The sequence below is a fragment of the Luteibacter sp. PvP120 genome (assembly GCF_054055715.1).
This window is the reverse complement of record NZ_JBSRXP010000002.1, coordinates 226322-282590: the sequence shown is the minus strand read 5'-3', so window position 1 is coordinate 282590 and position 56269 is coordinate 226322. Positions and strand designations below refer to the sequence as shown.

General features: G+C 67.3%; 54 protein-coding genes and 1 pseudogene (2 of these 55 cut by a window edge). 34 read left to right on the top strand and 21 right to left on the bottom strand.

Annotated elements, in window-relative coordinates:
* The 16 genes and pseudogenes from ACVKN3_RS05220 to ACVKN3_RS05145 all read left to right on the top strand — a co-directional run.
* A pseudogene (locus ACVKN3_RS05220) lies at positions 1-297 on the top strand (YadA family autotransporter adhesin); its annotated part reaches 1005 nt to the left of the window's first position; the annotation flags it as partial.
* 6 nt (positions 298-303) lie between these two features.
* Positions 304-1734, top strand: coding sequence for a YadA-like family protein (locus ACVKN3_RS05215; RefSeq protein WP_456991467.1), 1431 nt, complete (start codon positions 304-306; stop codon positions 1732-1734).
* Positions 1735-1934: 200 nt separating this feature from the next.
* Entirely contained in the window at positions 1935-3659 is a 1725-nt protein-coding gene (gspE, locus tag ACVKN3_RS05210; RefSeq protein ID WP_285404138.1) for a type II secretion system ATPase GspE, read from the top strand.
* 10 nt (positions 3660-3669) lie between these two features.
* A complete protein-coding gene (gene gspF, locus ACVKN3_RS05205; protein WP_285404137.1) occupies positions 3670-4887 on the top strand; it encodes a type II secretion system inner membrane protein GspF in 1218 nt (405 codons plus the stop codon).
* Positions 4888-4914: 27 nt separating this feature from the next.
* Entirely contained in the window at positions 4915-5340 is a 426-nt protein-coding gene (gspG, locus tag ACVKN3_RS05200; RefSeq protein WP_081916322.1) for a type II secretion system major pseudopilin GspG, read from the top strand.
* Between the two features lie 24 nt (positions 5341-5364).
* Positions 5365-5805 (top strand): GspH/FimT family pseudopilin, encoded by a 441-nt coding sequence (locus ACVKN3_RS05195; protein WP_285404135.1) that lies wholly within the window; start codon positions 5365-5367, stop codon positions 5803-5805.
* Entirely contained in the window at positions 5802-6224 is a 423-nt protein-coding gene (locus tag ACVKN3_RS05190; protein ID WP_285404134.1) for a prepilin-type N-terminal cleavage/methylation domain-containing protein, read from the top strand. Before ACVKN3_RS05195 ends, ACVKN3_RS05190 begins: the two co-directional genes overlap by 4 nt.
* Positions 6221-6886 carry a prepilin-type N-terminal cleavage/methylation domain-containing protein gene (locus ACVKN3_RS05185; protein WP_036138108.1) on the top strand — a complete coding sequence of 222 codons (666 nt, stop codon included), beginning with the start codon at positions 6221-6223 and terminating at the stop codon, positions 6884-6886. The genes ACVKN3_RS05190 and ACVKN3_RS05185 overlap by 4 nt, the downstream gene beginning before the upstream one ends.
* Positions 6886-7737: a type II secretion system minor pseudopilin gene (locus ACVKN3_RS05180; protein WP_285404133.1), complete on the top strand. Its 852-nt coding sequence runs from the start codon at positions 6886-6888 to the stop codon at positions 7735-7737. Before ACVKN3_RS05185 ends, ACVKN3_RS05180 begins: the two co-directional genes overlap by 1 nt.
* On the top strand, positions 7734-8972 hold the full coding sequence (locus ACVKN3_RS05175) for a PilN domain-containing protein (RefSeq protein ID WP_354513733.1): 1239 nt from the start codon (positions 7734-7736) through the stop codon (positions 8970-8972). The genes ACVKN3_RS05180 and ACVKN3_RS05175 overlap by 4 nt, the downstream gene beginning before the upstream one ends.
* Complete coding sequence (gene gspM, locus ACVKN3_RS05170; RefSeq protein WP_036143564.1) at positions 8962-9564, top strand: type II secretion system protein GspM; 603 nt, start codon at positions 8962-8964, stop codon at positions 9562-9564. The genes ACVKN3_RS05175 and gspM overlap by 11 nt, the downstream gene beginning before the upstream one ends.
* Positions 9561-10340, top strand: a complete 780-nt coding sequence (locus ACVKN3_RS05165; RefSeq protein WP_051938488.1) for a hypothetical protein — start codon at positions 9561-9563, stop codon at positions 10338-10340. Before gspM ends, ACVKN3_RS05165 begins: the two co-directional genes overlap by 4 nt.
* 39 nt (positions 10341-10379) lie before the next feature.
* Positions 10380-12569: a type II secretion system secretin GspD gene (gspD, locus tag ACVKN3_RS05160; RefSeq protein WP_354513735.1), complete on the top strand. Its 2190-nt coding sequence runs from the start codon at positions 10380-10382 to the stop codon at positions 12567-12569.
* Positions 12570-12613: 44 nt separating this feature from the next.
* Complete coding sequence (gene hrpB, locus ACVKN3_RS05155) at positions 12614-15124, top strand: ATP-dependent helicase HrpB (protein ID WP_285404130.1); 2511 nt, start codon at positions 12614-12616, stop codon at positions 15122-15124.
* Between the two features lie 106 nt (positions 15125-15230).
* On the top strand, positions 15231-16430 hold the full coding sequence (locus ACVKN3_RS05150) for a hypothetical protein (RefSeq protein ID WP_354513737.1): 1200 nt from the start codon (positions 15231-15233) through the stop codon (positions 16428-16430).
* Positions 16427-17275, top strand: a complete 849-nt coding sequence (locus tag ACVKN3_RS05145) for a hypothetical protein (protein WP_354513739.1) — start codon at positions 16427-16429, stop codon at positions 17273-17275. Before ACVKN3_RS05150 ends, ACVKN3_RS05145 begins: the two co-directional genes overlap by 4 nt.
* Positions 17276-17291: 16 nt before the next feature.
* On the opposite strand, the gene dbpA is transcribed toward ACVKN3_RS05145, so the two are convergent.
* The 8 genes from dbpA to ACVKN3_RS05105 form a co-directional block, all read right to left on the bottom strand.
* Positions 17292-18668, bottom strand: a complete 1377-nt coding sequence (gene dbpA / locus ACVKN3_RS05140; RefSeq protein ID WP_285404126.1) for an ATP-dependent RNA helicase DbpA — start codon at positions 18666-18668, stop codon at positions 17292-17294.
* 55 nt (positions 18669-18723) lie between these two features.
* Positions 18724-19803 (bottom strand): hypothetical protein, encoded by a 1080-nt coding sequence (locus ACVKN3_RS05135; protein ID WP_354513741.1) that lies wholly within the window; start codon positions 19801-19803, stop codon positions 18724-18726.
* A gap of 11 nt (positions 19804-19814) precedes the next feature.
* A complete protein-coding gene (locus ACVKN3_RS05130) occupies positions 19815-20909 on the bottom strand; it encodes a hypothetical protein (RefSeq protein WP_354513743.1) in 1095 nt (364 codons plus the stop codon).
* Between the two features lie 11 nt (positions 20910-20920).
* On the bottom strand, positions 20921-21904 hold the full coding sequence (locus ACVKN3_RS05125) for a hypothetical protein (RefSeq protein ID WP_354513745.1): 984 nt from the start codon (positions 21902-21904) through the stop codon (positions 20921-20923).
* The gene (locus ACVKN3_RS05120) at positions 21901-23031 is read right to left on the bottom strand and encodes a hypothetical protein (RefSeq protein ID WP_285404122.1); all 1131 of its coding nucleotides are present in this window, start codon (positions 23029-23031) and stop codon (positions 21901-21903) included. The genes ACVKN3_RS05125 and ACVKN3_RS05120 overlap by 4 nt, the downstream gene beginning before the upstream one ends.
* A gap of 138 nt (positions 23032-23169) precedes the next feature.
* The gene (locus tag ACVKN3_RS05115; protein WP_354513747.1) at positions 23170-23889 is read right to left on the bottom strand and encodes a pseudouridine synthase; all 720 of its coding nucleotides are present in this window, start codon (positions 23887-23889) and stop codon (positions 23170-23172) included.
* A 3-nt stretch (positions 23890-23892) separates the two neighbouring features.
* Positions 23893-24666, bottom strand: a complete 774-nt coding sequence (locus ACVKN3_RS05110) for an ABC transporter permease (RefSeq protein ID WP_036138087.1) — start codon at positions 24664-24666, stop codon at positions 23893-23895.
* Positions 24663-25595, bottom strand: coding sequence for an ABC transporter ATP-binding protein (locus ACVKN3_RS05105; RefSeq protein ID WP_036138085.1), 933 nt, complete (start codon positions 25593-25595; stop codon positions 24663-24665). Before ACVKN3_RS05105 ends, ACVKN3_RS05110 begins: the two co-directional genes overlap by 4 nt.
* 82 nt (positions 25596-25677) lie before the next feature.
* Here ACVKN3_RS05105 and ACVKN3_RS05100 point away from each other — a divergent pair, with 82 nt between their 5' ends.
* The gene (locus tag ACVKN3_RS05100) at positions 25678-26424 is read left to right on the top strand and encodes an FAD-binding oxidoreductase (protein WP_036138082.1); all 747 of its coding nucleotides are present in this window, start codon (positions 25678-25680) and stop codon (positions 26422-26424) included.
* A gap of 11 nt (positions 26425-26435) precedes the next feature.
* Positions 26436-27716 carry a flavohemoglobin expression-modulating QEGLA motif protein gene (locus tag ACVKN3_RS05095; RefSeq protein ID WP_051938486.1) on the top strand — a complete coding sequence of 427 codons (1281 nt, stop codon included), beginning with the start codon at positions 26436-26438 and terminating at the stop codon, positions 27714-27716.
* Positions 27717-27760: 44 nt separating this feature from the next.
* On the opposite strand, the gene ACVKN3_RS05090 is transcribed toward ACVKN3_RS05095, so the two are convergent.
* Positions 27761-29638, bottom strand: coding sequence for a reprolysin-like metallopeptidase (locus ACVKN3_RS05090; RefSeq protein ID WP_354513749.1), 1878 nt, complete (start codon positions 29636-29638; stop codon positions 27761-27763).
* Between the two features lie 222 nt (positions 29639-29860).
* Between ACVKN3_RS05090 and ACVKN3_RS05085 the strand changes: the two genes are divergently transcribed.
* From ACVKN3_RS05085 to ACVKN3_RS05075, 3 genes are all read left to right on the top strand, one after another.
* The gene (locus ACVKN3_RS05085; protein WP_354513751.1) at positions 29861-32161 is read left to right on the top strand and encodes an NADP-dependent malic enzyme; all 2301 of its coding nucleotides are present in this window, start codon (positions 29861-29863) and stop codon (positions 32159-32161) included.
* A gap of 139 nt (positions 32162-32300) precedes the next feature.
* Complete coding sequence (gene aceE / locus ACVKN3_RS05080; RefSeq protein ID WP_285404117.1) at positions 32301-34994, top strand: pyruvate dehydrogenase (acetyl-transferring), homodimeric type; 2694 nt, start codon at positions 32301-32303, stop codon at positions 34992-34994.
* 155 nt (positions 34995-35149) lie between these two features.
* Entirely contained in the window at positions 35150-35485 is a 336-nt protein-coding gene (locus tag ACVKN3_RS05075) for a DUF4377 domain-containing protein (protein ID WP_285404116.1), read from the top strand.
* Between the two features lie 75 nt (positions 35486-35560).
* Here ACVKN3_RS05075 and ACVKN3_RS05070 read toward each other — a convergent pair whose 3' ends face one another.
* The gene (locus tag ACVKN3_RS05070; RefSeq protein ID WP_285404115.1) at positions 35561-35884 is read right to left on the bottom strand and encodes a hypothetical protein; all 324 of its coding nucleotides are present in this window, start codon (positions 35882-35884) and stop codon (positions 35561-35563) included.
* 95 nt (positions 35885-35979) lie between these two features.
* Positions 35980-36663 carry a glutathione S-transferase gene (locus tag ACVKN3_RS05065; protein WP_285404114.1) on the bottom strand — a complete coding sequence of 228 codons (684 nt, stop codon included), beginning with the start codon at positions 36661-36663 and terminating at the stop codon, positions 35980-35982.
* Between the two features lie 119 nt (positions 36664-36782).
* Between ACVKN3_RS05065 and ACVKN3_RS05060 the strand changes: the two genes are divergently transcribed.
* On the top strand, positions 36783-37091 hold the full coding sequence (locus ACVKN3_RS05060) for a DUF3247 family protein (RefSeq protein ID WP_285404113.1): 309 nt from the start codon (positions 36783-36785) through the stop codon (positions 37089-37091).
* Positions 37092-37115: 24 nt separating this feature from the next.
* On the opposite strand, the gene ACVKN3_RS05055 is transcribed toward ACVKN3_RS05060, so the two are convergent.
* Positions 37116-38420, bottom strand: coding sequence for a thioredoxin family protein (locus tag ACVKN3_RS05055; RefSeq protein WP_354513754.1), 1305 nt, complete (start codon positions 38418-38420; stop codon positions 37116-37118).
* Between the two features lie 59 nt (positions 38421-38479).
* Positions 38480-39739, bottom strand: coding sequence for an MFS transporter (locus tag ACVKN3_RS05050; RefSeq protein WP_354513756.1), 1260 nt, complete (start codon positions 39737-39739; stop codon positions 38480-38482).
* Positions 39740-39839: 100 nt separating this feature from the next.
* On the opposite strand from ACVKN3_RS05050, the gene ACVKN3_RS05045 reads away from it, so the two are divergent.
* The gene (locus tag ACVKN3_RS05045) at positions 39840-40544 is read left to right on the top strand and encodes a hypothetical protein (RefSeq protein ID WP_354513758.1); all 705 of its coding nucleotides are present in this window, start codon (positions 39840-39842) and stop codon (positions 40542-40544) included.
* On the opposite strand, the gene ACVKN3_RS05040 is transcribed toward ACVKN3_RS05045, so the two are convergent.
* Together ACVKN3_RS05040 and ACVKN3_RS05035 are read right to left on the bottom strand one after the other, a co-directional pair.
* The gene (locus ACVKN3_RS05040; RefSeq protein ID WP_285404107.1) at positions 40545-41366 is read right to left on the bottom strand and encodes a ferritin-like domain-containing protein; all 822 of its coding nucleotides are present in this window, start codon (positions 41364-41366) and stop codon (positions 40545-40547) included.
* 71 nt (positions 41367-41437) lie between these two features.
* Positions 41438-41851 (bottom strand): universal stress protein, encoded by a 414-nt coding sequence (locus ACVKN3_RS05035; RefSeq protein WP_285404105.1) that lies wholly within the window; start codon positions 41849-41851, stop codon positions 41438-41440.
* Positions 41852-42045: 194 nt separating this feature from the next.
* Here ACVKN3_RS05035 and ACVKN3_RS05030 point away from each other — a divergent pair, with 194 nt between their 5' ends.
* The 5 genes from ACVKN3_RS05030 to ACVKN3_RS05010 all read left to right on the top strand — a co-directional run bounded on the left by ACVKN3_RS05030 (position 42046) and on the right by ACVKN3_RS05010 (position 44996).
* Positions 42046-42504, top strand: coding sequence for a hypothetical protein (locus tag ACVKN3_RS05030; RefSeq protein WP_285404104.1), 459 nt, complete (start codon positions 42046-42048; stop codon positions 42502-42504).
* A 111-nt stretch (positions 42505-42615) separates the two neighbouring features.
* Entirely contained in the window at positions 42616-43140 is a 525-nt protein-coding gene (locus ACVKN3_RS05025) for a peroxiredoxin (RefSeq protein ID WP_036138060.1), read from the top strand.
* A gap of 2 nt (positions 43141-43142) precedes the next feature.
* The gene (locus ACVKN3_RS05020; protein WP_354513761.1) at positions 43143-43682 is read left to right on the top strand and encodes a hypothetical protein; all 540 of its coding nucleotides are present in this window, start codon (positions 43143-43145) and stop codon (positions 43680-43682) included.
* Positions 43683-43742: 60 nt separating this feature from the next.
* Complete coding sequence (locus ACVKN3_RS05015; protein ID WP_354513763.1) at positions 43743-44495, top strand: DUF2884 family protein; 753 nt, start codon at positions 43743-43745, stop codon at positions 44493-44495.
* A 66-nt stretch (positions 44496-44561) separates the two neighbouring features.
* Positions 44562-44996, top strand: a complete 435-nt coding sequence (locus ACVKN3_RS05010) for a PA2169 family four-helix-bundle protein (RefSeq protein ID WP_036138055.1) — start codon at positions 44562-44564, stop codon at positions 44994-44996.
* Between the two features lie 16 nt (positions 44997-45012).
* Here the strand turns inward: ACVKN3_RS05010 and ACVKN3_RS05005 are convergent, their stop codons facing one another.
* Together ACVKN3_RS05005 and ACVKN3_RS05000 are read right to left on the bottom strand one after the other, a co-directional pair.
* A complete protein-coding gene (locus ACVKN3_RS05005; RefSeq protein ID WP_285404097.1) occupies positions 45013-45252 on the bottom strand; it encodes a hypothetical protein in 240 nt (79 codons plus the stop codon).
* Positions 45253-45359: 107 nt separating this feature from the next.
* Positions 45360-48302: an ATP-binding protein gene (locus tag ACVKN3_RS05000; protein WP_354513765.1), complete on the bottom strand. Its 2943-nt coding sequence runs from the start codon at positions 48300-48302 to the stop codon at positions 45360-45362.
* Between the two features lie 107 nt (positions 48303-48409).
* Here ACVKN3_RS05000 and ACVKN3_RS04995 point away from each other — a divergent pair, with 107 nt between their 5' ends.
* Both ACVKN3_RS04995 and ACVKN3_RS04990 read left to right on the top strand, forming a co-directional pair.
* Positions 48410-49048 (top strand): response regulator, encoded by a 639-nt coding sequence (locus tag ACVKN3_RS04995; RefSeq protein ID WP_285404095.1) that lies wholly within the window; start codon positions 48410-48412, stop codon positions 49046-49048.
* A 115-nt stretch (positions 49049-49163) separates the two neighbouring features.
* The gene (locus tag ACVKN3_RS04990; RefSeq protein WP_354513767.1) at positions 49164-50009 is read left to right on the top strand and encodes a DUF2884 family protein; all 846 of its coding nucleotides are present in this window, start codon (positions 49164-49166) and stop codon (positions 50007-50009) included.
* Positions 50010-50059: 50 nt separating this feature from the next.
* Here the strand turns inward: ACVKN3_RS04990 and ACVKN3_RS04985 are convergent, their stop codons facing one another.
* On the bottom strand, positions 50060-51004 hold the full coding sequence (locus ACVKN3_RS04985) for a D-2-hydroxyacid dehydrogenase family protein (RefSeq protein WP_354513769.1): 945 nt from the start codon (positions 51002-51004) through the stop codon (positions 50060-50062).
* Between the two features lie 12 nt (positions 51005-51016).
* Complete coding sequence (locus ACVKN3_RS04980; protein ID WP_285404092.1) at positions 51017-51406, bottom strand: VOC family protein; 390 nt, start codon at positions 51404-51406, stop codon at positions 51017-51019.
* A 194-nt stretch (positions 51407-51600) separates the two neighbouring features.
* On the opposite strand from ACVKN3_RS04980, the gene ACVKN3_RS04975 reads away from it, so the two are divergent.
* A complete protein-coding gene (locus ACVKN3_RS04975; protein ID WP_354513771.1) occupies positions 51601-52170 on the top strand; it encodes an isochorismatase family protein in 570 nt (189 codons plus the stop codon).
* 60 nt (positions 52171-52230) lie between these two features.
* Here the strand turns inward: ACVKN3_RS04975 and ACVKN3_RS04970 are convergent, their stop codons facing one another.
* Both ACVKN3_RS04970 and ACVKN3_RS04965 read right to left on the bottom strand, forming a co-directional pair.
* Positions 52231-52743 (bottom strand): cupin, encoded by a 513-nt coding sequence (locus ACVKN3_RS04970; protein WP_354513773.1) that lies wholly within the window; start codon positions 52741-52743, stop codon positions 52231-52233.
* A 77-nt stretch (positions 52744-52820) separates the two neighbouring features.
* Positions 52821-53513, bottom strand: a complete 693-nt coding sequence (locus ACVKN3_RS04965) for a hypothetical protein (RefSeq protein ID WP_285404087.1) — start codon at positions 53511-53513, stop codon at positions 52821-52823.
* Between the two features lie 237 nt (positions 53514-53750).
* Here ACVKN3_RS04965 and ACVKN3_RS04960 point away from each other — a divergent pair, with 237 nt between their 5' ends.
* The 3 genes in view from ACVKN3_RS04960 to trpC are tightly spaced (at most 49 nt apart) and all read left to right on the top strand, a layout consistent with a single transcriptional unit that may run on beyond the window.
* Positions 53751-54347: an anthranilate synthase component II gene (locus ACVKN3_RS04960; RefSeq protein WP_354514014.1), complete on the top strand. Its 597-nt coding sequence runs from the start codon at positions 53751-53753 to the stop codon at positions 54345-54347.
* Positions 54348-54366: 19 nt separating this feature from the next.
* Positions 54367-55398: an anthranilate phosphoribosyltransferase gene (gene trpD, locus ACVKN3_RS04955; RefSeq protein ID WP_285404085.1), complete on the top strand. Its 1032-nt coding sequence runs from the start codon at positions 54367-54369 to the stop codon at positions 55396-55398.
* A gap of 49 nt (positions 55399-55447) precedes the next feature.
* On the top strand, positions 55448-56269 hold the 5' portion of the coding sequence (gene trpC / locus ACVKN3_RS04950; protein ID WP_354513775.1) for an indole-3-glycerol phosphate synthase TrpC. Its footprint extends 18 nt past the window's final position; only the first 822 of its 840 coding nucleotides appear in the window; it begins with the start codon at positions 55448-55450; the stop codon falls past the right edge of the window.

Sequence of the window (56269 nt, the reverse complement as noted above, 5' to 3'; positions counted from 1 at the left end):
GCGGCCGTGGGCGACTTCTCCACCGCACGCGGTGCCGCCAGCGTCGCGCTGGGCGCGAACAGCTTGGTCACGACGCCGGCCACCGGCGCGGTGGCGATCGGCAGCGGCGCGACGGCCACTGCGGCGAACAGCGTGGCGCTGGGCGCCGGCGCCAACGCCGATCGTGAGGGCACCGTATCGGTCGGTGCACGGGGCAGCGAACGTCAGGTGACCAACGTGGCGGCCGGTTCGCAGGGCACGGATGCCGCCAATGTCCAGCAGTTGACGGATCTGGCCGGTAGCGTCAGCTCGGCGGCCCACTATGTGTCCGCGACGGGCGCCGGTGACGGCAGCGACGACGCCAGCGCCACCGGCGCCTTCGCCACCGCCATCGGTGCGGGCAGCCGCGCCAGCGGTGACCTGTCGACGGCGCAGGGCGCGTTCGCGACAGCCAGCAGGACGTCGGCCACCGCGATCGGCGCCTCCGCCAACGCCGGCGCCACCAGCGCCACGGCGATCGGCGACAGCGCCCGCGCCCTCGGCGTGAATTCCGTGGCCCTGGGTGCCGGCTCGGTCGCCACGCGCGCCAACACGGTATCCGTCGGCGGCACGAGCGGGAACCGCCAGATCACCAACGTGGCCGCGGGCACGCAGACCACGGATGCGGTGAACCTGGGTCAGTTGAACACGGCGATGTCGGGGGCCTTTTCCGGCACGTCCAGCCTTGCCGGGAACACCATGGCCATGGCGCTCGGCGGCGGCGCCACGATGGGCGCCAACGGCTTCGTCGGCCCGGTATACAAGGTGCAGGGCGGCGCCTACAGCACCGTAGGCGACGCGGTGGGTGCCCTGGACGGCGCGCTGTCGTCGATCGGCACGCGGGTGAACAAGCTGGAGTCTGCCGCGGGTGGCAGCACGATCCCCGGCGCCACGCCGGTAAGGCGCAACGCCCTGGTCTCGACCAGCGTGGCCAGCACGACGCAGACCACGGCAGCCGACGAGACCGCTTCCGCGCCGGTAACGGCAGCCGCGGCGCCGGTGGTCGCGGCTGCGCCCGTGACCGCCGCCGCCGTGGCGGAAGGCACCGGCGGCGGCACGGCCATCGGCACCGGCAGCTTCGCCAAGGACCCGACCGACCTGGCCGTGGGCACCAACGCCACCGTCGGCGCCGACAACGGTACCGCGGTGGGCACGGGGGCGACGGTGACGGCGGCCGCCACCAACAGCGTCGCGCTGGGCGCCAACTCGGTGGCCGACCAGGCCGACACCGTGTCGGTCGGCAGTGCCACCGCGCAACGTCGCGTCACCAACGTCGCCGCCGGCACCGCCACCACCGATGCCGCCAATGTCGGCCAGGTGGACCAGGCAGTCGCTACCGCAAAGTCCTACGCCGACCAGGGAGATGCCACGACGCTTACCAGCGCCAAGGCCTATACCGATCAGAAGTTCGGGGATGTGGTCAGCGGCGGCGCGTTCGATGACTACAAGCGCCAGGTCGATCATCGCTTCAACAACCTCAACGACCGCCTCAACCGGGTGGGCGCCATGGGTGCGGCGATGTCGCAGATGGCGTTCAGTACGCAGGGGGTCAGCGGCGACAACCGGCTCGGCGTCGGCGTAGGCGGGTACAAGGGGCAGGGAGCCCTGTCGGTCGGCTACTCGCGTAGCCTCTCGCCGCGCGCCAGTCTGACCTTCGGTGCCGCCGTCAGCGGTGGTGAGTCCTCGGGTGGCGTGGGTGTGGGCGTTGGCTGGTAATTACTACCGGTAAGTGCCTACACGGCACGGCCAAGTCCTTGAAAGCCGGCGGCAACGCCGGCTTTCTCTTGTTGCGCCCTGTCGCGGATCGAACACGGCCGGGTCGCCGTTGACATGTGGTCTGTGCTACCAATAGCGGCCCGGGCGGTCAGGAACGACCGCGTGGCAAGACGTAAACCTGTAGACCGTATGGAGTTGGCATGTCTGCGATGACCGAACCCACCGACATGCTGACCGGCGCACCCGGGGAAGCGCAGGTTTGTGCGCACCTGGTCGCGCATGGCCGTCTCAAGGACACCGATCTCGCGCGGGCGCGTCGCCTGCACGACGAAACCCCCGACGGCACGCTCACGTCGCTGATGGCTCGCCTCGGCCTGGTCTCCGAACGCGACCTCGCCGATGCCTGGGCCGACCTGCTGCGCCTGGACCTGCTGGCCGCCAAGGACGCCCCGGAGCTGCCTCCGACGGACGTGGAACTGTCGGTGCGTTTCCTCAAGCAGTACCACGTGGTGCCCGTGCGCGAAGGCGACGACGGCCTGGGCCTGCTCGTGGCCGATCCGGCCGATCCTTACCCGCTGCAGGCCGTGCGCCTGGCCACCGGGCGCGACGTGCAGCTCCGCGTGGGGCTGCGCTCGGAAATCGACGACCTCATCGAACGCTATTACGGCCAGGGCCGCTCGGCCATGGGCAGCATCGTCGAAAGCCTGGACGGCAACGCCGCGGAAGAAGACGACGTGGAGCACCTGCGCGACCTCGCTTCCGAGGCGCCGGTCATCCGCCTGGTCAACCTGATCCTGCAGCGTGCCGTCGAGCAGCGCGCGTCCGACGTGCACATCGAACCGTTCGAAAACCGCCTCAAGGTGCGCTACCGCATCGACGGCGTGCTGCATGAAGTGGAAGCGCCGCCGTCCAGTTCCACCGCGGCGGTGATCTCGCGCGTGAAGATCATGGCGCGGCTCAACATCGCCGAGCGCCGCCTGCCGCAGGACGGACGCATCCAGCTGCGTGTGCAGGGCAAGGAACTCGACCTGCGCGTGTCCACGGTGCCCACCAGTTTCGGCGAGTCGGTGGTCATGCGCATCCTCGACCGCGAGTCGGTCATCTTCGATTTCGCGTCGCTGGGCTTCACCGACGCGTTCCGCGACCGCTTCGTCGAGGTGCTGGACCGCCCCCACGGCATCCTGCTGGTCACCGGTCCCACCGGCTCGGGCAAGACGACCACGCTGTACACGGCGTTGTCGCAGATCAACACGCCCGACGTGAAGATCATCACCGTCGAGGATCCCGTCGAATACCAGATCGAAGGCATCAACCAGATCCAGGTCAAGCCGCAGATCGGGCTCGACTTCACCGGTGCCCTGCGCTCCATCGTGCGCCAGGATCCGGACGTCATCATGATCGGCGAAATGCGCGACCTGGAAACCTGCCGCATCGCGATCCAGTCGGCACTCACCGGACACCTGGTGTTGTCCACGCTGCATACCAACAGCGCGTCGGGCGGCATCACCCGCATGCTCGACATGGGCGTGGAGGATTACCTGCTCGGGTCCACCGTCAACGGCATCCTGGCGCAGCGCCTGGTCCGCCGCCTCGACCCGGAAACGGCGGTGCCCTACGAAGCCCTGCCCGAAGTGATCGAGCAGTTCGAGTTGCACAAGTACACCGACGAGCGTCCCATCCGCTTGTGGAAGCCCGGCACCAGCGCGGTCAATCCCACGGGCTATCGCGGCCGCCGGGCCATCATGGAATTCCTGGTCATGAGCGATCCGCTGCGCCGCCTGCTGATGAAACGCGCCGACGCGGGCGAGATCGAGCGCCAGGCACGCGCCGAAGGCATGCGCACGATGTACGAGGACGGCCTGGCCAAGGCCGTGGCCGGCATCACCACGATCGAGGAAGTCCTGCGCGTCACGCAGGAATCCTAGGCCCCCACGCATGAGCATGTTCCGCTATCGCGCCATCAGTGCCGCCGGTGAGGCCCTTACCGGTCGCATGGAAGCCGCGTCCGTGGCCGACGTGGTCGCACGCCTGCAAGACCAGGGGCACACGCCGCTCGAAGCCGCGCCCGCCGACGGCGCGGCTTCGAGCGGCGGTCTCGCGGGCATGTTCCGCAAGGGCACCTTCACCGGCGACCAACTCGCCCAGTTCACCCACCAGCTGGCCACGCTGCTCGGCGCCGGCCAGCCGCTGGATCGCGCCCTCGGCATCCTGCTCGATCTCCCGGAAGGCGAACGGGCAAAAAACCTGGTCGAGCGCGTTCGCGATCGCGTGCGTGGCGGCACCACCCTCTCCACGGCACTGGACGAGGAAAACGGCGTCTTCCCGCGGCTTTACGTCAGCCTGGTACGGGCCGGCGAAGCGGGCGGCTCGCTGGACGAAACCCTGCGGCGTCTGGCCGATTACCTCGAACGCGCGCAGGCGCTGCGTGGCAGCATCGTCAACGCGCTGATCTACCCGGCCTTCCTCATGGTCGGCGTGCTCGGATCGCTGGTCCTGCTGCTCGCCTACGTCGTGCCGCAGTTCGTGCCGATCTTCGCCGACATGCAGGTACCCATTCCGCTTATCACCCAGGTAGTACTCGCGCTGGGCACGGTCATCAGCGACTGGTGGTGGGCGATCGTCCTGGTGATGGTGGTGCTCGGACTGGTGCTGCGCCTTCGACTGCGCGATCCGGACACGCGGCTGGCCTTCCATGGCCGGTTGCTGACGATGCGTGTGGCCGGCCCCTTGCTGCTGAAGGTGGAAACGGCGCGCATCGCACGCACCCTGGGCACGCTGCTGAAGAACGGCGTGCCGCTGTTGTCGTCGCTGGCCATCGCCCGCCAGGTGACCGGCAACCGCGCGCTCGATCAGGCACTGGAGCAGGCAGCCGAGCGGGTCAAGGGCGGGTCGGGACTGGGCAGTTCGCTCGCCCAGACCGAACGCTTTCCCCGTCTCGCGCTGCAGATGATCCAGGTGGGTGAAGAAGCCGGCGCGCTCGACACCATGCTGCTCAAGGTCGCCGACACCTTCGACGTGGAAGCCAAGCGCGCCATCGATCGCCTGCTGGCGGCGCTGGTGCCGGCACTCACCATCGTCATGACCGTCATGGTCGCTTTCATCATGGCGGCGATCCTCCTGCCGCTGCTCAGCCTCACCAGCAACATCAACTGATCCGACCCGTTTCAAGGAGCCTGACCCATGCGTGTGAACCGTACCCTTCGTCACAGCCACGCCCGCGGCTTCACGCTGCTGGAAATGCTCGCCGTGATCGTCCTGATCGGCATCATCGGCGCCATCGTCGTGACCCAGGTCGGCAAGAACGTCGACAAGGGCAAGTACGGCGCCGGCAAGGCACAGCTGACCACGCTGGGCCAGAAGGTCGAGAACTACGCGCTGGACAACGGCAGCCCGCCGCACTCGCTGGACGACCTCGCCACCAAGCCGGCCGATGCGCAGAACTGGCAAGGTCCCTACGCCAAGGCGTCCGACCTGAAGGACCCGTGGGGCCACCCGTTCGGCTACCGCTACCCCGGTGAGCACGGCAGCTTCGACCTGGTCTTCTACGGGCAGGACGGCAAGGCGGGCGGCGACGGCTATTCGGCCGACGTCGGCAACTGGCAGTAAGCCGGCGCGATTCCCGGACCGGCCATGCGCGCGCGCGGATTCACGCTTTTCGAGATGCTGGCGGTCATCCTGTTGATCGGGATCGCGGCGGCGGCCGTCTCGATTCCCGTCACGCAAGGCCTGGCCAGCGCACGGGTGAATGCGGCCAGCGGTGAACTCGCGGCCGCGCTACGCTGGACGCGCGCGCAGTCCATCGTGAAAGGCGAAAGCCTGGCGCTCGAGGTCGATACCTCCGCGGCCACCTATCACGCCCCGGGCAAGCCCGTGGTGCACCTGCCCAGGGACATGCGCGTGGCGATCACCAGCGCACGCGAAGACCAGGCCAACGCCACCACCGGACGCATCCGATTCTTTCCCGACGGCAGTTCCACGGGTGGCCGTATCACGCTCACGCGTGGCGATCGCCAGTGGCACGTCAACGTGGCCTGGCTTACCGGCGCCATCCAGGTGGTGGACAGCCGATGACACGCATGGGCCGCCAGGGTGGTTTCAGCCTGCTCGAAGTCATTGCCGCCATCGCCGTGCTGGCCATCGCCTTTTCCGCGTTGATGCAGGTGGCAGGCAGTTCCATGAGCCTGACCGCGCGCGCGAACGAGCGCACGCAGGCGGCGTTGCGGGCACGCAGCCTGCTCGACGGCGCCTTCGTCATGGAGCCCCTGCGCGAGGGCAGCAGCGAAGGGCGGATCGACGATGTCTACCGCTGGCGCATGAACGTCAGTCGTTACCAGTCACCCGGCGATCGTCCCGCCGCGGACGGTGTCAGCCCGGCGGCCTTGCTGTATCGACTCGACCTGGACGTGATGTGGGGGCCGGAGGGCAGCGAGCGACACGCGCGCTTCGCCACGCTGCGCATGGGCAACCCCAACCAGGACGCTTCGCCATGAGGCGACAGCAGGGTTTCAGCCTGATGGAGGTGCTGGCCGCGCTCGCGCTGCTGACCATCGTGCTGTTGGGCGTGTATTCCGGGATCAGCACCGCGTCGCGCATCGTGCGCAGCGGTGGCCAGGCCATCCAGCGGATGGACGAGATCCGCTCGGCCCAGGGCTACCTGCGCAGCGAGATCGCCCAGGCGCTGATCGTGCCGTTCGGCGAAACCGACGACGGCGATCCCATCGTGTTCTCCGGTGATGCCAGCACGCTCCGCTTCGTGGCGCCGATGCCCGGTTACCTGTCGCGCCTGGGGCCGCAACTGCAAACGGTGTCGCTGGTGCGCGACGGCAACCAGGGCTATCGGCTGGAAGTGGCCCTGGCCATGCTGCCGCCCAACGGGGGCGATCCCAAGCCACTGGGCGAGCCCGAGGTGTTGCTGCGCGGCATCCGGCGCGGCGCCTTCGCCTATCGCGGCATGGACGACAAGAACCAGCCGGGCGACTGGCAGGACACCTGGGACGACGGCCGGCGCACGCCCATGTTGGTCAGGCTGTCGCTCGATGTGGGCAGCAACGTGGTCTTTCCGACCCTGGTCGCGCCTATCCGCCTCGATCCCACGGCATCGCGCAACGGGTTCTCACTGACGCGCGGCGGGCGCGGGCCGGTGCTCCGGTGATGCGGCGCAGGCAACGCGGTGTTGCCCTGCTTATCGTGCTGTGGGGCTGCACGTTGCTGGCCATCATGCTCGGCGGCTTCGCGGCACTGGCCCGCACCGAGGGACTTCAGGCCCGCTATCAGTTCGCCCAGACACGTGCGCACTACGCGGCCGAGGCGGGCCTGGTACGTGCCATCCAGGCGCTTCAATCGCCCGACATCGATTCGCGCTGGGTAGCGGACGGCCGGCCGTACCTGTTCACGTTCGACGATGCCAAGGTCACCCTCACCATCATCGACGAGGACGGCAAGGTCGATCTCAACGCCGCCTCCGACGACGTGCTGACCGGTCTGTTCAAGGCGGCGGGCGCGCCCGACGACAAGGCGAGCCGGCTCTCCGCGGCCATCCAGGACTGGCGGCGGGCAGGCGACGAAGCCTTGCCCAACGGCGCCAAGCTGCCGCAGTACCAGGCGGCGGGACTCGATTACGGCCCACGCAACGGACCCTTCGCCACGGTGGAAGAGGGGCGCATGGTGCTCGGCATGGATGCGGCCCTGTGGACCCAGGTGGCTCCCGTGCTGACGATCTGGTCGGGCCGCGAACGGCCGAACACCGAGCACGCGCCGCCGCTGGCCCTTGCCGCGATTCCAGGCATGGGCACCGCCGGTGCCGCCGCGGTCCTTGCCGCGCGCGGGCAAGCCACGGGTGCCGTGGCGGCAGGAGGCAACGGTGTCACGCACACGATACGTGCGCAGGCGATCCTTGACGACGGGACTCGGAGTTCCCTTACAGCGACGATCCGACTGCGTGGGATAAGATCCGGAAACCAGCCCTACGCGGTATTGCGTTGGCGCGAAGGAGACGAGGAATGAGCGCTTTGCAGGACGCCTCCCAGTTGCAGCTCGAGCGCTTCCGCCGCGCCTGGCGGGGCAGTGCGTTGCCCGGGCTGTTGCGCTGGTGGGGCGGCGAACTGGCCGCCCTCATGCCCGTCCGCTGGCGCGAAGCCTTCGCCGGTGGCGAGCGCTGGTACGCGGTGGAGCGTCACGACACCGGCTGGCAGATGCGCCGCGCGGGCGAGTCCCTGCCCGTGGCCGAGGCCGCCGATGCCGACACACCGGAGCACCGCGCCGCCGTGCTGGCCGGGGCGCTCGCCGAGGCCGATCCCGCCGACCGGCGCGTGGCCCTGGTGCTGCCCGCGGCCCAGGTGATGCGCCGTCGGCTGGTACTGCCGCTCGCGGCGCGCGACAACCTGCGTCAGGTGGTCGGGTTCGACCTGGACCGGCAAACCCCGTTTCGCGCAGAGGATATCCACTACGGCGTACGCGAGATCGGCGCTGCCGGCACCGAGGGCCGTTTCATCGCCGAACTGGCGGCCACGCCGCGCATCGCGCTCGATCCGCTGCTCGACGAACTCGCCGGTCTGGGTGTCATGCCGGACCGTGTCGATGTCGCCGAGGGCCACGACCTCGCCGGGGTGGATCTGCTGCCGCCCGCACGGGCGCCGCGCCGTGTCGACCGACGCCGACGCCTCAACCTCATGCTGCTCGCGGCCATCGTGCTGCTGGCGATCGCCACCATGGCGATGTGGCTGCACAACCGCACCCTCGCGCTGGAGACGATGCGCGCCGAAGTCGAAGCCATGCAGGGCGATGCCCAGCGGGTGAAGGCCCTTCGCCAGAAGCTCACCGACAGCGCCGGTGCGTCCGGTTTCCTCGCCCGTCGAAAAACCGAAACGCCGGCCGTCCTGCCCGTTCTCGACGAACTCACCCGCCGGCTCCCCGACGACACCTGGCTGGAGCGCTTCACCCTCAACACCACGGGCCAGCTCGGTTTCCAGGGACAAAGCCCCCAGGCGGCGCGCCTTATCGATGCGTTGAAGGGTGCGCGCACCATTGGCGACCCCAGCTTCCAGGGCACGATCCAGTCCGACCCCACCTCGGGCAAGGAGCGCTTCTACATGCAGGCCAAGGCGATCATCCCCAAGGCGGCGGCCCCCGCCGCATCCGCGGGTCCCGCCCGCGCCGGCACCACGGGTACATCCACGCAGGGTGGCGCGCGCGGCGCCGCCGCCGCGTCCACCGCCAGGGAGGCCCCCCATGCGCCTTAAGCCCGCCGAATCGCGCATCGCCGCCATCCTGCTCGCGCTGGTCGTGCTCGTCCTTGCCTACTTCATCTTCATCCACTGGTGGTTCGTGGCCCCGCAAGCGGCCATCGCCGACGAAATGGACGATCTGCGCGACACGCAGCGGCGCTACGCCGCCGCTATCGCCGAACGCCCGCAGCTGGAAAAACGGCTGGCTTCGCTCGAACAGGGGCAGACCCGCAGCGATGCCTTCCTGCCGGGCGACGATACCAACGCCGCGGCGGCGGGCCTCATGCAACGCATCGTCGATGTCGCCGCCGCGCACAAGGAAGACGGCGCCTGCGACGTGGTGCAGAAGATGCCGGTGCCCAGCCAGGAAAAAACCGGCGACCCCTACCGCAAGGTCACGGTGAACATCAGCCTGCGTTGCCAGATGCAACCGATGACGGCCGTCATCCACGACATCGAGAACGCCACGCCATACCTGTTCATCGAAGATTTCAGCATCTATCGCAACCCGGTCGCGGCGCGTGCCGGCGGCGCCGCGCCGATGGAAGTCCAGTTCACCGTCTCCGGTTACATCCATGCCGCCAGCGCGGCGAAGGCGGCCACATGAACGCGGCCGGACAGCGGCGGCTGACGCCCTTGCTGGCGGGCGTAGCCCTGGTGCTTGCCGCCACCTTGTGTGTCTTCGCACTGGGCGTGGGGCGGGGAGTCCGCTGGGACCCACCGGGCGATCCGCAGGCACTGCCTGCCGCGCGTCCGGTCGCCATGCCGACGCCGGTGCCGCTCGCGCGCTTTGTCGAGGTCTGGCAACGGCCCTTGTTCATGGCCGACCGCAAGCCGGTCGCGGCGGCGGGCGACGACGACAGCGCCAGCAACATCGGCGATCTCGAACTCACGGGCATCATCATGACACCTGGCCTGCGCATGGCCTTGCTGCGTGACAAGGGCAAGGACGTCACCGTGCGCGTGAAGGAGGGCTCGCCCCTCGCCGAGGGCCACTGGACGCTCGCCTCGCTCACGCCGCGCAGTGCCGTGTTCGACAATGGCGGCGAACGCCGCGAGCTGACGTTGAAGGTCAGCGCGCCGGAAGCCCTGGCCAAGGACGGGAAGCGTCCCGGCGTGCCGCCAGGTCAACCCGCGCAGCCTGGTCAGCCCACGCCCTCGCCGTCGCTGCCCCCGGGCGCCATGCGTATCGAACAACCGCAGGCATCGGGCATGACGGGCCCGGCACTGCCGCGTCCGGCCGATGCCGGTGCACGACAGGCTCCGCCGCGTCAGGACGACGAAGCCCTGCAGCGTGCCCGTATCGACGCACTCAAGCAGGCGGTGCAGAAGCGCCGCATGGAACAGCAGCAACAACACCCGCAGGCGCAGGACTCGCAATAGCGGGCGCGTCCCGCGCCCCCAAGGAAGGAGGAGCAACACATGAAACCATGCACACTCGGCATGGCCGCCCTGTCGGCCCTGCTGATGGCCGGCTGCGCCTCGCATTCGTCCCGGCTCGCCTCGCACGCGCTGGAATACGAAGCGCTGGCCGGCACCGAACGGCCCGTACCCGCGCCCTTGCCGCTGAACGAGCCGCCCGAGGCCGATGTCACCGATGCCGCCGTGCCGTCGATCCAGCCCGGCAACGGACACTTCATCAGGCCGCAGGCGCGGACGGTGCCATCCCCCGTGGCCAGCGGAACCGACGCGGTGACCTTCAACTTCGAAGACCAGCCCGTGGAGGCCGTGGTCAAGGCCATCCTGGGCGACCTGCTGAAGGCCAACTACGCGGTATTGCCTGGCGTGCGCGGCACCGTGTCGTTCTCCACGGCGCAGCCCGTGACGCGCGAGCAGGCCCTGCCCATCCTGGAGACCTTGCTGTCCTGGACGGGCAATGCGCTGGTCCACGAGCAGGGCCGCTACAACGTGCTGCCTTCGACGCAGGCCGTCGCCGGCCACCTCGTGCCCCGCCTGAAGGCCGGCGCACCGGCCGCGGGCATGTCCGCACGCCTCTTCACCCTTCGCCACGTGGCGGCGCCGGAAATGGCCAGGCTGCTGGCACCGTTCGTGCTCCCCGAGGCCGTGCTGCTCGCGGATCCCGCGAGGCCGGTGCTCGTGCTTGCCGGCACGCCCGATGAACTCGCGAATTACCAGGCCACCATCGACACGTTCGATGTCGATTGGGTGGCCGGCATGTCGGTCGGGGTGTTCAGCCTGAAGCATGCCACCGTCGGTGAGTTACTGCCTGCCCTGGAGTCGGTATTCGGGAAGGACAGCGGTGGCCCGGTCGCCGGCCTCGTCCGCTTCCTGCCCGTCGAGCGTACCGGCAGCATCGTGGTCATCGGTACACAGGAATCGCATGTCAGTCAGGTGGGCGAATGGATCGCGCGCATCGACGGCGGGGGTGGCAACGAACCCCGCCTCTTCGTCTACGACCTGCGTAACCTGCCGGCCACCGATGTGGCGCGCTACATCGGCAGCGTGTTCGATGCATCGGTCGGTGGCGACCAGGGCGGTCGGGTGGTGCCGGGGCTGGAGGCGGACACCTTGGGCGGCACCGTGGGAACCACGGATCCCGGTGGCATCGGCGCCGGCTTTGGCGACCGTGACACGGCCGAGGACCCCACCTTCTTCCAGTCCGCCACGCCCTCGTTATCCGGATCGGGCCGCGGCACGGGTGCCGGCACCATACGGGTCACCGCCATCGACGCGAACAACCAGCTGATGATTCGCGCGCGCCCCTCGGAGTGGTCGGAGGTGCGCAAGGCGATCGAGCGCCTGGACGCGGTGCCCCTGCAGGTGCAGATCGAAACACGCATCCTCGAAGTGCAGCTGCGCGACGCCTTTCGCTTTGGCGTGCAGTGGTACCTCGAAGGCCTCGCGGGCGGCAACGGCGGAGTGGCACAACCCGGCAACAAGCAGCAGTGGGCACTGGGCGGCGGCATCGGGGCCGTGCCCACCGGTCGGCCGGACACCTTGTTCTACTCGTTCGTCAACAGCGAGTTGCAGGTGGCGTTGCGCGCGATGGAACACAACGGACATACCAAGATCCTCTCGGCACCCTCGCTGGTGGTGGTGAACAACCACAAGGCGCGCATCCAGGTCGGTGACCAGATTCCGGTGACGCAGACCTACGTGAACACGAACGTCGGCAGCGGCAATCCGGTGGGGCAGGTGGAATACAAGGATACCGGCGTCATCCTCGACGTGCGCCCGCGCGTGAATCCGGGTGGCCTGGTTTACCTCGACGTGGTCCAGGAAGTCAGCCGGGCCGGTAGCGACACCAACGCCACCAACCTGCCGATCATGAAGCGCAAGCTGACCACCCAGGTGGCGGTGCAGAGCGGCCAGACGGTGCTGCTCGGCGGGCTCATCCGCGAACTGGACACGGAAAACCGCAGTGGGGTGCCAGGCCTGTCGCGCGTACCGTTGCTGGGCGCGTTGTTCCGCAACCAGGACAACGGCGGTATGCGTACGGAACTCGTCGTACTGATTACGCCGCGGGTGATCGCCAACGGCGTGGAGGCCAAACGGGTGCTGGACGACTACCGCCGATCGTTCCGCTCACTGCGGCCGCTGGAGCGTGTCGCCCGCGATACGCTCACGGACGAACCTCCGGAAGAGGGCTGATAAAGCGCGCAACGCGGCGCCGCCTTGCGTACCATGTCGAGCGCATGACTCCATCGTTTCCGATCACGCCGCTGCTGCCCCGGATCGTCGCTTCGCTGATGACGCACACGCGTCTCGTGCTCGAGGCGCCGCCGGGCGCCGGCAAGACCACCCAGGTGCCGCTGGCGCTGCTGGATGCGCCGTGGTTGGGCGACCAACGCATCCTGATGCTGGAGCCACGCCGCATCGCCGCGCGCGCCGCGGCATCGTTCATGGCCGCGCAACTCGGCGAGGACGTCGGCGGCACGGTCGGCTACCGCATCCGGTTCGAATCGCGTGTCGGGCCGCGTACGCGCATCGAAGTGGTCACCGAAGGCATCCTGGGCCGGATGATCCAGGACGATCCGGGGCTGGACGGCGTCGGCGCGATCCTGTTCGACGAGTTCCACGAGCGCCACCTTGCGGGTGACCTCGGCGCAGCGCTGGCGCTGGATGTCCAGGCCAGCCTGCGACCGGACCTGCGCCTGCTGGTGATGTCGGCCACCCTGGACGGCGAGCGCATGGCGCAATGGCTGGATGCGCCTCGGGTGAGCAGCCCGGGGCGCAGTTTCCCGGTAAGGGTCGAGTATGCCCCGGCCCGCATGCAGGAGGGTCTCGAACAGCACCTTGCGCGCGTGGTGGCGCAGGCACTCGCGGAAAACGAAGGCGATGTGCTTGCGTTCCTGCCCGGCCGTCGCGAGATCGAGCGCGCGCGTGGCCTGGTCGAGCGCCGCGATGAGACCCTCGAGGTGGTCGCCCTGCATGGCGAGCTTTCACTGGCCGAGCAGCAACTGGCCCTGACGCCTGCAGATGCCGGCACACGGCGGGTCATCCTTGCCACCAACGTGGCCGAGTCCAGCGTCACGCTGCCGGGTATTCGCGCGGTGGTGGACGCAGGCCTGGCACGCGAGCCGCGTTTCGACCCCACGTCGGGCTTCGCGCGTCTGGAGACCGTGCACATCTCGCAGGCATCCGCCGATCAGCGTGCGGGTCGTGCCGGGCGTGTGGCCCCTGGGACGGCCTACCGGCTCTGGCCGCAGAGCCGCCGCCTAGAAGCATCGCGCACGGCGGAGATCCAACACACCGAACTGTCCGGGCTGGCGCTCGAACTGGCTGGCTGGGGCAGCGACGACCTGCCCTGGCTGGACGCGCCGCCGGCTGGCGCGATGGGCCAGGCACGCGACCTGTTACAGCGGCTGGGCGCCCTGGACACCACCTCGGCACTCAGCCGACTTGGCCGCGAGATGCTGGCGCTGGGGGCCACCCCCCGGCTGGGCGCGGCCGCCTGTCGCGCGCCGGCCGGGCACAGGGCGCTGGTGGCCGACCTGCTGGCGCTGGTGGATGCGCGTTCGCCCCTGCGCGGCGAGCAGGGCCGCAGCGACGATTTTCGTCAGCGGGTGGCGGCGTTGCACCTTTGGCGCGACGCGGGTGCGCGTGGTGCGCGTGCCGCCTCCGCGGACATCGGTGCGCTGGCGGCGATCGAAAAAGCCGCCGCGGGATGGCGGCGGCGTCTCGACGTCCGCACGGCCGCCAGCGGCATGCCGGACAGCCATGCCGTGGGCGACTTGCTCGTGCATGCGTTTCCCGACCGGGTGGCGCGGCGTGACGACGGCCATGCGTCGCGCTACCTCCTGGCAAACGGGCGCGGCGCGCGGCTGCACGAGAACAGCGCGCTGCACGGCGAGCCGTGGATCGTCGTCCTGGACCTGCGCCTGGAAGCGCGCGACAGCCTGATCTACGCTGCGGCGCCTTTCGATGCCGCCTTACTCGAGCGCGACCATGCCGATCGCTTCGTCACGGAGCGCGTGCTGCTTTGGGACGACGAGCGACAGATCGCCGAGGCCTTCGAAGAGCGTCGTTTCGACGCCCTGCCGATCTCACGCAAGCCGTTGCCCCTGCGTGGCGACGACGCTGTTCCCGCGTTGTTGGCCGCCATCCGGTCGCGGGGCATCGCGGCCTTGCCCTGGAGCGATACGGCGAGGCGCCTGCGCGCGCGGATCGGTGCCCTGCGCGTGTGGCATCCGGCCGTCGGCTTGCCCGATGTCGCCGATGCGGCCCTGCTGGACACACTGGATACGTGGCTGGCACCTTTCCTGACAGGCAAGCGACGGCTCGACGCGCTGCAGGTCTCGGATCTTTCCGAGGCACTCGCTGGCATGCTCGATTACGAGCAGCGCCGTGCGCTGGACGCGCATGCGCCCGAGGACCTGAAAGTGCCCAGCGGCATGACCCGCCGCCTCGAGTACGGCGCGCGCGACGACGACCCGGGCGCACCGCCGGTGCTGGCGGTAAAGCTCCAGGAACTCTTCGGCCTGGCGGACACGCCCCGCGTGGGCGACGGACGCATCGCCGTCATGCTCCACCTTCTCTCACCGGCCGGGCGACCCATCCAGGTCACCCAGGACCTGGCGGGCTTCTGGGATCGCACCTATCCGGAAGTGAAGAAAGAACTGAAGGGTCGCTATCCCCGTCATCCGTGGCCGGACGATCCCTGGACGGCCACGGCGACGCACCGCGCGAAGCCACGCGGAACCTGACACAGGCCAGATTGGGCTATTCGCCTACGCACTGCTGCGGGTATACCCGCTGACGGCCTGCCGTGCCGGTCGCTTCAATAGCGCTCCCCCCTGCGGAGATCGCCCCATGCCTGTCGTTCCGAACCCCGGTGCCCGGTGGCGGGTCTGCGTTGTGCTTGCCTGCCTCGCCGCATCGCCAGGCAGCGCGGCCACGCCGACGGGCGCGCGCTTCCACCGGCCACCGCCACCGGGCAACGAGTATGCCGCCTGGACCATGCGAAGCCTGGCCCTGATGAATGCCTACGACCTGGGCGATGTCTCACCCTTCCACCCCGATGCCGAGTGGACGCCGGAGTACCTGGCCGATCCCTCGTCGATCTACAGCGACCTCCACCCACGGCTGTTCTCGGGCAACCGGGCTGAGTCGGCGGACGCCACCGCGTTCCCGGACAGCAAACGGACCGCGCGTGCCATCGCCTGGGACCTGGGTCTGGACAAGGCGCTGCCCGGCTACCAGACGCTGCCGGATTATCCAGGCCCTACGCCGGGCAACCTGACGCTGGCGGTGGCCGCGAACCTCGACAAGTCAGGCGTCGCCCCGATCTATTACGAGAAAGCCTACGCCCTTGGCGGGAATGACCTCTTTACGCTCAACGCGGAGTTCGCCGTCGCGCTGCAGACCCTGCATGACTGGGTGGAGGCCACGCCATGGGCCGATCGCGAGGCCTTCGGGGTCGATGAGGACGCCCTGCGCCGGGTGATGTCCGCGCGTTCCCTGGACGACGTGAGCGATCACGACCTGGTGTACCTGGCCGATATCCTGCGCGCGGAACTGTCCGCGCGTTCCAACGGCGACGCGGCTGCCGGCGCCCGGCGCGCCTTGCCGGCACCGCTGCGCATCGCGCGTGTCGCCGCAGCCTATCGGGCGAGCAATGCCGGCTATGCCGCCTGCCACAGTGATGGCTCGAGGAAGGATACGGCGGGCTCTCTGCCGGAAGACCTCGCGCGCCCGATCTGCTTCTCCGATGCCACCGATCGTGCCGTCTACCGTTGGTACCGGTCCATGCGGCGACATCAGCTGGCCCAGCCACCGGAAGCCTTCCATGGCGACTTCGGCCAGGTGGCCCGGCTGATCGATCACTTCGCCGACGTGCGACCCGCCTGGGCCGGGGCCTATACCAACGAGGCCCTGGACTGGTCGAACCATGCCGAAGTCGTCGAAGCGCAGCTGGCCCTCGACAGCCCCGTGCCCCGCGACGCCGACACGGGTTTCTACCGGCTCGTCGAGCGCACCAACCTCCTTATCTGCCGGACCACCACACGATGACCGCCTGCCGCTTCTTCCGCTGTGTCGCCATAGGCACAGCCCTGTGGCTCCCTATCGGTGCCGTCGCGGCGGCGCCCGTCGTCAAACGCGTCATCCACGACGATCCGAGAAACAGTGTAGGCGCGCGCCTTCTCGCGTCGTTCGCCGCACACGTCGTGCCGGCGCAGGCGTGGTATGTCGATGCCCTCGACGGCCGGCGACCGGATGCCGCACAGTTTGCGCGGTTCTCGCGCCAGTGGCAGACCGCGACCTTCGTCAGCTTCACCTACGAGTTTGAGGTCAACGGCGAGCGGCACCAACGCGTCTACCACGCCCGCTCCGGGCGCAACGAACTCGACACGGGGCTCGACGGCGAACGGCCACGCCGCGCCTACGCAAGCTATTTCACGCGGGGGACGCCCGTCGTCGCATGGGCCGACGCGCCTCCGCGGGGCAGCCAGGTCACCGCGTCCCCCGTGCAGGGTGATCGCTACGACGATGCGCGCAAACGCGATGCCGAGCTCAAGGTGGCCCGGTGGATCGAGCGTGACATCCGTGAGGGCAGGGTGGCCGCCGGTGGCCACCTGAACGGCTACACCAGCCAGGCCCCGTGCCCCTCCTGCGAGGCCGCCCTGCAGGCGCTATCCGACCAGCATGGCATCCGTGTCCACGTGGCCTACCTGGGCCATGGTAGCCCCGCCTATACACGCTTCGATCGACAGCGGCACCAGCACCTGACATCGATCGAAGTGGCGGTACACGGTGGGCAGCTGAACCTGCTCGGCCAGGCGGCGGGAACGCCGGCGCAGGAGGCGAGCGTCGCCTGCCTGGATACGCCGGGGGATGGCGAGATCAACGACCTTTGACAGGGTCGCCCGCCAGTCAGCCCAGGGGGCGGACGCGGAACGTGCGCCCCTTGATCTTGCCGGCACGCAGGCGTTCGAGGGCGCGATTGGCGAGATCGCGGCGGATCGCCACATAAGCCCGCGTGGCGAAGACATCGATCTTGCCGATGTCCTTCGCATCGAGCCCGGCATCGCCCGTCAGTGCGCCCAGGATGTCGCCGGGACGCATCTTGTCCCTGCGGCCACCGTCGATGACCAGCGTTTTCATGGGGGCCAGGTTGAGGACCTTCTTGCCTTCCGCCTGCGCCCGCGCGGGATGACGTGGCAACGTTTTACCCAGTCGCTCCTCGATGGCCTTGATCTTGGGCAACTCGCGCGAGCCGGCCAGCGAGATGGCCATGCCGTTGGCACCCGCGCGGCCGGTGCGACCGATGCGGTGCGTATGGGTATCCACATCGTGCGCGACGTCGTAGCTGACCACCAGCGGCAGGGCCGCGATGTCGAGGCCGCGCGCGGCAACGTCCGTGGCCACCAGGATGGAGCAGCTGTGATTGGCGAAGCGCACCAGCACTTCATCGCGATCGCGCTGTTCCAGGTCGCCGTGCAGGGCGAGCGCGGTAAAGCCGCGACGATCGAGCTCGGCGGCCAGGCCCTCGGTATCCTTGCGCATGTTGCAGAACACCAGCGCGGCTTCGGGTTTCTCGTGCGTCAGGATGCGCGCCAGCACGTCCGCTTTGTGGGCGGGCTCGACCTCGACGACGCGTTGCTCGATGGTCGGCACGGCCTGCGGCTCGTCCGCCGTGACCGTGACCGGATCGCGCTGCACGCGTCCACTCATCGTGCGGATGTCGTCGGGGTAGGTGGCGGAGAACAGCAGTGTCTGGTGGTGCTTCGAAATACGCTTGACGATATCGTCGATGGCTTCCTCGAAGCCCATGTCGAGCATGCGGTCGGCCTCGTCGAGCACCAGCATCCGGATGCCGCCGCCGTGCAGGCTGCCGCGCTTGAGGTGCTCCTGCACACGACCGGGAGTGCCCACCACGATGTGCGGATCGTGCTCGAGCGACGCCAGCTGCGGGCCGAGCGGCATGCCACCGCACAGCGTCAGCAGCTTCACGTTGGGGATGTTGACCGCCAGCCGGCGCAGTGCCTTGCTGACCTGGTCGGCCAGCTCGCGCGTAGGACAAAGCACGAGGGCCTGCAGGCGGATCTCGTCGGGGTTCAGGTGTTCCAGCAGGCCCAGCCCGAAGGCCGCCGTCTTGCCGCTACCCGTGCGTGCCTGGGCGATGACGTCGCGACCGTCGAGGATCGGCGGGAGGCTGTCACGCTGGATGGGTGTCATCGATGCGTAGCCCAGTCCCTCCACGGCGGCGAGGAGGGTGGGTTTGAGGGGCAGGGAGGCGAAGGTATCCATGCGCCCATGATCGCACATCGTCCCTCCAGGGCCGTTGCGCCCGAGCCGCAACCGGTCAGCAGTCGGGCGGCGAGGATATAGCGGAGTGTGCCGGGTCATCCGTGCCCGAGCCTTCCGACACCCGCGGAAGACGGGGCGATCCCAGCCGGAACGAGCGCTGCCGCCACGGCATGCCCTTGAAGGCCCGACCCAGTGAGCCGGCGCTCAGTTCGCGCCGCACCTGCGCCGCCCGCGCCCCGCCAAGGATGTCGCGCGCCAGCAAGGGCTCGCCGCCGTGCGCGTCGACCAGCAGTTGCCCGCGCATCCGTGCGCGCCCGGATGCGATCAGCGCTTGCTGCTCGCTCCGCGCGATCGAACCGTACATCTGCGTGACCTGCACGTCGGCATCGTACGCGCGGGCGAAATCGCGCATGGCGTCGCGGCAGGAGCTGCACGTGGCGCCCCCGATGGCACCGCGCACGCGGCCGCCACGCGGCACCACCCGGGCCTGGATGTCGTGCTCGATCGCGCGCAGGGCCTTGAACTCGGCATCCAGGTCGCCCTGCATGGAGGGCACGGGATAGCCGTCGAGCACGGAACCCGTGGCTGGCAAGACGCGGGCGCGTACATTCAGTGAGTCGAACTCCGCGAAGAGGATGTCGTCGCTGATGTCCGCGGCGACCATGTCGCGGTGTTCGCTCACCGTGCCGACCCCGGAGGCGGTCTCGGCATCGCTGTCGATCGAGCCGTCCGGCGAGGCCGGCGATCGAGGCGGCGTGGGCGAGCCGCGTGGTGTGGGACCGGAAAAGACGTCCTCGGCGACGATGCTCAGCGGTTTGCCGTCCATGGCGTGATACACCCTGACGTACTCCGTGCCATGCACGGTGTAGTGGTACTCAAAACGGGCGACACGCGCCTGGGTCATGGCTTCCTCGAGGTGTTCCCAGCGGATCGCGCGGTACGAATCCGCGTAGTCTTCGGTGAGCAGCCGGCGCATCGCATTGACGAAATACTGGCTGGTGCGCTCGAGCTGTGCCGTGACGTTGCCCTGGTCGATGCCCATCGCGTCCACGGTGACCATGGGCGTGGCGTGCCCCGCGCCACCGTGCAGTGCGATGCCACCGCCGACCAGCGACAGGACGAGGAAACGATACATCGGACGATCTCCTAGAGCGGGCAGGAAAGCAGGTTGGCCGGTTCGGACGCGGCGTTCGCCTCGGTCGGGCCGATCGCCTCGGCCGTGGCAAGGTCGTCGGCCACCGAGGCTTCAATGAATTCCACCGCGCCCGCCAGGTCGACCAGGGCGAGAACGAGACCGGCAGCGACAGCCAGACGGTGCAATCCGGTATCGCGGTGTGGCGGCGGTGCGGCCCTGGCCTGGCGTTGGTATTCCGCGATGTACCAGGCATGCACGGCACGATCCGTCGCCGCGACGAAACACAGCGGACGCTCGTCGTCATCGTCACCCGTTCCGGCGACGGGGACATGGGGCGCGGCATCGCGCGTGCACGGCGGCGCCCCCACGTAACCCTGCGCATCGCGATACGCCACGGCGACCCGGGCAACCCGGTAGGCGGCAGGCAGGCTGCGCCGTCCCTGACCGACCGCCTCGCTGACCCGGCGATGGATCAGCCGGTACTGCACGAGGGTGGACAGGTAGTCGAGGTCGTAGGCGGTCAGCTGGTTGCCATGCTGCGCCCGCATCACGCGGGTGAAGACGGCTGGATCGATCCCGCCGGGTGTCCATTGTTCGTGCGGCATGGTGGTCATCTGCGCGCGCAGGATCTGTAGCCCCACCGCATAGATGGCGGCTTTGGTCGAATGGCGATAGCCCGTGAGGTCCAGCATGTGCCAGAAGATGTCCGCGTCCACCCCCGCCTTGGTCGCGCTGGCGGCGATGAAATCGTCGCGAAAGCCCGGCGCCGGCGTGACATCCAGGCGCGGACGGGCGCGCGTCACGCCCAGGTCCCGGCGCAGGGCAGCCAGTGCCGCACCGCCGTCCAGCCCCGTGCTTGCCAGGGTGGCCGGCCAGTCGATCTCGTTGGTGAACGCCGGTTGGTCGACGGTCGCGCTATAGGCCGACGACGGCTGGACCAGCAACTGCGCGACGATATCCTGCCGCGACAGCGACGCCTGGCCACCGCCCAGCCGTTCGATCCGGTGGTGCTGCCACTGCGCCAGGACATCCGTCCCGGCGACCTGGCTTGCGGCGACCGCGCCCGGCAGGATCGCCAGTACAGCGATGAAACAATGCATCCGCATGGGGCTCTCCTTCATTCGCAGGGGTCGGACAACTCGGGCAGGGCAGTCGACGCCTCGGCACGTTCGATCGTGCGGACATCCGTCCAGCTGGTGGCGGGTTTTCGATACACGTCCTTGGCCAGGGTGCTGTTGGCATAGGCGCTGCGTAGGGACTTGAGATCACGCGATGATTGCTGGCTGCGTTCGAGTAGCGTGCTTTTGTCAGTAAGCGGCTCGCGGACTCGGCCGCTGGCTGGGTCGGGCTCGATCAGTTGGTAGACCGTGCCGTCGATATCGTGGCGCATGGCCAGTTCGTCGAGTGCGTTCCTGCAGGATTCGCAGACCGTCTTGCTCACGTAGCCGGTGACCTTGCCGTTGCGGGGAACCACGCCCTGCTGAATGTCCGCGTCGAGACGACGGGCGATCTTCACTTCGGCGTCGGTGGCATGCGATTTGCCGTCGCCGATGTCAACCGATTCGATAGGGCTCGCGTCGTCGGGCAGGGCGGCGACACGCACGTTGGTCGGGGTGTCGGGGGGATAGAAGATGGCCTCGCCGGCATCGCGCGTCACGTCGTCGGTGACGCCGCTATCGACCGATGGCGTATCGGTGTCGCCGGATTCGGTCGCCGACGAGGCGCCCCGGCCGTGCTTGGCAGAGATAATATCGGCGATCAGCGCCATGGAGCGCCCGCTTCGCGCGTGGTACGTCCGCACATGGGTCATGCCGTTCGTCTCGTAGCTGTAGTCGATACGGGCGAGCGTGGCGCCGTGCATCCGTCCGCTGATGGCCTTGAAGAACGTCCGCGTGCCTTGATTGGCCATGGTCGGGCGCTCAAGGATCAACATGGCCTGCATGGCGTCGACGTGCAGGCGCCCCTCCGCATCGAGAAGGTCGACGACGAAGGAGCCTTCGCCCTTCTCGATATCTATGACGCCGGCGCATGCCAGCCAGGGCATCGCGGCGAGCAAAAGGGCAGACAGGAGGGCGCCGGGGCGCCGCAGCGTGGGGGTCATCGGGATATCCTGCACATGAGTCGGTCGGCACGCTCGCTGGCGAGCGCGGCGGTGTCGTCGTCGATGCTGCCTTCGACAGCGAGGCGATCGGCGACGAGTGCGTCGGCGATCTCGACGAACGAGACGAAGTCCATGAGGATCAGGACCGTGCCCAGAAGGTGGGCAAGGTGGGCGAACCCGTGATGGGTGTTCTCGTGGATACGCAGTCTCAACGCGTCGATGCGCAACTGACGGCGGAACCAGGCGTGCACGCCGCGGTCGGTGGCGGCGATGAAGCACAAGGGACGGTCGGCCTCTAAAGCGTCCGCTCCGAGCGGTTGCCCAGGTGCGGGGGCATCGTTTGCGCAGAAGGCGCGGCTGCTGTAATACCCCTTGCTGTCGGCATAGGCGGCGGTGACGCGCGCGAGGCGGTAGGCCGCGGGCAGTCGTTGCCCCGGTGTTCCCGTGACTGCTGCATCGCGACGCTGGATGGCACCGCGCAAAAGGTCCGACAGATAGCGTAGGTCGGCTTCCGGGATGCGATCCGGATGGGTCTGGCCCAGGTAGCGCGTCAGCACGTCCGGCCGGATGGCGGCACGACCGTAGTCGGCGGGAGCGTGTGTGGCCATCGCCTCGCGCAGCAGTTGCAGGGCCAGTGCATAGCCGGCGGCGGCCGTGATCGCCGTGCCGCTCATGTCCCTTGCCTGCCAGAAGATGTCGGGATCGATGCCCGCCTTGATCGCGTTGGCGGCGGCCTCGCGCCCGCGGTACGCGCGCACCGCTGCGTCACTCACCGTCACCTCGTGCCCGGGTCGGGCCTTGGTGAATCCGCCCTGCCATTGCAGCGTGGCCAATGCCGCGTCGGCGCCGTCGATGCCGAGGGGCCGTAGCGTGTCGACGTAATCGTTCCACCAGACCGTATTGGTGAACTCGGGCTGCTCGACGAGCGCGCTGTAGGGAGAGCTCGGTGTATCGAGGAAACGGGCGACGAACTGAGCGGTGTCGGTATCGAGCGCCTGCGCGGGGCCTACCTGGCGTATCTGTTCACGCAGGAAGGCGCCGTAGGCGTCCACGCGTGGGAGAGGCGCGGCCATGGCCGACGCGCTGAGCAGGGCGGCGACGAGCGCTGCCCCGAGAGATGACTTCATGTCGGGGGAATCCTTGATGGGGCGTAGCACCGTTTCCAGCGGCGTACGCATTGTCCTTCAAGGGTCGCCCGTTACATGTCGGCCGTCACCGTGCCGAAGTGTCAGCCTGCGCCTGATGTCGCGGCCGGCACGCGTTTCTCACCACTGCGTTCGCTGCGGCAGCAGGCCGGCCAGTTCCTGTTCGGTCAGGTTGCGCCACTGTCCGGGCTTCAGGTGGCCGAGTTTGACGTTGACGATACGCACGCGACGCAACTGGGTGACGCGGTAGCCGAACTCGGCCGCCATGAGGCGGATCTGCCGGTTGAGGCCCTGGGTAAGCACGATGGCGAAGCCGAATTTCGCAATCTTGCGCACCTTGCAGGGCTGGGTCATCTGTCCGTGGATCCGCACGCCCCGCGCCATGCCGCGGAGGAACTCGTCGGTCACCGCCTTGTTCACCGCCACCAGGTATTCCTTCTCGTGGTGGTTTTCCGCACGCAGGATCTCGTTGACGATGTCGCCGTTGCTCGTCATCAGGATCAGGCCCTCGGAATCCTTGTCGAGGCGGCCGATGGGAAAGATGCGCTGCGGGTGGTCGACGAAATCCACGATGTTGCCGTCGACGGTCTGGTCGGTGGTGCAGGTGATGCCCACTGGCTTGTTCAGCGCGATGTAGACGCCGCGGCTTTTCGCGGGGCTGGCGATCAGCGTGCGTGCGACCACCACCTCGCCATCCACCTTGACCACGTCGCCGTCGAGCGCCTTGGCCCCCATGCCCACGACCGTATCGTTGATGGTGACGCGGCCGGCCACCAGCAGCTCGTCGGCCTCGCGACGCGAGCAGCGTCCGGACTCACTGATGTACTTGTTGACGCGCATGGATTACGAACGCATGCCCACGCCGCGGCCGAGCAGGCGCAGCGCGACGGCCGAGAGTCCGGCCACGAAAACGCCCATGACCACGAACGCCGTGCCTACCGGCACGTCGCTGACGCCCAGTACGCCGAACCGGAACGCGTTCACCATGTACAGGATCGGGTTGACCATCGAGAGGGAGCGCCAGGGCTCGGACAGCAGGTCGACCGAGTAGAACACGCCGCCCAGGTAAGTCAGCGGCGTGAGGATGAAGGTCGGTACCAGCGCGATGTCGTCGAACTTCTTGGCGAACACGGCGTTGACGAAACCGGCCAGCGAGAACACCGTGGCGCCCAGCACCACCGAGAGGAAGGTGATCAGCGGGTGCGACACGTGCAGGTCGGTGAAGAACAATGCGATGACCAGCACCAGCGCGCCCACCGTGACGCCGCGCACCACCGCGCCGATGACGTAGCCGAGCAGGATCACCCAGTTGGGCATCGGCGACACCAGCATTTCTTCCACGTAGCGGCCGAACTTGGCGCCGAAGAACGATGACGAGATGTTGCCGTAGCTGTTGGTGATGATGCTCATCATCACCAGGCCGGGCACGATGTACTGCATGTAGGTAAAGCCATGCATTTCACCGATGCGGCTGCCGATCAGCTTGCCGAAGATGACGAAGTACAGCGTCATCGTGATGGCCGGGGGGATCAGCGTCTGCGTCCAGATGCGCGCGATGCGCATGATCTCGCGACGCACCAGGGTGCCCAGCGCGACGAGGTTGTGGGCGGCGCTCATGCCGCGTTCTCCCGGCCGTGCTCCACCAGGCGGACGAAGAGTTCCTCCAACCGGTTGGACTTGTTGCGCAGCGACGTCACGGTGATGCCGTGGGCGGACAGCGTGGCGAACAGCGAATTGAGGTCGTGGGAGCGGGACATTTCGGCTTCGATGGTGTGGGCGTCCAGCGCGCGGAGCACCACGCCCTGCGGCGTGGGCAGGGAGGTGGGCATGCTGGCCACGTCGAGCATGAAGGTCTCCACGTCGAGGGTGGCCAGCAGGCTCTTCATCGAGGTGTTCTGCACGATGCGGCCCCGGTCGATGATCGCGATGTTGCGGCACAGCTGCTCCGCTTCCTCCAGGTAGTGCGTGGTGAGGATCACGGTGGTGCCGGCTTCGTTGATGGCCGAGACGAACTGCCACATGGACCGGCGGATCTCGATGTCCACACCGGCGGTGGGCTCGTCCAGGATCAGCAGCTTCGGCTCGTTCATCATCGCGCGGGCGATCATCAGCCGGCGCTTCATGCCGCCCGACAGGGTGCGTGCCTGCTCGTGCGCCTTGTCCCACAGGCGCAGTTCCTTCAGGTACTTCTCGGCACGGACCGCGGCTTCCGCGCGGCCAATGCCGTAGAAGCCGGCCTGGTTCACGCAGATGTCGAACGGTTTCTCGAACTGGTTGAAGTTGATTTCCTGGGGCACCAGGCCGATCAGGCGCATCGCATCGCTGCGGTGCCTGTGGATGGATACCCCGAAGACCTCGGCGTCGCCCGAGGTGGAGTTCACCAGCGAGGACAGGATGCCGATCAGCGTGGACTTGCCGGCGCCGTTCGGCCCCAGCAGGGCGAAGAAATCCCCCGGCTGCACCGTGAGCGAGATGCCCTTGAGGGCTTCCACACCGTTGGCGTAGGTCTTGCGGAGGTCGTGGACATGTAGAGCGGGAGTGGTCATGGGCTGCGCCGGGATGACAAGCCGCTTATTATAGCGGGCTTTGCCGGGCCCCTTTGTCGCCTGGCGTCAACAGGGAGTTTCCATGGCCGACCCCTTCCAGCTTCGTCTGACCGACAGCTTCATGCTCGCCCCCGCGGTGCGGCACCTGTCCTTCGAGCGGACGGACGGCCAGCCGCTGGCTTTCGTCCCGGGCCAGTTCCTGCAGGTCCACTTCCATTACGACGACGGCAAGCCGACCAAGCGCAGCTATTCCGTCGCCACCGTGGGCGACGGCGGTAGCCCCGCCGGGCGCATCGAGATCGCGGTGAGCTATGTCGAGGGCGGGGCCGCCACCAAGCTGCTGGGCGGGCTGGAACACGGCCAGACCGTGGACGCCAGCGGCCCGTATGGCCGGTTCTGCCTGATGGAGGGCGACACCAACGCGCGCTACATCCTCATCGCCACCGGCACCGGCGTTACCCCGTACCGCGCCATGCTGCCCCAGATCGAGGCCCTGATCGCCTCGCGCGGCTGCCGTTTCGTGCTGCTCTACGGCGCCCGCAACGAGGGCGAGTTGCTCTACGGCGAGGAGTTCGAGGCCTTTGCGCGGACACACGAGGGGTTCACGTTCCATCCGTGCCTGTCCCGTGGCGCCCGGCCCAACCCGCGCCCGAACGACCGCCTGGGCTATGTCCAGGACATGCTGGCCGAGCTGGAGCCCAGCGCCGGAGACGACATCGCCTACCTGTGCGGCAACCCCAACATGGTGGACGCCGCCTTCGCCACCCTGAAGGACCACGGCCTGGCGGTGCAGCACATCCGCCGCGAGAAATACATTTCGTCGCGCTAGACTCTTCGTCCATGCACGCCCATGTCGACCCACGTCACCTCTCTGCCGAGATGCGGCGCTATGCGGCGCTCGACCAGCGCCTCCTCGGCGCCGTCCGGGCGATCCGTATCCTTCCCACGGTGTCGTGGTCGGCCTCGATCGAAGAACGCCTGATCGCGGAGTTCGGTGCTGGTCGCCTCTCGATTCCCGACATTCGCTACCACCCGCCGCAGTTGAACGAGACGCGGGCGGAACTGGAAGCGATCGAGGCGGAAGCCGCCGAGGATCATCCGATCGCCGATTACCTGCGGCGCACGGCCGAATCCTGGCGGATCGCCGCGCAGATGCTCGAATCGGCCGGTACGGACGGCGTCACCCGCGCATCCGTGGCCTTGTACGGCCGCCCCGGCGACGCGATCCCCGGCAGCAACCGCAGCAACCTGGATGCGGCGCGCTATTTCGTGGACCTGGCCGACGAACTGGGTGCCGACCTGGAAACCGAGGATGCCTCCGGCAGCATCCCCGCCGACGAGCTTCGCTGCGACATGGCCGCGCAGCTGGATGCCTTCTTCTCGCCCGGGGTCATCTCCGTGGAGGTCGATCCTGAGTTGACGGCCAAGGCGGCGGCCGGTGCAACCCGTATCCGCCTGCGTGGCGGGGTCCGCTTCACCGAATACGACCGCCACCAGCTGTTGGCCCATGAAGCCTTCGTGCATTCGCTTACGGCACTCAATGGCCGGGAGCAGCCCGTGCTGGCGTCGCTGGCACGTACCTCGCCCCGTGTGACGGCCACGCAGGAAGGCCTGGCGGTGTTCGCCGAGCTGATGTCGGGCGCTATCGACATCTCCCGGCTCAAGCGGATCAGCCTGCGCATCCTGGCGATCGACATGGCGCTGAACGGTGCCGACTTCGTCGAGGTGTTCCGTTATTTCCGGGCGTGCGGGCAGAACGTCGCCGACAGTTTCCACTCCGCGCAGCGCGTGTTCCGTGGCGTGCCGCTGGGCGGTGGTTCGGCCTTCGCCAAGGACAACGTGTACCTGACCGGGTTGCTGGCGGTGCATACGTTCTTCCGTTGGGCGCTGCGCCAGCGTCGCCTCGACCTGCTGCGCAACCTGTTCGCGGGCAAGCTGGCGCTGCATGACGTGATGAGCCTGGAGGCCCACTTCGCCTCCGGCGACATCGCCGCACCTCGCTACCTGCCACCCTGGATGCAGCACGTGCACGGGCTGGCCGGAAAGCTGGCTTTTTCTTTGTTCGTCAACCACATCCACATGGCGGGCGTCGAAGCCGAGGAAATCTCGCTCGGCCTCTGAATGCAGCCCGCGGTGCCCTGGTCGTGCGGCATGGGCCTGCCTGTTCATCGGATGCGGAAATCGCCCGGCGACACGGCGAAGAAGGGCCGCCAGTCGCAGCGCACGCGCAGCCTGGCCGCCTCCGTGGTCGCCCGGTGTGCGGGAAGGGTGACCTCCGCGTCGCCATCGTTGCGTTCGTCGACCGCCAGGGCGGGCGCCAGCCACGACAGCCCGCCATCCAGCGACAGGTCGATGGCCACGAAATGGCACGAGATGGGTGCGGTGTCGGTTCCCGCGACGTCCCACGCTACCCGCAAGCGGCCTCCCGCCGGAGCCGTGCTGCCTGCCGTCGGTGCGACGACCGCGAAGGCCCGCCCGGTGTCCACGACACGAAGGCGCGTGTCGGCCGATGCGACCGTGGCACTGTCGCCGCCGTTGTCGCGCACGGTGAGGCGGAAGGCGAGCTGGCGTGATGTGGTCGGCAGGGTTTCGCCGGGTTCGGCGACCGCGTGACCGAGCACGGCAGCCATGCGCGGGAAGACCCGCCAGCTGACGGCCACCGGGGGGAACGAGCGGAACAGCGGGCCATCGCCCATATCGTGCAAGGGGCCGCGTTGCCCGGTGCCGGGGTCCATCTGCTCCCAGGCGTAGGTGAGGCGGCGATCGGGTGTGCTGGCCTCCACGCGCGCGTCGAGCACGAAGGGCGTGCGGGCCGGTATCACGGCCCGGTCCGCCAGCGATTCGGGATCGATCCAGGGTGCCGCGACGTCGCGCAGTCGTCGCGTGGCGCAACGACCGCCCCGCGAGGCCAGCCATGCCTGCATCTGCTCGATGCTGGCGGCGTGGAAGTAGCGGTCCGAGCGGGTCTGCAACCACTGCCCCTCACCGCCGCAACCGGCGGGCGCATAGCCCATGGCCGTGCTGCCACCGCCGGGCTCCATGGCCCGATCGTCCAAAGTATCGTGACGGCAGCCGTTGGCGGCGGGCCACGCGCCGAGCTGGCGGCCTAAAACGTGGATGAGATAGCCGGTGGCGAAGGATTCCGTGGCGGGCGCCGGGTGGCCGCTCCAGGCCGCGGCCTTGTGCGTGGCGAAGAAATCGGCATCGCGCGCGTCGCTGCACGAGGTGCCGACGTGGCTTTCGCCGCCCGTGTAGGTCAGGACGGCGTGGCCGATGTCGTAGCGCCCGGCACCGACGTCCCGGTCGATCAGCATGACCGCGGCCATGCCGGGGTCATGGGTTTCGAACGGGTCGCGTTCCGGATCGGGCCGGATGATCCGGTCGTTGCGGTCGACCAGGGTGAAGTGCACGCCGACGTCCGTCTCGAATACCTCGTTCGCCTGGTTGACCGCATGGGCGATCTCCGCGAGCGCGGTGGCCACCGTGCCGCCCGTGCTGGCGACATAGCGGCTGCTGGCGGCCACCGCCAGGCGGAAATCGTGACGAATCGCACCGGCGCCGTGGGCCAGGGTGGCCGTGACCGGCGCGCCGCTCATGGCCGGGTCCGCGGGCGTGTCGGTCGCCGAGCCCGGCATGGCCCCGACATGCGCCTCCGGGCCGGTGTACCCCGTTCGCTCGCGTCGCACCGGCTGCCCGGGTCGGAACGTCCACGTGGTTCCGCCGTCGCGCACGCTGGCCCGCACCCCGGAAGGCGAAAGATCGAGGCGAAGCGTACGGCCCTTGTCGTCGGCGCCACGGAAGCTGCGCAGCCCCGGATAGCGCTTGAGCAACGCAAGCGGCAGCGTGCCGGAGTCACGTATCCGGAACGGCCAGGCAGGGCCGTCCTCGACGGGAAGTTCCACGACCGTCTCGCGCGGGCCCTGTGTGGGCAGTGCGAGCAGGCGTCGTCGCAACGCTGCTTCCTCCAGCGGTGGCGGCGATGCGATGGCGAGCTCGGGAAGGACGATGCAGGCATGCATGGCGGCGACGACCAGACGTTTCATGACAGTCCGTGTGATGGCGTGGGCCGGTCACCGTAGGTCGGTCGGGGCGGTGGGTCTGTCGGCCTTACAGAGAAGTAACCGTAGGTTTTTCATATCACTGGATGTCGCAATGCAACACACCCCGAGGCAGGATCGTCGCAGTCGCGGTGCTACCATCGTGTGCTGCAGGCGCGCGGCACCGTTCGCGCCGGTCCCCTCTCCCCAAAGCCCCCACAGGACGCCATGGCCATCTCCGAGGAACTGAGGCAAGCCGCTCTCGAATACCACCGGCTTCCGCGCCCGGGCAAGATCAAGGTCACGCCCACGACATCGCTGCTGACCCAGCGCGATCTCTCGCTGGCCTATTCCCCGGGTGTGGCCGCCGCGTGCGACGAAATCGTCGCGCATCCCTCCGCCGCCGCGGAACTCACCGCGCGGTCCAACCTGGTCGCGGTGATCACCAACGGCACCGCAGTGCTGGGCCTGGGCAACATCGGCGCGCTGGCCAGCAAGCCGGTGATGGAAGGCAAGGGCGTGCTGTTCCAGAAGTTCGCCGGCATCGACGTGTTCGACATCGAGATCGACGAGACGGACCCGGAAAAACTGGTCGAGATCATCGCCAGCCTCGAGCCCACCTTCGGCGGCATCAACCTGGAAGACATCAAGGCACCGGAGTGCTTCATCGTCGAGCGCAAGCTGCGCGAGCGGATGAAGATCCCGGTGTTCCACGACGACCAGCACGGCACGGCGATCATCGTGGGCGCGGCGGTGATCAACGCCCTGATGGTCACGGGCAAGAAGATCGAGGACGTGAAGCTGGCCACCACCGGCATGGGCGCCGCGGGTATTTCCTGCGTGGACATGCTGGTCACCCTCGGCCTGAAGCCGGAAAACATCTTTGCCTTCGACCGCGACGGCGTGCTGCACACCGGGCGCACCGACCTGGACCCGGACAAGCAGCGCTATGCGCGCGATACCGACAAGCGCACGCTCGCCGAGATCGTCGAGGGGGCGGATATCTTCCTGGGCCTGTCGGCCGGCGGCATCCTCAAGCCGGAGATGGTCGCCACCATGGCTGCGCGACCGATCATCTTCGCGCTGGCCAACCCCAATCCGGAAATCCTGCCCGAAGACGCCAAGGCCGTGCGCCCCGACTGCATCATGGCGACGGGTCGTTCGGACTACCCCAACCAGGTCAACAACGCGCTGTGCTTCCCGTACCTGTTCCGCGGCGCGCTGGACGTGGGCGCCTCGGTGATCAACGAACCGATGAAGGTGGCCTGCGTCAAGGCGATCGCCGAGCTGGCACGCCGTGAAGCCTCCGATGTCAGCGCGCGGGCATACGGCGGCAAGCCGCCCAGCTTCGGTCCCGAATACCTCATTCCGCAGCCGTTCGACCCGCGCCTGCTTATCCAGCTGCCGCCGGCGATCGCCCAGGCGGCGATGGATTCCGGCGTGGCCGAACGCCCCATCACCGATTTCCCCGCCTACATCGAGACCCTCACGAGTTTCGTCTTCCGCACCGGCCTGCTGATGAAGCCGGTGTTCGAGCGCGCCAAGGCCGATCCCAAGCGCGTGGTGTATGCCGAAGGCGAAGAGGAAACCACCCTGCGCGCGGTGCAGACCGTGGTCGACGAAGGCCTGGCCAAACCGATCCTGGTCGGTCGCCCCGACGTCATCGAGAAGCGCATCGCGCGGGCCGGCCTGCGCCTGCGTCCGGGCGTCGACTTCGAGATGTGCAACATCCATTCGGACCCGCGTTTCGAGGCCTACTGGCGCTTGTACCACTCGATCATGGAGCGCCGCGGGGTCACCCCTGCGTCGGCCAAGGCGGTGGTGCGTTCGCGTCCCACGGTCATCGCGGCGCTGATGGTGGAGCGCGGCGAGGCGGACGCGATGATCTGCGGCCTGGTCGGCACCTATCAGAGCAAGCTGGAATACATCGCCGACATCATCGGCCTGGACGAGGGCGTTTCGGAGGCCTCGGCCATGGCCGCGGTGGCGACGGAGAAGGGCACTTTCTTCTTCCTCGACACCTACGTGCAGGAAGATCCCAGCGCCGAGCAGATCGCCGAGGCCACGCTGCAGGCATCCATCCGCCTCAAGCTGTTCGGCATCCAGCCGAAGATCGCCCTGCTGTCCAGTTCCAACTTCGGCAGCCGCGAGACGCGCAACTCACGCAAGATGCGCGAGGCCCTCAGCCTGATCCGCAAGACGGTGCCCAAGCTGGAAGTGGAGGGCGAGATGCAGGCCGACGTGGCGCTCAATCCCGAATTGCGCGAACGGATCTTCCCGAACTCGCGGCTGGAAGGTAAGGCCAACGTGTTCGTGTTCCCGAACCTGGATGCCGCCAACACCGCCTACAACATGGTGCGCACCTTGTGCGACGGCGTGGTCATCGGCCCGATCCTGATGGGCGTGGCCAAACCGGCCCACATCCTGACGCCCCAGGCCACGGTGCGCCGGGTGGTCAACATGACCTCGGTGGCCTGCGTCGAGGCGCAGATCCGCGCGGGCAAGCCGAGGACGGTCGTCAACGACTGATCGTCCCGTTTGCCACGAGGCAAATCCCCCATACCGCCGCGTATGTGAATACGTTGCGGTATCATGGAAAGGTTTTCCCGCCACCCCGCGGGCTTCTTCAGACCCCCATGAGCGCGCGTGACGCGCGAGCGGAGCTTCCATGGACCAGATCGACGACATCCTGAACCAGGATCTCGACCCCACCGAGACCCGTGAATGGGTCGAGTCGCTCAACGCCGTCATCAACCACGACGGCACCGAGCGAGCGCATTACCTGCTGGAGCGCATGGTCGACTCCACCCGTCGCGCGGGCGGCTACCTGCCGTTCGACCCGACCACGGAGTACGTCAACACCATCCCGCCGCACATGGAAGCGCGCAGCCCCGGCGATGCCGCCATCGAGTGGCGCATCCGCTCGCTGGTCCGCTGGAACGCCCTGGCCACCGTGGTGCGCGCCAACCGCAAGCCCGGCGACCTCGGCGGGCATATTTCCAGCTTCGCCTCGTCGGCCACGCTGTACGACGTCGGCTTCAACCATTTCTGGCGCGCGCCCAGCGCGGACCATCCGGGCGACCTGGTGTTCCACCAGGGCCATTCGGCGCCCGGCGTCTATGCGCGCTCGTTCCTCGAGGGCCGCATCGGCGAAGACCAGCTCGACCTCTTCCGCATGGAAGTGGAGGGCAAGGGTCGTGGCCTGTCGTCCTACCCGCATCCCTGGCTGATGCCGGACTACTGGCAGGTGCCCACCGTGTCCATGGGCCTGGGCCCCATCCAGGCGATCTACCAGGCGCAGTTCTGGAAGTACCTCGAGCACCGCGGGCTCATTCCCAAGTCCGATCGCAAGATCTGGTGCTTCATGGGCGACGGCGAATCCGACGAGCCGGAATCGCTCGGCGCCATTTCGCTGGCCGGTCGCGAAGGCCTCGACAACCTCATCTTCGTCATCAACTGCAACCTGCAGCGCCTCGACGGTCCCGTCCGTGGCAATGGCAAGATCATCCAGGAACTGGAAGGCGTGTTCCGTGGCGCCGGCTGGAATGCCATCAAGGTGGCCTGGGGCAGCTACTGGGACCCGCTCCTGGCCCGCGACACCTCGGGCAAGCTGCGCCAGCTGATGATGGAAACCGTGGACGGCGAGTACCAGGCCTGCAAGGCCTTCGGTGGCGCCTATACGCGCGAGAAGTTCTTCGGCAAGTACCCGGAAACCGCCGCGCTGGTCGCCAACATGTCCGACGACGACATCTGGCGCCTCAACCGTGGCGGTCACGACCCGCACAAGGTCTATGCGGCCTACCACGCGGCCGTGAACACCAAGGGCATGCCCACCGTCGTCCTCGCCAAGACGGTGAAGGGCTACGGCATGGGCGCTGCGGGTGAGTCGCAGAACCCGGCGCACAACCAGAAGAAGATGGATCTGGACGCCATCCGCGCCTTCCGCGACCGCTTCAACATCCCCGTATCCGACGACAAGCTCGAAGACGTGCCGTACTACCACCCGGGCAAGGACTCGGAGGAAGTGCAGTACATGCTCGAGCGCCGCCGCGCGCTCGGCGGCTCGCTGCCGCAGCGCCGCCGCAAGTCCGACCAGTCGTTCAAGGCGCCCGACCTCGCCTCGTTCGAGCAGATCACCAAGGGCACCGGCGACCGCGAGATCTCCACCACGATGGCCCTGGTGCGTGGCATGAACCTCATGCTGCGCGACAAGGAGCTCGGCCCGCGCATCGTGCCGATCGTGGCCGACGAGGCCCGCACCTTCGGCATGGAAGGCATGTTCCGCCAGATCGGTATCTACGCGCCGTTCGGCCAGAAGTACCGCCCGCAGGACGCCGACCAGCTGCTCTACTACCGCGAGGACCAGAAGGGCCAGGTGCTGCAGGAAGGCATCAGCGAGGCGGGCGGCATGAGCGCCTGGCTGGCCGCGGCCACCAGCTACAGCATCAGCAACGTGCCGATGCTGCCGTTCTTCATCTACTACTCGATGTTCGGCTTCCAGCGTATCGGCGACCTCTGCTGGGCCGCTGGCGACATGCGCGCTCGCGGCTTCCTCATCGGTGGCACCTCGGGTCGCACCACGCTCAACGGTGAAGGCCTGCAGCACGAGGACGGTCACTCGCACCTGCTGTCCGGCGCGATCCCGAACGTCGTCTCCTACGACCCGACCTTCTCCTACGAGCTGGCCGTGATCATGCAGGACGGCACGCGCCGCATGATGCAGGAGCAGGAAGACGTCTACTACTACATCACCGTGATGAACGAGAACTATGCCCACCCCGACCTGCCCAAGGGCAGCGAGGAAGGCATCGTCAAGGGCATGTACCTGTTCAAGGACGGTGGCAAGGCGAAGAAGAACGAGCCGCGCGTCCAGCTGATGGGCTCGGGCACGATTTTGCGCGAAGTCATCGCCGCGGCCGAGTTGCTCGAGAAAGATTTCGGCGTGTCGTCGGACATCTGGTCGGTACCGAGCTTCTCCGAGGTCCGTCGCGAGGGCTTCGATGCCGAACGCTGGAATCGCCTGCATCCGGAATCCCCGCAGCGCGTGCCGTACATCACCGGTCTGCTTGCCGACCGCCAGGGCCCGGCCATCGCCGCGACCGACTACGTCCGCGAGTTCGCTGACCAGGTGCGCGCGTTCATGCCGGACGGCATGCGTTACACGGTGCTGGGCACGGACGGTTACGGCCGTAGCGATAGCCGTGCTCACCTGCGCAGCCACTTCGAGGTCGATCGCTACTGGATCGCCCAGGCGGCCCTGTCCGCGCTGGCGAAGGAAGGCAAGGTCAACGCCAAGGACGTCAGCCGCGCCATCAAGGAGTACAAGCTCGACATGGACAAGCCGAACCCGATGACGGTCTGACCGGGCTCGCGCCCTTACACACCACGTCGAAGGGGGCCGGAACCATCCGGCCCCCTTTTTTTGGGTGATCGCCGATGCAGGCGTCACGCACCGTCCATGGTATTGCCGCGACGATGCTGCTATTTCTCTTTCGCATACGACTTCGGATATCCGCCATGCGCCTCGTGTTGCTTTCTGCCGCCGTTCTCTCGCTTGCCGCCTGCGCCACCACCGCCCCCGATAACGGGTCGCGTTCCCGGCTGCTGTACATCGCCGGCACGAAGGCACCATGCACGCCCGGCGCGGTGAAGGCCGAGTGCCTGCAATACCGCGAGACGCCGAAGCAGCCCTGGCAGGTCACCTCGGCATCCGTCGAGGGCCTGGACTGGAAGGCGGGCAACGAGTACCTGCTGAAGGTGACGGAGGTGCACGCACGGGCCCCGATGGCAGGCGCGTCGTCCGTGACATGGCATGTCGACAAGGTCGTCGAGCAGCATCCCGTGGCGGAATGATCCGTCGGGATTTTTCGTGCCAAAAAAAAGGGCCGGACAATTGTCCGGCCCTTTCTCGTCATCCGATGCGAAGAATCAGTCGTCGCTGCGCAGCGCGTGGCGAATCAGCAGGAACGTGCCGATCGCAGCGGCGGCGATGCCGATGGTGACGCCCGGGTTACGGCGAACCTGCTTGCGCAGCCGACGATACTGGTAGCTGGCTTCGTCGGCGAGATCCTCGGCCATGTAACGCGCGCGCCGGCTGCTGCTCTTGCTGGCGAACTTGTTCGTGATGCGGCGGGTGCGGTCGAGCAGGTCGCTACCGGCGCCGTGAGCCTCGTCGGCATAGTGACGGACACGCCCCGACACATCGTTGACGGTGCTTTCGACCTGGCGCGCAAACTCGCGATTTCTGCTCATGGTGGATCCCTCGTCATGTGATTCGTACGGGAACCGACTGTGAGGGCGGCCCCGTGAGCAGGGTGTAAATGCGAGCCGGCCGGTTGAGCCGCGATTCAGCCGGCCGGCTTGGGCGCAAAATCGTAATCGCCGCCGCGTTTCAGGGCCGCCTGGTACGCCGGTCGGGCATGGATGCGTGCCAGGAAACCGGTCAGCCGTGGGCGCGAAGCGTCCAGGCCGCCGCGGCTCGCCGCCGCTTCCAGCGGGAAGCTCATCTGGATATCCGCTGCGGTGAAATCGTCGCCGGCGAACCAGCCTGACGCGCCCAGCTCGTTTTCCAGGTAGTCCAGGTGCAGGTTCAGTTGCGGATCGATAAAGGTCTTCTGCGCGCCCTTGGCCATCAGGCGCGCCACCGGTTTCGCGAAAAACGGCACGGGTGCCGTTTCCATGCGTATGAAAACCAGTTTCAACAGCAGCGGCGGCATCGCCGAGCCTTCCGCGTAGTGCAGGAAATAGGTATAGCGCCGCGCCTCGGCCGTGCCGGCCGCGGGCTTCAGGCGCCCCTCGCCGTAGCGATCCACCAGGTACTCCACGATCGCGCCGGATTCCACCACGGTGATGTCGCCGTCGACCACGATGGGCGACTTGCCGAGTGGGTGGATGGCACGCAGCGACTTCGGTGCCAGCATCGTTTTCGGGTCGCGCTCGTAGCGCACGATCTCGTAGGGCACGCCCAGCTCTTCCAGCAGCCAGAGGACGCGCTGGGAGCGCGAGTTGTTCAGGTGGTGGACCGTGATCATGGCGGCGTCTCGTGGAGAGGAGCCGGCAGGGTAGCAGCGTGCGATGCAGGCGATGTAGACATTCCATCGACGCGCGCGGAGTAGCGTCGGTGCCCTCGATGACGAACAGGAGCCTTGCCATGAGCCGTGAAGCCGAAACGATCCACCAGGGCGCGGGGGAGATCGACCGCCTGCAGGCCTTGATCGCCGAGTTGCGCGACAACGCGAAGGTCACCCTGCATATGCGCGATGGATCGACCCTGAGCGGCATGGTATCCGTCGTGCCAACGGTGCAGACCTTCGTCGATGCGGAGGGCGCCGAGGGCATCAACGGCGTGGTCAAGCTGGTCGACACGGCACGGCCGGCGTGGTCGGCCACCGTGCCGCTGGATACGATCGCCCGGGTGGAGCACCTGGACTCGGTGGTCTACGGCACGTCGCAGAGCTGACATCGCGCGCCGCGTACCCCGGCATCAACCCGCTGCGGTAAGCGACTCGCGGAGCTTCCTGGTCTGCTCGGGGAAGGCCTTGCCCTCGGTGGCCACGGTATCGGCGACCACCTTCTTGGCCTCCGCGTCGCGGTGGAGTGCCTTCAGTGCCTTGACGCGGTAGGTCGCCACGCTGATGCGATTGGCTCCGTAGGCTTTCGTTGCCGCCGCATCGAGGTAGGGCAGGCCGCCTGCGGCATCGCCCGACTCGACCAGTCGCTTGCCGTAGCGGTAACTGTAGACGTAGTCGTCCGGGTAAGCGGCAATGAGCTGCTTTTCGAAGGTATCCAGCTCGGCACCGGCCTTGGCGCGGACCAGGTAGACGCGCAGGTTGTCGGCGACGTTGCGGTCGCTTTTCAGGTCGCCGTGCAGTTTCTCGCGGCTGAGGTCGATCGCCTTGCGCAGAACGGCCGCCTCACCGGCGGGGTCGTTCAGGGCGGCATCCAGGTCCGCGGCCGTCAGCACCGCGCTGCGCTGGTCGGCGCACGCGGGCGCCTCGGTGAATACCTGCGTTGCGAGGAAGGTCTCGTAGGGCGCTTTCTGCGGCACCAGTGCCGCCTGCCGTGACTCGGGGTAGTTGGCCGCCGTGGCCTCGAGGAGATCGTCGAGCACATAGGGCCGATCGCAGCCGATATCACCCGCGAGGATGTTCTTCGCCGCAGACGCGATGGCAGGGTTGGCCTTCTTGTCCTTGGCCTGCAGGAGCAGGAGGCGCTGCTTGGCCAGGGCGACGCGTTTGTCCTTGTCGGACACGTTGCGTACCAGCGGCGGCAAGGTGTCGAACCAAGCCATGCCTTCCGTGCCCTGGTAACGTTGTTGATACGTTTCGAGCACGTCGGCGACCGCCGCCATCGAGCCCTTGCTGGCGTTCGATTTCTGTTTCGACAGGCGCGCGTCACCGGAAAGCAGCCCGTCCACCTCCTTGTAGAAGACATCGCGCGGGCGCTCGGCCAGGATGCGACCGAGTTCTTCCCCATCCGGGCCGATGGCCACGTAGGTCGGCAGGAAATGCACGTTCCACTTCGTCATCCAGGCCTTGTCGGCGGGCTGGTCGGCATCGGCCTCGTAGAACACGACCTTGGTGTTGAGGTCGGTCCACTCCTTGCCGTTGAGCACGTGGCTGGCCATGAAATAGCACGAGTAGCACCACACGGCCTGGAAATCGACGAGCACCGGCTTGTGCTCGCGCTTGCCCTGCGCCAGGGCGGCGTCCAGGCTGGCGGGGCCCTGGTGGCCGGCGAAGGCCGGCGCGGTGAGGGCGAGGAGGCTGGTGGCAAGCAGGCGCTTCATGGCGGGCATCCCCTTTGGCGGTATAGACGTCCACCTAATAACACGTTTCCGCGGGCGTGTCAGATGGTGCTGCTGGCGCCCTCGACGGGCAGCGGTTCGGAGACGAGCCCCTGTCGCCGGCGCAACGAAGGGAACCACCACATCCACAGCCCCACCACCACCAGGGTGCCGATGCCACCGATGAGCGTGGCGTTCACCGCCCCGAGCGCAGCGGCAAGGATGCCGGATTCGAATTCGCCGAGCTGGTTGGACGTATTGATGAAGATGGCATTGACGGCGCTGACCCGGCCGCGCATGTCGTCCGGCGTCTCCAGTTGTACCAGTGCGCCGCGGATCACCATGCTGACCATGTCGGAAGCGCCCAGCGCGAATAGCGCGCCCACCGACAGCCATAGCGACGTGGACAACGCGAACACCAGTGTGGATAGGCCGAAGCCGGCCACGGAGGCGAACATGATGGGCCCGACGCGGCGCTCCAGGGTATGCCGCGACAGCCAGATGGACATCAGCAGGGCGCCGACCGCCGGAGCGGCGCGCAGCACGCCCAGGCCCCAGGGGCCGGTGTGCAGGATGTCCTTGGCGAAGATCGGCAGCAGCGCCGTGGCCCCGCCGAGCAGCACGGCGAACAGGTCCAGCGAGATCACGCCGAGCACGGCGGGCCGGTGGCGTATGAAATGCACGCCGGCGAACACGCTTTTCAGCGTGGCGGGCTCGCGTCGGGGCGGGGCGTGGTCGTAGGAAAGGCGCGACATCAGGACCAGTGCGACAAGGTAGAGGGCCGCCGACACGCCATACACGGTCGCCGGGCCGGCAATGTAGAGCAGGCCGCCCAGCGCGGGCCCGACGATCATCGCCGCCTCGCCGGCCGCAGCCGTGGAGGCCATGGCTCGGGGCAGCACGTGCGTGGGCACGATGGCGGGCAGCATGGATTGCAGGGCCGGGAACTCGAAGGCCTTGCCGACGCCGATGACGAAAACCAGCGCCAGGATGCCGGCCTCGTGTAGACGGCCCGTAAAACTGAGGAGGGCAAGCGCAGCGATGGCCAGCCATTCGATCGTCTGGCACAGCGTGACGATGCGGCGCCGGTCGAACTGGTCGGCGACATGGCCCGCAGGCAGGGCGAGGACCACCGAGGGCACGAACTGCGCCAGGCCGATCAGCCCGAGGTCCAGCGCGCGTCCGGTGATCTCGTAGATCTGCCAGCCCACCGCCACCGACATCATCTGGAACGCAAAGCTGGACGCGTTCTTGGCGAACCAGAATTGCAGGAAGGCGCGATGCTGCATAAGGCGAACGGGCGCCGGGGGCGGGGACGACATGGACGATTCCTTCGGAAGCTTGCGCCAGTCTACCTGCCGCCTTGCCACTGACGGCCGTCGCGGCGAAGCTAGGGTCCTTCCCTCCCGGAATCGCAAAATCATGCGCCGAATCGCCACCCTTTTTGCCGCCACCGCCCTGCTGGCCGCGTGTTCCTCCCCCTCCGACCCGGCACCCGCGGCGCCGGCAGCGACGTCACGCGCCGACGAGGCGGCCAAGAAGCTGGAAACCTATCGCCAGTTGCTCAAGCTTCACAACGACGGACCCGCCGTGCAACTCGGCCACGAGATCGTCGACACCTATCCGGAAACCCCGGCCGCAGCCGAGGTCGGCAAGACCCTGGCCGGGCTGGAGTCCGGCTACAAGGCGGCCAGCGAGAAGGCCCGCCTGTCGGCCTTGTGGCTGTACCAGACCTCGCCGATGCAGGGGGGTACCCAGAGCACCGCGACCCTTCAGTCCAGCCGGCCATCCGGCGAGGAAAGCGTGCGCCTGATCCTGCGGCGGCACACCGCCTGGGGGCAGAGCGTGTTCCTGTATGCCACCGCCGGCAAGGGCTTCGTCTGCAAGGGCGATTGCACCCTCAAGGCCACCTTCGACGGCAAGGCGAAGACGATCAAGGCGTTCCGTCCGCCCACCGGCGAGCCCGCGCTGCTGTTCCGCAACGATGCCGCCTTCCTGAAGGACCTGGCGAAGACGAAGCGGCTCACCATCGACGTGGTGACGGTGAGCCGCGGCGAGACCACGCTCACCTTCGAGACGGGCGGTTTCGACAACGACAAATGGACGCCTTTGCCGAAGAAGAAGTGATCAGTGCAGGAACAGCTTCTCGGTGATCCGGGTCAGCGGCCATTCCAGCATGGCGTTGACCCGGGCCGGTAGATCCAGCGGTCGAAGCAGCATCTTCACCGTCATCTCGGCGGGGATATGGCGCTTCAACAGCCCTTCGGCACGGCTGGTCACGCGGCGGAATTCCGCATCGTCCGTGGCCTTGTCGGGGTAGCGCACGTTGAACACGTGGCGCAGCGCGATATCGCTGTCCTCGTTCTTGATCTCGTTCAGCCGTTTCAGCAGTACGCGCAGCGTGCGGAGGCGTCCGATGCCGTCGCGCTGACGGTAGATGCGGAAGTGCTGGTAGAAGTGCTTGTAATGCCGCACTTCGTCGCTCTTGATGTAGTTGGTCAGTTCCCGCAGCACGGGTTCGTCGGTGACATCGTTGAGGGCGCGATAGAGGCTGGCTGTGCCGGTCTCGACGACACAGCGGGCCGCCAGTTCCAGGCCGCGGTCGGATTCCAGTTCCTCGGCCGTGCATACGGAGCCGTAGTGCGCGAAGAAGTTCCTGAAACCTTCGTCCCAGTCGAATTCGGGCCACACATGCCGCACATAGGCAGCCAGTGCGCGGCCGTGCTGCATCTCCTCGTGCTCCCAGTGGTCGCGCAGCCAGGATTGCAGTTCGTCGTCACCGGCGAAATGGTCGACCAGGTTGTGCGTGTACAGGTCGGAACCGCTCTCGACGAAAGAGGAACTGCACAGCAGGAGGAACAGGTCTTCGTTGTGCCTGACCTTCTCGATGTCGATACGCGAGAAGTCCAGTTTTTCGAGCGTCCATGGCAAGGTGGCGGCGTAGCTCACTTAGGGTGTTCCTCGATCGCTTAAGCATGTCGCCCCCGTGGGCGTTGCCGAATTGTGACAAAGCCGGACGATTAGCGCACCACGGTCACCGGTACATGGGCTCTGGCGAGCACGTCGGTAGCGGTGGAGCCCACCAGCCAGCGGGCCAGGGCGCCCCGCTCGGTGTGGCCGATGACGATATGGTCCACGTCCTGTTGGGCGACGTAGGCAAGCAGGGCGTCGCCGGGCGCGCCATGGACCATGTCGACCACCACGTCCAGGCCGTGGGCCTCATGCAGGGCGGCGATCTCCGTCCGCAAGGCGTCGAGTTGCTCGGCACCGTTGTCGTTCATCAGCAGCGCGGCGGTGTCGGCGCCGTTCTCCACCTGCCGGACGGACACCACATGCACGCTGGCCCTGGCGCAGGTGGCCAGTTCGATGGCGAACTGAAAGGCCCGGCGGGCCGTCTCGGAGCCGTCGTAACCAACGAGTATCTTCTTGGGCATGGGGGCGTTCCTCTGGGTTGAAGGCACCGCTCGATGGTAGGTCGGGCGGGGCGGCGCACCAAGCGGTTCACCGTGCGTGCACATAACCGGCGCCTTCATGAACGAACGCAGGCATGCTCCGTGTTTCTTCACATTCGTGAGCGGAGAATCCGCCCTCACACAGTCCCTGCCACTCTTTCTTACGGAGAACGAACATGATCAAGCGCATCGCGGGTATGGCCATTATTGCAGTGGCGGCGGCAGGTGCTTTCACGGTGCAGCCGGCACGCGCGGAGTCCACCGCCGCGACCAAGTGCCACATGACCTTCAGCACCACCGGCTGGGCGGCCATCTACAAGAAGGCCGACGGCCGCGGCCACGTGCGCTGCGACAACGGCCAGAGCGCCGACGTGATGATCCACGTCCGTGGCGGTGGTCTGACCGCCGGCAAGTTCAGCATCGAAGGCGGCAAGGGCGAGTTCACCAACGTCAAGGGCATCAGCGAGATCTTCGGTGAGTACGCCTCTGGCGGTGCCAACGCCGGTGTCGTGAAGAGCGCCGAAAGCGCCGCCATGACCAAGGGCGAAGTGTCGCTGGCCGTCACCGGTACGGGCCGCGGCTTCAACCTCGGCGTCGACCTGAGCAAGTTCGAGATCGAGCGCCTCGGCAAGTAAGCCAAGCGCCGCGACTCCTGAAGGGCACCCCACGGGGTGCCCTTTTTTTATGACTCTTTGCCGGCCATCGCCGATACACTCGTGACCTTTCCCGTCCTTCGAGGTTTGCCCATGCGTCGCCTCCTCAGCGTTATCGCCCTGTCCCTGGTCACCTTTGCCGCCTGGGCCGCCGCCCCCGTGGTGGGCGACAAGGCGCCCGATTTCCGCCTGCAGGACCAGAAGGGCGACTGGCACACGCTGGACACCCACAAGGGCAAGTGGCTGGTCATGTACTTCTATCCGAAGGATTTCACGGCCGGCTGCACCACCGAGGTCTGCACTTTCCGCGATGACATCGCCAAGCTGCACAAGGCCGGCGCGGACGTGGTCGGCGTCAGCCTGGACGACGTGAAGTCGCATGCCGAGTTTGCCGAGAAGTACCACGTGCCGTTCCCCCTGCTGTCCGACGCCGACGGCGCCACGGCCGTGAAATACGACGTGCTGAACAAGACGCTGGGCATGAAGTACGCCCGTCGCGAGACCTTCCTGATCGATCCCGCGGGCAAGATCGTCAAGGTCTACAAGGACGTCGATCCCGAAAAGAACTCCGGCCAGGTGCTTTCCGACCTCGACCAGTTCAAGAAGGCGGGTGCCTGAGCGTGTTCCAAGCCGCCCTGGGTGCACGCCGCGCCCGTCCGTTCGCGCCGTGGCGCATCGTCGTGTGGCTGGTCATGTTGCTGGCCGCCGCCGGTTTCGTCGTCAATGCCTATGCCTGCGTGGTCATCGGCCAGGCGGTCGGCGCGATGAGTGCCGAGGCGGTGGCAAGCGGCCCCGACCCGCGCATCGCACTGCTGTGGTCGCTGGGCTACACGCTGGCGGCGTTCGCGATCATCGTCGTCACGCTATCCACCCTGCGCTGGCGCGACTGGGCACGTGGCGCCATGCGTATCGTGGCGCTCCTGCTTATGGTGTGGGCCGCCTATACGGCATGGTTCGCCTATGGACAGTGGCAGCAGCTGGGCATCGTGCTGGGTCAGGCGGGCCTGCCGCCGGACCTCGTCATGGTGGCCGGTCGCCAGCGCAGCATCATGCTGGTCGGCGTGGTGCTGAAAGTGGTGTCGGTGCCGCTACTGGCATGGCTGGCCTGGGCGCTGGGCAGCCTGCGTGTGCGCCAGCAGTTCATGACGCCAGCCCTCTGACCGGTTCAGCGGCCATTCGCCCGGCCGACGCTATCGAATGGCTTTAGCCGGGATGTATCCATGACCGCACGTCTGCTCGTTCTTGCCCTCGCCGTCGGGTTTGCCGGCGCCGCGACGGCCCAGGACATCGATCACAGCTGTCGTATCGCAAGCAGTTACGACCTGACCGTTCGCCCAGAGTCCCTGACATTCGATAGGGCACAGGGGGCGCCGCGCAGTGTTCGCATCCAGGACGGCACGCTCGCCGCCGACGGCAGGAGCGTGGCGCTACGCCCGGACGAGCAGGGCCGTGTGGCCCTTTTCGAGCGCAACGTCCGGCTGCTGGTGCCCAAGGCCAAGGCCCTGGCCAGCGATGGCGTGGACATCGCGGCCAAGGCGGTGCGTGACGAAGCCGCCACGGCCGCGCCCGGGGCGGCGGCCAGCGGCGACCTCGATCGCGCGCTCACCGCGCGGGTGACCGACATCAAACGGCGCATCGCCGCCAGCCAGAGCACCCGCGACTGGCAGGAGGACGCCATGCGCGCCTATGCCCAGGAGATCGTGTCCGATATCACGCCCATCCTGACGGAGGACGTGGGTGGGGAAGCGATGCAGCTGGCCATGAACGGCGACCTGCAAGGCGCCGCCGCCCTGCGGGATCGCGTCGCGGCGGTGTCCAGCGGTGGGCAGGCCCGGGTCATCGCACGGGTCGAGACTGCGCTGCGGCCACGCGTACAGGTGCTGTGCCCCTCGGTCCAGCAACTTCTCGACCTGCAATCCGGCCTGCATGACAGCGCGGGTCATCCACTGCTGCTGCTCGAAAGCGGCGAATGACCCCAGGCTGACCGAAATCGCCGGCATTTATGACCGGCTAAGTCCGGGGGGTCTAACGTCCGCCCTATGGAACGTACTTCGATCCGTGTCGTGAATGGGCTGATCCGCCGCGTCATCGCGGATCGCGATCTGTATCGCCACGCGTCACGGGGTGTCAGGGAACCCGGCCTGAAGGCGATCCTCGAAGAATCGGCCGACTCCCTGAACGCCATTGCCGGCGATCTCCAGGGCCAGGTGAGTGCCACCGGTGGCAAGCCGGCTTCTGCCGGCGGCGCCATGAGCGGGGTCAGGCGTACCGTGGTCGAGGCGTCCGTAAAGCTCTCACACGACCCGGATGTCACCTGGATTCGTACCCTGGAGCAGATGGAGCGCCGTCTGCTGGATGCCTTCCTCAAGCTGGAGGCGTCATCGGGCGACCGCGCCACGGTGGGTAGGCACATTGCGCGTCTGCGCCTGCTTCATTTGGATATGAGCAACCTGGGTGGCGTGACGGGCCGCTGAGCCCGAGCGCAAACGATCAGGCCACCGCTCGCACGGCTTCAGCCTTGCGCATGTTCTTGAGCGTGCGGTGCATGACGGTATCCGCGGACACGCGTACTCGTCGGAGATTCATCAGGGTCTCGCGGTCGGCAAAGAAGTTGGCAAAGGCGATAGCGTCCGCGGGATCGGACCGGACGGCGATCTGCGTGCCCTCGCGATAGATGCCCCAGGACGTGCCCGATTGGGCAATGTGATACTCGATAGCCGGTCTGCGCATGATTGCCTCCCTCGCGGCGTGGTCCGCGTGTCTGCAAGGGTGGCGTAGTGAGGCAGCGGGAGTAATCAGACAATTCTGAAAAATCCCACTATTTTTTGAGTAATAACTCAGCGCGCGAGCTGCGTGGTGACCGCTTCCCTCAAGCGTCCGACGAAGCGACGCAGCATGTCGTGGACGCCGGCCAGTCGCAGCATGGCATCGGCCCGGGTCGCCTCGGCGCGAAGCAGGGTCTCCAGCATCTCCAGGTGCGCCGCCTCCGCTGACGCGCCGAAAACCCGCATGCCGCCCAGTACACGATGCAGGTGACCGGCCACGGCGTCCGGCGTCTCCGAGGTGCGAAGGCGATCCATGGCGTCGTCCAGATCGGCTTCGAAACGATCGATCATGTCGGGCATGGCGGCCAGGTCGCCGAACAGGTCGCGCCACAGGTCGACATCCCATGCATCGACCTCGCCGCCAACTTCGCCGGCGTGTCCTGTGGAATCCTCGGGCCCGGACGCCAGCGCCTCGCGCAGGGCGGCGAGACGCAGGGGCTTGGTCACGAACGCGTTGGCGCCTGCTGCCATGCAGCGGTCGCGTTCGCTCGCCATGACGTCCGCGGTCATGACCACGATGCGCATCGTGGCGCCGCGCTCGCGCAGGGTGCGTATCAGCGTGTGGCCATCCATGCCGGGCATGTGCAGGTCGGTGAGCAGCACGTCGACCGGCCACGTGCCGGCAGTGAGCAGGGCATCGGTGCCGTCACCGGCGATGCGGCACCGATGGCCGATTCGCTGGAGTTGCGCGGCCACCAGTTCGCGATTGATGGGGTGGTCCTCGGCGACCAGCACGTTCCGGGCGATGGTCGTTCTCTCCGTCTGGACGGTGGGCGACGGCGTGTCCTGCGCAGGCATGACGGCCACGGGCAACGCGCATTCGACCGTGACCCGCGTGCCGACGCCGGGGGAGCTGGTCATGGCGATATATCCACCCAGCAACTCGACGAGGCGCCGGCTGATCGCCAGCCCGAGGCCGCTGCCGCCGAAGCGACGGGTGATCGATGCCTCGGCCTGGCTGAAGGGCGAGAACAAACGGGCGATGTCCGCATCGGCGATGCCCATGCCGGTATCGCTCACGCTGAAACGCAACCGCTGACAGCTATCGTCCGCCTCGATAACATCCAGATGGACATCGACGCTGCCATGCGACGTGAACTTCACGGCATTGCTGACCAGGTTGACGATGACCTGGCGAAGGCGGCTGCCGTCCACCATCACGCCCGGTGCCACCCGCGGATCGACCCGGGCCGTGATTCGCAGTCCCTTCTGGCCGGCTTGCCAGGCAAAGAGGTCCACGATGCCGGCGACCAGTTCGCGCAGGTCGACGGGAACGGGATCGATAGCGACCTGGCCGGCCTCGATCCGAGAGAAATCCAGGATGTCGTCGAGGATCTGCAGGAGTGCCTCGGCCGAGGTTTCCGCGGTTTCGAGCAGGCGTCGCTGCCCGGGTTCCAGAGGGGTGCGGCCCAGTATTTCGAGGGTGCCCAGTACCCCATGCATCGGCGTGCGGATCTCGTGGCTCATCGTGGCAAGGAACAGGCTCTTGGCCTGTGTCGCCGCTTCGGCCGCGCGCTTTGCTGCCGCCAGTTGGGCCGACTGTCGATGGCGCTCGGAGATGTCGATCCAGTAGCCCGTGAACTCGGTGCCTTCGGCGACCGCACGCGGCAGCGCATGCGAGGCGACCCAGCGCTCGGGATCGCTGTCGCGCACACGCAGCTCCGCGTGCAGTGGCTGGAGCGTTGCCGCGCTGTGTGCCATGGCCGCGAGCAGGGTGGGTTGGTCGCGTTCATCCACTCGTGCGAATGCGCGTCGCTCGTCGGCCATGAGGGTGGCCGCGTCGATGCCGAACATGGGTTCGGGATTGCCACCGACATAGACAAACGTGATGGATCCACCCTGCCGATACAGGAAGCGATAGACCACGGCCGGCATGTGCCGTGTCACGTCGGCCAGTTGGGCCTCGCTGCGCAGCCGCAGGCGTGTTTCACGGCGAAGCCGCAGGTAGGCGTAAGACACGGCTAGTAGCAGCAGCATGACCAGTGCGCCGGCCGGTCCCACCTTGCGCGCGATTTCCTTCCACGATCCACCCCACGTGTACTGCGAGCGCAGCCAGGTGTTGCGGATGGCCTGCGAGCGACGCTCCGGCATACGCGCCAGGGCGCGATCGATGAGCGATGCCAAGCGGGCGTAGCGGTTGGCGACGCCAATGGTGAGGGCGGCACGTTCGTTCGTGGGAGCGGCGAGCTTGAGCTGCGCCGGATAATCGCGTCGGATCTGCAATTCCGCAGTAGCGATATCGCCGACGTAGGCATCGGCGTCGCCTGCGGCCACGGCCTGCAGTCCCGCCGCGGTCGTCCTCACGTCGATGGCGACTGCCCCAGGTATCGCCGCCACCGCGGCTGCCACCGCGCCTTGCGACAGGTTGGCCGCGATGCGTCGCCCGGACAGGTCGTGGATGTCGCCGATGGTGGGGAACGCCTCACGCGTGACGATCATCACGGGGAATTCGGCGTAGGCCCGTGAGAACACGAAGTGCCTGCCAAGTACGCCGTTTCGTGGCGACGCGGCGGCAAGCAGGTCGATGTCGCCCGCGGAGGCTGCGCGCACCGTCTCCGGCCAGTCCGTGGTGGCGACCGTGCGCGATCGCACGCCGAGCGCCTGCAGCGCCGCTTGCAGGTAGTCGAGCGACAGGCCTTCGGCTTCGCCATCGCGATCGATGAGCGACAGTGGCGCGGCGGTGGGATCGATGCCGATGCGCAGTATCGGTAGGTTCGCCAGCCAGCGCCGCTCGTCGTCGTTCAACGCCACGGCGATGGCAGGCGTGTTCGTGTGGCCTGCATCGTCGTGCAAGGAGGGCATCGCCCACGCGCGGACGTCCGTCGTATGCGTTTCGGCCTGCCACTGCGATGCCGACGCCAGCGGTGGGTGGCCGTCCGCGCGTGCAGCGCCGACGGGTGCCTGCCATGCGATCGCTGCACAGCTTAATTTGACCAACATTCTCAAGCGCGTCATGGCGTTCCTTCGACCACGCACGGAGCTTTACTGTAATCTCCGCCGTGCGAAGAGATGTAACACATGGCATGGAAAACGGCTGCGCGTTTCCGCCGTCGAGGGAAGACATGGTTCTGCGAACGATCATTGCCGACGATCATCCGGTGGTCCTGATGGGCACGCGTGCCGCGCTCGAGGCCACGGGGGATATCGAGGTGGTCGGTGAAGCCGCCAACGGCGACCAGTTGCTCGACCTGCTGACCACCCGTCCCTGCGACGTCGTGGTCACCGACTTCTCGATGCCGGGTGGACGCCACGGTGACGGGCTGGCCCTGATCGACCTGATGCGTCGTCGTTATCCCCGGCTTCCTGTGGTCGTGCTCACCATGGTCAACAATGCCGCGGTGCTCCAGGCCATGCGTGCGCGTGGCGCACTCGGCCTGTGCGACAAGCGGGCACCGCTGAAAGAGGTCGCGGTGGCGGTCAGGCAGGCCGCCGCCGGAAGGCCCTACCTCAGCGACACCATTCGTCGCCAGTTCGACGTCGCCGGTGTCCAGGCGCCCTGCGATGCATCGCGGCTTTCCGCGCGCGAGATGGAGGTGGTCCGGCTGTACGTCGGGGGCATGTCGATCACGCAGATTGCCGAACGCCTCAGTCGTAGCGTCAAGACGGTAAGCCGGCAGAAGCGCGACGCGATGCGCAAACTCGGCCTCGATCACGACAGCCGCCTCTCCGAATATGCCCGCGAGCGGGGTATCGCCTCCTGACCCTGCCAAAGGTCACCCCGTGACCTCAGGCCCATGCGTGGGGTACCGAGGGGGTTTAAACCAAAGGCCAGCCGCGCGCGTCCAAGCCGGTGTCATCACCCAGGGAGCAGGATTCATGCGCCATTCCTCGATCGCCGCAAGCCTTGTCGTCGCCCTTGCCCTGTCCGTCGCGACAGCCCACGCCGGCATGATCGAATTCAGCACCGACACCTGCAAGAACGATTACGCCACCCCCTACGACGTGGACGTCACGGATGCGGGACTGTCGTTCCATCGCAAGGCGGGCACGCCGGCGGATATCTTCCTGCACGACGGCAGCATTCGCATCGACGGCCGCCAGACGACGGTGTCGTCCGCCGATGCCGACGCGCTACGGCGCTACGAGGCCGGTGTGCGCAAGCTGGTTCCCGAGGTGGCCGCCATCGCCCGCGAAGGTGTGCAGCTCGGCTTCTCGGCCATGACCACCATCACGCTGTCCTTCGCCGATGGCGAGCAACGCGCCAGCCTGCTGGAAAAACTCAAGCGCAAACAGGCGCAGGCCCTGCGCCAGATCGACGAAGGCGTGGGCGCCGGGCATTGGTCCAACGACCACCTGGCGGAAACCGTCGGCGGGTCGGTCTCCGATACGGTGGGCGAACTGGTGGGCTCGGTCACGTCCAGCGCCGTCACAGCGGCCCTGTCCGGCGATGCCAGCAAGGTCGCCGCACTGCAGGCCCGTGCCGAGTCGCTCGAAAAATCGCTGGACGGCGCCATGGACAAACGGTCGAAGGCGCTGGATCGTCGTTCCGATCAGATCTGCCCGCAACTCAACGATCTGGCGGATCTCCAGCGCGGCTGGACGGTACGTCAGCCGGACGGCAAGCCGCTGGAGCTGATGACGATCAAGCCCAAGGACAGCGATAAGGGCGACAAGGGCGGGAAAGCAGTAGCGAAGGACGCTGGCAAGGTGGCGTCACGCTAACGAGCCTGGCCTCGGCCGCACCGGCCCTTGGCATGCAGGGCCGCTTCGGCTCAGGGCAGCGTGTCCAGCCAGGCAAGCACGTTCTTTACCGTATCGCTGTAGAACGTCCGGTACATCTCCTCGGTGACATAGCCGATATGCGGTGTGGTCAGCACGTTCGGCAGGTCGCGGAAAGCGTGGTCGGCGGGTAGCGGTTCGGTCTCGAACACGTCCACCGCGGCGCCGGCGATGCGACCGCCTATCAGCGCATCCACCAGTGCCGCCTCGTCCACGATCGGGCCGCGTGAGCTGTTGATGAGGCGCGCGGTCGGCTTCATGGACGCCAGTTCCGCCGCGCCGATGAGGCCGCGCGTCCGTTCGCTGAGCCGGGTGTGGATGGTGAGAAAGTCGGAACGCGAGAGCAGCGCCTGCTTGTCGACGCGCTGTACGCCGAGCGCGCTGGCCGTTTCTTCCTGGAGGTTTTCGCTCCATGCAATGACATGCATGCCAAAGGCCTTGCCGATGCTGGCCACGGCCGAACCGATCCGGCCCAGGCCAAGGATGCCGAGCGTCTTGCCGCGCAGTTCGGTGCCCAGCCCGGCCTGCCAGCCGCCGGCGCGCACGGAGGCCGCTTCGCCGGCGATGTCGCGTGCCAGCCCGAGGATGGCGGCCCAGGTGAATTCGATGGTGGGCGTAGACGCATAACCGGTGTGCGCCACGGTGACTCCATGCGCCGCCGCAGCCTCGGTGTCGATGGACGCATTGGCCGCCCCGGTGGAGGCGATCAGCCGCAGGCGGGGCAGGGCGGCGATCAGGGCGGCCGTCATCGGCGTGCGCTCGCGCATCACGCAGATGACGTCGAAGCGGGCCAGCCGACGCACCAGCGCCTCGTGATCATGCAGGTGGTCGTGGAAGACGGTGAGTTCCGCCCTGGCTTCCACGGACGACCAGTCGGCGCTGGTGCGCGCGACCTTCTGGTAATCATCCAGCACTGCCACGCGAATCGGGTCATTCATGCATGTTCCTTGTCAGCCGGCCGGCTGGATCAGGTCCCATCCGTTGCCGTAGAGATCGTCGAACACCGCGACCGTGCCATAGGGCTCATGGCGCGGTGTTTCCCGGAAGCGTACGCCGTGTGCCTGCATACGCGCGTGATCGGCGGCGAAGTCGTCGGTGTGCAGGAACAGGAACACGCGGCCGCCCCCCTGCTTGCCGACCTGGGCGCGCTGCCCGTCGTCGATGGCGCGGGCCAGCAGAAGCTTCGTTCCATCCGACCCCCGCGGCGCGACCGTGACCCAGCGCTTGCCCTCGCCCTGGGGCGTGTCCTCTACCAGTGAGAAGCCCAGCGCATCGACGAAGAAGGCGATGGCCTCGTCGTAATCGTGGACGAGGAAAGCGATGGCGCCGAGGGACTGCATGGGGGGAATCCTTGCTGTGGGGACCAACAAGCATCGGCTCTGCCCAGGCCGGCCGCAAGTCCCTTTGCGTCAGGGTGCGGCGGTTGCGCGAGAACGCTCGACGCCAACCTTGCACGTCTGGCTTGTAAGTTGGGGTGCTCAACCTTAGCCTTCGGGCATGTCCAATCGCACCACCTCGATGAACAGGTCACGCCATGCCGCTTAGCCAACTCGACAACCAGGCCGCCCTTGTCGTTATCGATCTGCAGAAGGGCATTGTCGCCCTGCCGACGGTTCACCCGGCCGCCGATGTAGTGGCGAAGTCCGCGTCGATCGCGCGTGCGTTCCGCGCGAAGAACCACCCTGTCGTGCTGGTCAATGTGGTGGAGGCCGCTCCCGGTCGCACCGACGCTCCGAAGCATCCGTTCCCGACCGACCCATCGTTTGCCGAACTGGTACCGCAGCTCGAAGCCGCGACCAGCGACATGCGCGTAAGCAAGAAGCGCTGGGGTGCCTTCCAGACCACCGATCTCGATGCGCAGCTGCGTGCCAAGGGCATCAAACAGATCGTGCTGGTCGGTATCGCCACCAGCATCGGCATCGAGTCAACGGCGCGTTATGCCAGCGAACTCGGCTACGACGTCGTTCTGGTGACAGATGCCATGACGGACCTCAACGCCGCTGCGCACGAGAACAGCGTCAAGACGATCTTCCCGCGTATTGGCGAGACGGTCACCACGGACGAGCTGTTGAAGGTGCTCGGTTCGGTGCAACTGTCAGCCTAAAGGAAGTGCTGGGATCGGCTTGATGTTCGGCGATCGTGATCGCTTCACGAAGTTGCTTGCCTAGCGTTTCTCATGCCGGGGCAGGGATATTTTGTCGCCGTTGACAGGGTTGCTCTTCGGGAAGGGCAGCGCGCGCATCCGTTCGATCATCGCGGCAGTTGGCGGCTCACGGCAGATATCCCAGTGCTGCCCCTCGGGATAGGCGCCGACGACAAGAAAGTCGTTGGAAGCATCGACGCGGCAATGACCGGTGCCCACCGGCAACAGGATGACATCGCCAGCCTTCACTTCGATATCGTGCCCTCCGGGTCCGCCCAGAACGAGTCGCGCCCAGCCGGTGGCGAAGCCGAGCACTTCGTGCGCCGTGGAGTGGTAGTGGTGATAGTCGAAAACGCCATCGCGCCATTCCGGTGGCCATCCGTTGGTTGCGAAGGTCGCCTCGATGTTCGACGCGAGATCGTCGCCCTCAATGACATTCCTATAGACGAGAACGGGATACGCCTCGTTGTTAGGCACCCAGCCGTTGCGATGCATCCACACTGTTTCAGGCTCGGCACTCTGCTTCGGTGTCATAGCGCTGCACTCCGTCGGTGTCGTGGGCGGCAAGCATGCGACAAGCGCACGTGATGGCAGCGCCCAGGCGAGCCGGCCTACTCGTGATGCCCGTGCGCATCGTCCGCAGCGATCCCGCCGCCGAGGCCCAACCCTGCGCCGGCCGCCATACCGCCGCCCATGCCACCGCCCACGCCGCTGCCTTTACCTGCGCCACCGCCTTCAGCCTTCGCGCCGCCATCGGCCTTTCCCTTCGCCGCCACCACGCGCGCGGGCCCCTGGTTCGGAATGGCGATCTTCCGCGACACCGGTTCCAGGTCGAGGACTTTCCGAATGAAGTTACGCAGCGAAACGACGAGGTCGTGCATGTGCACCGGGCGTCCCTCGACCATCTCGGTGGCGGCTCGGGCCGCCAGCGCCACCTGTTCTTCGGTGCCGAGCAGGATGATGTCCGAAAGGGCCGCTTCCACCGCATCGCGAACCCGGCGCGCCCGGTCCGAGCCCGAAGCGAACTCACCCGCAGAGCCTTCAGCTGAGGCGGCACGAAGTCGCAGGTCGCGCATATGGGTAGGGTCGACCGCGAGATTACCGGTGAACGAGCCGCCCAACGTCTTGTAGGCAGCGATCAGGGTGCGCAGTCGCTCATTGATCTGTCGGTTTTCCCGTTCTCGGCGTTGCTGCACCGTCTGCATGGCCAGCAAACGGATGCCCACGCCTATGAGGGTGATGACGGCCAGCCCGAAGAGGGTGGAGAGCAGGCCCTGCCATGAACTGAAGTCGAGATTGCGCATGTGAGCCATCCTCGCTTAGGCCATGCGATTTCCTTGCGAAGAAAAGGCGTGCTGCCCACCTTCGCCGCTGCGCGTCGGCCGTCTGGCATCGGGGATGGCGTGAACTGACGCGGCTGTGCGCCGGTTTGGACCTGGACCAGGTGTGCGCGATTCGGCACCACCCGTGCCCGGTCAGCGTCTTCGCGATGTGCCGTACAATGGCCGACCACGGCAATGAACGAAACCGGTCAGGTCCATATGCTGCTCATGATCGACAACTACGACTCCTTCACCTTCAACCTCGTCCAGTACCTGGGCGAGTTGGGGCAGGAGGTCAAGGTGGTTCGCAACGACGCCCTCACTGTCGCGGATATCCGCGCCCTGGCACCCTCGCGCATCATGATCTCGCCGGGCCCGGGCACGCCGGACGATTCGGGCGTGTCCATGGATATCCTGCGGGAGCTGGCCGGCGAGTTGCCGATCTTCGGGGTCTGCCTCGGCCACCAGGCCATCGGGCAGGTGTTCGGCGGCTCGGTCATCCGGGCGCGCGAGATCATGCACGGCAAGACCTCGCCGGTGCGCCATCGGGGGCAGGGCGTGTTCGCCGGGCTGCCCGACCCGTTCGAGGCCACGCGCTACCACTCGCTGGTGGTCGAGAAGGGCTCGGTGCCCGATTGCCTCGAGGTCACCGCCTGGACGGAGCGCGAGGACGGTTCGATCGACGAGATCATGGGCCTGCGCCACCGCACGCTGGATATCGAGGGTGTGCAGTTCCATCCGGAGTCGATCCTCACCCAGCACGGTCACGACCTGTTGCGCAATTTCCTCGGCATGCCGCTGCCGCTCGCCGCGTAACGACAAGGATTCACGCGCCATGCCGATGACCCCCTCCGAGGCGCTGCAGCGCACGATCGAGCACCGCGAGATCTTCCACGACGAGATGATCGAGCTGATGCACCAGATCATGCGCGGCGATGTCAGCCCGCTGATGACGGCCGCCATCCTTACCGGCCTTCGGGTGAAGAAGGAAACGGTGGGCGAGATCACCGGCGCGGCGCGCGTGATGCGCGACCTCTCGGCCCGTGTGGACGCTGGCACCCACCCGCATTTCGTCGATATCGTGGGTACGGGCGGCGATGGCGCGTCCACCTTCAATATCTCCACGGCATCCATGTTCGTCGCCGCCGCCGCCGGTGCGCGGGTGGCGAAGCACGGTGGCCGCAGCGTGTCGTCCAAGTCCGGCAGCGCCGATGTGCTGGAGGCCCTGGGCGCACGGATCGACCTGCTGCCGGCCCAGGTGGCCGTCTGCATGGCCGAGGTGGATATCGGCTTCATGTTCGCGCCGAACCACCATCCCGCGATGAAGGTGGTCTCCCCGGTCCGGCGCGAGATGGGTGTCCGCACCCTCTTCAACATCCTCGGTCCGCTGACCAATCCCGCCGGGGCGCCGAACATCCTGATGGGCGTGTTCCATCCTGACCTGGTCGGCATCCAGATCCGCGCGCTGCAGGCCCTGGGCGCGAAGCACGCCCTGGTGGTGTGGGGCCGCGACGGCATGGACGAGATCTCGCTGGGTGCCGCCACCCTGGTGGGCGAACTGCGCGACGGCGTGGTCCGCGAATACGAGATCGAGCCGGAGGATTTCGGGCTGGCCATGGCATCCAGCCGCAACCTGCGGGTAGAGGATGCCGAGGGCTCCATGGCGATGCTGGTGGACGCCATCTCCGGCGTGCCCGGCGTACCCCACGACATCGTCTGCCTGAATGCCGGTGCCGCCCTGTACACGGCGGATGTGGCGCCCACGATCCGGGCGGGTATCGATCTTGCCCGCCAGACGATCGCAAGTGGCGCGGCTCGTGCAAAAATGCATGCGTTCGTGGCCGCCACCCGGCGGCTCGGTGCCTGAGATCGCCGGGAATCCCCCTCTGCCCGGCCTTACCCAAGGAAGCGCTTCGATGCCCGACATTCTCCATCGCATTCTCGCCCGCAAGGCGGAAGAAGTAGCCGAACGCAAGCGTCATCGCTCGCTGGATGACCTCGCCGCAATGATCGCCGACCTGGAGCCCACGCGCGGCTTCGTGGCGGCCATTGACGCCAAGCTGCACGACGGCCAGCCGGCGGTGATCGCCGAGATCAAGAAGGCCAGCCCGAGCAAGGGGCTGATCCGCGCCGACTTCAATCCGGCGGAGATTGCCCGCAGCTACGAGCAAGGCGGAGCTGCCTGCCTTTCCGTCCTCACCGACGCCGATTTCTTCCAGGGCCACGAGGACTTCGTGCGCCAGGCGCGCGCGGCCTGCAAGTTGCCCATCCTGCGCAAGGATTTCATCGTCGACGAATATCAGGTGTACGAGGCACGCACCATCGGCGCCGACTGCGTCCTGCTGATCGTCGCCGCGTTCGCCACCAAGACGGGCGACGATGTCATCCATGATCATGATGCCCTGCTCGAGCTATCCATGCTGGCCGCCGAACTCGACCTGGACGTCTTGGTCGAGGTCCACAACGAGGAAGAGCTCGAAGTCGCACTCGAACTCCCCGTGCCCCTCATCGGCGTCAACAACCGCAACCTGCGCACGTTCGAGACGTCGCTGGGCACCTCGCTGCGCCTGAAGGAACTGGTCGGTGACGGCACACTGGTCGCCGAATCCGGTATCCACAACCGCGAAGACGTCAAGATGCTGCGCGACAAGGGCATCGACTGCTTCCTGGTTGGCGAGGCCTTCATGCGCGCCGCCGATCCCGGCACGGAACTGCGCAAGCTGTTCGACACGCCCAGC

Bases quoted from the DNA above. Each gene is read 5' to 3' on its own strand.
- gspE (WP_285404138.1), top strand. From the start codon at position 1,935: ATGTCTGCGATGACCGAACCCACCGACATGCTGACCGGCGCACCCGGG.
- gspF (WP_285404137.1), top strand. From the start codon at position 3,670: ATGAGCATGTTCCGCTATCGCGCCATCAGTGCCGCCGGTGAGGCCCTT.
- gspG (WP_081916322.1), top strand. From the start codon at position 4,915: ATGCGTGTGAACCGTACCCTTCGTCACAGCCACGCCCGCGGCTTCACG.
- ACVKN3_RS05195 (WP_285404135.1), top strand. From the start codon at position 5,365: ATGCGCGCGCGCGGATTCACGCTTTTCGAGATGCTGGCGGTCATCCTG.
- ACVKN3_RS05190 (WP_285404134.1), top strand. From the start codon at position 5,802: ATGACACGCATGGGCCGCCAGGGTGGTTTCAGCCTGCTCGAAGTCATT.
- ACVKN3_RS05185 (WP_036138108.1), top strand. From the start codon at position 6,221: ATGAGGCGACAGCAGGGTTTCAGCCTGATGGAGGTGCTGGCCGCGCTC.
- ACVKN3_RS05180 (WP_285404133.1), top strand. From the start codon at position 6,886: ATGCGGCGCAGGCAACGCGGTGTTGCCCTGCTTATCGTGCTGTGGGGC.
- ACVKN3_RS05175 (WP_354513733.1), top strand. From the start codon at position 7,734: ATGAGCGCTTTGCAGGACGCCTCCCAGTTGCAGCTCGAGCGCTTCCGC.
- gspM (WP_036143564.1), top strand. From the start codon at position 8,962: ATGCGCCTTAAGCCCGCCGAATCGCGCATCGCCGCCATCCTGCTCGCG.
- ACVKN3_RS05165 (WP_051938488.1), top strand. From the start codon at position 9,561: ATGAACGCGGCCGGACAGCGGCGGCTGACGCCCTTGCTGGCGGGCGTA.
- gspD (WP_354513735.1), top strand. From the start codon at position 10,380: ATGAAACCATGCACACTCGGCATGGCCGCCCTGTCGGCCCTGCTGATG.
- hrpB (WP_285404130.1), top strand. From the start codon at position 12,614: ATGACTCCATCGTTTCCGATCACGCCGCTGCTGCCCCGGATCGTCGCT.
- ACVKN3_RS05150 (WP_354513737.1), top strand. From the start codon at position 15,231: ATGCCTGTCGTTCCGAACCCCGGTGCCCGGTGGCGGGTCTGCGTTGTG.
- ACVKN3_RS05145 (WP_354513739.1), top strand. From the start codon at position 16,427: ATGACCGCCTGCCGCTTCTTCCGCTGTGTCGCCATAGGCACAGCCCTG.
- dbpA (WP_285404126.1), bottom strand. From the start codon at position 18,668: ATGGATACCTTCGCCTCCCTGCCCCTCAAACCCACCCTCCTCGCCGCC.
- ACVKN3_RS05135 (WP_354513741.1), bottom strand. From the start codon at position 19,803: ATGTATCGTTTCCTCGTCCTGTCGCTGGTCGGCGGTGGCATCGCACTG.
- ACVKN3_RS05130 (WP_354513743.1), bottom strand. From the start codon at position 20,909: ATGCGGATGCATTGTTTCATCGCTGTACTGGCGATCCTGCCGGGCGCG.
- ACVKN3_RS05125 (WP_354513745.1), bottom strand. From the start codon at position 21,904: ATGACCCCCACGCTGCGGCGCCCCGGCGCCCTCCTGTCTGCCCTTTTG.
- ACVKN3_RS05120 (WP_285404122.1), bottom strand. From the start codon at position 23,031: ATGAAGTCATCTCTCGGGGCAGCGCTCGTCGCCGCCCTGCTCAGCGCG.
- ACVKN3_RS05115 (WP_354513747.1), bottom strand. From the start codon at position 23,889: ATGCGCGTCAACAAGTACATCAGTGAGTCCGGACGCTGCTCGCGTCGC.
- ACVKN3_RS05110 (WP_036138087.1), bottom strand. From the start codon at position 24,666: ATGAGCGCCGCCCACAACCTCGTCGCGCTGGGCACCCTGGTGCGTCGC.
- ACVKN3_RS05105 (WP_036138085.1), bottom strand. From the start codon at position 25,595: ATGACCACTCCCGCTCTACATGTCCACGACCTCCGCAAGACCTACGCC.
- ACVKN3_RS05100 (WP_036138082.1), top strand. From the start codon at position 25,678: ATGGCCGACCCCTTCCAGCTTCGTCTGACCGACAGCTTCATGCTCGCC.
- ACVKN3_RS05095 (WP_051938486.1), top strand. From the start codon at position 26,436: ATGCACGCCCATGTCGACCCACGTCACCTCTCTGCCGAGATGCGGCGC.
- ACVKN3_RS05090 (WP_354513749.1), bottom strand. From the start codon at position 29,638: ATGAAACGTCTGGTCGTCGCCGCCATGCATGCCTGCATCGTCCTTCCC.
- ACVKN3_RS05085 (WP_354513751.1), top strand. From the start codon at position 29,861: ATGGCCATCTCCGAGGAACTGAGGCAAGCCGCTCTCGAATACCACCGG.
- aceE (WP_285404117.1), top strand. From the start codon at position 32,301: ATGGACCAGATCGACGACATCCTGAACCAGGATCTCGACCCCACCGAG.
- ACVKN3_RS05075 (WP_285404116.1), top strand. From the start codon at position 35,150: ATGCGCCTCGTGTTGCTTTCTGCCGCCGTTCTCTCGCTTGCCGCCTGC.
- ACVKN3_RS05070 (WP_285404115.1), bottom strand. From the start codon at position 35,884: ATGAGCAGAAATCGCGAGTTTGCGCGCCAGGTCGAAAGCACCGTCAAC.
- ACVKN3_RS05065 (WP_285404114.1), bottom strand. From the start codon at position 36,663: ATGATCACGGTCCACCACCTGAACAACTCGCGCTCCCAGCGCGTCCTC.
- ACVKN3_RS05060 (WP_285404113.1), top strand. From the start codon at position 36,783: ATGAGCCGTGAAGCCGAAACGATCCACCAGGGCGCGGGGGAGATCGAC.
- ACVKN3_RS05055 (WP_354513754.1), bottom strand. From the start codon at position 38,420: ATGAAGCGCCTGCTTGCCACCAGCCTCCTCGCCCTCACCGCGCCGGCC.
- ACVKN3_RS05050 (WP_354513756.1), bottom strand. From the start codon at position 39,739: ATGTCGTCCCCGCCCCCGGCGCCCGTTCGCCTTATGCAGCATCGCGCC.
- ACVKN3_RS05045 (WP_354513758.1), top strand. From the start codon at position 39,840: ATGCGCCGAATCGCCACCCTTTTTGCCGCCACCGCCCTGCTGGCCGCG.
- ACVKN3_RS05035 (WP_285404105.1), bottom strand. From the start codon at position 41,851: ATGCCCAAGAAGATACTCGTTGGTTACGACGGCTCCGAGACGGCCCGC.
- ACVKN3_RS05030 (WP_285404104.1), top strand. From the start codon at position 42,046: ATGATCAAGCGCATCGCGGGTATGGCCATTATTGCAGTGGCGGCGGCA.
- ACVKN3_RS05025 (WP_036138060.1), top strand. From the start codon at position 42,616: ATGCGTCGCCTCCTCAGCGTTATCGCCCTGTCCCTGGTCACCTTTGCC.
- ACVKN3_RS05015 (WP_354513763.1), top strand. From the start codon at position 43,743: ATGACCGCACGTCTGCTCGTTCTTGCCCTCGCCGTCGGGTTTGCCGGC.
- ACVKN3_RS05010 (WP_036138055.1), top strand. From the start codon at position 44,562: ATGGAACGTACTTCGATCCGTGTCGTGAATGGGCTGATCCGCCGCGTC.
- ACVKN3_RS05005 (WP_285404097.1), bottom strand. From the start codon at position 45,252: ATGCGCAGACCGGCTATCGAGTATCACATTGCCCAATCGGGCACGTCC.
- ACVKN3_RS05000 (WP_354513765.1), bottom strand. From the start codon at position 48,302: ATGACGCGCTTGAGAATGTTGGTCAAATTAAGCTGTGCAGCGATCGCA.
- ACVKN3_RS04995 (WP_285404095.1), top strand. From the start codon at position 48,410: ATGGTTCTGCGAACGATCATTGCCGACGATCATCCGGTGGTCCTGATG.
- ACVKN3_RS04990 (WP_354513767.1), top strand. From the start codon at position 49,164: ATGCGCCATTCCTCGATCGCCGCAAGCCTTGTCGTCGCCCTTGCCCTG.
- ACVKN3_RS04985 (WP_354513769.1), bottom strand. From the start codon at position 51,004: ATGAATGACCCGATTCGCGTGGCAGTGCTGGATGATTACCAGAAGGTC.
- ACVKN3_RS04980 (WP_285404092.1), bottom strand. From the start codon at position 51,406: ATGCAGTCCCTCGGCGCCATCGCTTTCCTCGTCCACGATTACGACGAG.
- ACVKN3_RS04975 (WP_354513771.1), top strand. From the start codon at position 51,601: ATGCCGCTTAGCCAACTCGACAACCAGGCCGCCCTTGTCGTTATCGAT.
- ACVKN3_RS04970 (WP_354513773.1), bottom strand. From the start codon at position 52,743: ATGACACCGAAGCAGAGTGCCGAGCCTGAAACAGTGTGGATGCATCGC.
- ACVKN3_RS04965 (WP_285404087.1), bottom strand. From the start codon at position 53,513: ATGCGCAATCTCGACTTCAGTTCATGGCAGGGCCTGCTCTCCACCCTC.
- ACVKN3_RS04960 (WP_354514014.1), top strand. From the start codon at position 53,751: ATGCTGCTCATGATCGACAACTACGACTCCTTCACCTTCAACCTCGTC.
- trpD (WP_285404085.1), top strand. From the start codon at position 54,367: ATGCCGATGACCCCCTCCGAGGCGCTGCAGCGCACGATCGAGCACCGC.